Source organism: Pseudoxanthobacter sp. M-2, assembly GCF_046156265.1.
Taxonomy (GTDB): domain Bacteria; phylum Pseudomonadota; class Alphaproteobacteria; order Rhizobiales; family Segnochrobactraceae; genus CAMDHY01.
In genome coordinates this window covers 1,199,589-1,242,163 of record NZ_JAWDIR010000011.1, presented here as the reverse complement: position 1 = coordinate 1,242,163, position 42,575 = coordinate 1,199,589, and the positions used below count along the sequence as shown (strand labels likewise).

Here is a 42,575-nt window from a genome sequence, read left to right as displayed (position 1 = left end):
TAGTCTCCTCGAAGAAGGCTGACAGCACCGCGTCGCCGAGGATGCGGACGAGCGCGACCCGGTCCTCGACGAACTTGTGCTTCTGCTCGAGCACGATGCGTCGCGTGTCGTCCGGCGCCGCTTGGATGTCGGCGCGGGCCTTGCGCGCCTCCTCGACGCGATCCGCCACGAACTGGCGAAACAGCGGCAGCCCCGGTTTCGAGGCATCCCAGTGCATCGCCGCGATCTGCTGGCTGTCCAGACCCACCAGGCTGTCGCCGCTCTTGAGGGCGTGGTCAAGGAAGGTAAACTCGTGGTCGCGGGCGAGCGTCGCGAGCCACAGTGACAGCTTCGCGAGCTCCACAGCGCGCGGGTTCTTGTCGACGCCGTAGAGGCAGCGCTGCGCCACTAGCCGGCGGGCGTGCAGCGGCTCGTCCTCGTCGGCGGGGATCTTCGGTCGCGTCTCAGACCACCGCTCCCACGCGCGGACCAGACGGTCGCCGAGCGCGCGGCAAGCCTCGACCAGGAACGCGCCCGAGCCCATCGCCGGGTCGCACACCTTCAGTGACAGCACGTCCTCCGCCGTCGCGTCGGCGCCGATGCGCTCGAAGGCCGGCTCCAGCGCGTGGCGGACGATCGGCTCGGTGAGGGCGCGCGGCGTGTAGTGGCTGCCGGTGCGCCGCCGTTCGTCGGTCGGCTGCAGCAGCGGCGTGCCGGCGGGGGCCAAGGAGGCACCGGGCGAGGCACGCTCGTCGACAATCTGATGGAGCGCTGCGGCGAGATTCTCGATCGTGCTGGCCGCCTTCAGCGCCGCCTCGACCTTCGTGGGGGTCTTGGCGAGCTCCGCCTCCACCTTCAGGAACTTCACCCGCTCAGCCGGCTTTGCTGTGAGCAGGCGGTTAAGGTCGACGAACACCGGCGTTCGCTCTTTCTTGCCGGCGCGGATGGCGAGAGCCGGGCCGGACATCGTCTCGACCGTGAAGCCCATCACGGTCTCGTAGACGCTGCCGATCTGCTCGACGTCGAGCGTGCGGTAGGAGAGCTTCTCGCCGTCGAGCACGAGCAGCCGATCGAGGATCCTGAGCACGCACTCGTCCGAGACGTCCGCCGGTGCTGGGGCGTCGTCCGGCCCGTCCTGCATCTGCAGGAAGGGAAATGCCGCCGGATCGAACAGCCGCCCGCCGCGGCCGCGGATCCAGTCGCCGGAGGCATCGCCCGCATGCACCAGGCGGAACAGCGCCAGCAGCCGCGCCCAGGCCCCGCGCCGGAGGTGCATGGTGAGCTCGTGGCGGGTGCGGTCCTCCAGCAGGCGGGCGTGCAGCGACCGCACGCCGTAGCCCTGGGCGTAGAAGGCGCGCGCCTCCGCCTGCGCGCTCGACGGGATGAGGTCGCGATCCTCCGCATAGAGCAGGAAGACGAGGCGCAGCAGCACCGTCAGCAGGCCGTCGTAGAGGTGGTCCGGCCGCGAGCGGGCCAGCGCCTCCAGGCGGGGGCCGTCGGCCTCATTGAGCCCGCGCATCAGCTCGTGGAGGGCGCCCAGCACCTGCGCGGCGAGCTTGGTGGAGACCTCCGCCTGCGCGTCACGGCTCGCCTGCAGCAGCGCGGGCAGCCGCCGGTCGGTCGCGTCGTTGTGCAGGCGGTAGGACGACAGCAGCAGCTTGAGGCCACCGAGCATCGGCCGCCCGCCGACCTCGCCGAGCGAGCGCAGCGGGAAGCGCAGCCAGCCGCTCGTCTCGCCGCGCGGGGCGTAGATCAGGCGCAACTCCCCATCCGTGACGAGGATGCCGGTGCGGACCTCCTTCTCCTTGCAGAGCCGCTCCAGCCGCTGGTGCGGAGTCGCTTCCCAGCCGGCGAGCGCGCCGCGTCCGTCCGGGTCCACTCCCACCGCCTCAATCCGCACGAGGATCTGGTGCCCGCCGCCGGGCGCCGTCACCGCCCAGTGCGGGGCGATCTCGGTGTCGCTCTCGTCGATGCGCAGCATGAGGTCGTCCGGCACCGCCGGCCCACCCGGGGCACCCGCCACCTGCGCCGGCTGCCAGCCGAGGATGTCGTGGAAGAAGGCCCAGGCGTCGATGAGGGCTGGACCAGGGTCATCGGAGGATGGCGAAAGATGCGCCTTCGCCTTCTTCATGTCCTCCTTGGTCTGCTGCTGCGGCACGAGGTCGAACTGGCGCAGCACCACCGGCGCGACCACCAGGCCGACCGGCTGCACGTGGCCGAGCCACTCCTCGTTGGGGTCGATCCACGCCATCTCAGTTTCCGACCGGCCAGAGGTAGACGAGCCCGACCGTCTCCAGGCGGTCGGCGACGATGGCGTAGGACTCGCGCACGCGTTTCGGACCCGTCTCCAGGTCCTGCGTCAGCCGCGCGAGCTTCGTCTTCCAGTGGCTGCGGTCGCGCCTGCGTTGCTCTACCTCCGCCGTGATCTCGGGCAGGAACGAAAGCTGCTTTTCGTCCGGCTCGGCGTCCGCCTTGGCGACGCGCGAGCGCTGCTCCTCGAGGAGGCGCTGCAGCGAGGTCGCCTCGGCGTCGGCGACCATCGCGAGATCGCGAGCCGCCGCTGCCTTCGCCTTGTCCGCTCGCTCGCGCAGCTCCGGCTCAAGGTCGGCGGCGTCCTGCGCGGCGAAGGCTCGGATGCGATCGACGATGTGGGGGGCCGGCGTGCGAGCCGACTTGAACGCCCTGTCGAGCTGATCCAGCGTTGTCGCCTCGCCGTCTCTACCGAACGGCTTCAGCGGCTTCGTCCCCCGGCCCGCTTCCAACCAGGGTGCTGTCACCAGGATGATCTCCTCGTGCAGCCGCGCGGCGCCAGGTCCGTAGAGCGCCAGGCGGCCGATCAGCACAACGCGCGGCTGCGCGCCGGGGCCGAGCAACACGCACGCCCGCGACAGCCCGGAGGCGAAGCCCTGGGCCAGGAAGCGCGACAGCAGCCGCCGCACCAGCCGGTGCTCGAGGTGCACCTGCACGACGCCCTCGACGTCGACGCCGGCCTCGGTAACGGCAGGCTCGAAGGCGAAGGCGCGAACCGGGGCGTCGCGGCGCCAATCCTTCAGGCTCTCCCCCCGCTTGCGGCGGCGGATGCGGAGATCGTCGAGTGAGTCCGCCCAGCGTGCCTTCGCCAGCTCGGGATCCGCGGGGTCGAGGCGGAACATCGGCGTGCCGTTGATCTCGCCGGTGCGGTGTGCGTCGAGGCTGGTGCCGGAGCGTCCCATGGCGACGGCGAGGACGGCGCGCAGGTCGTCCGGATCGACGCCCACCTTCTCGCGGGACTCCTCCAGCGTCTTGCGCAGATCGTCGAGCTCCTTCGCCTGCCTCTCGCGGCGCCTGGCCGTCGCGTCGTCCATTTCCTCCACCGCCCGGCGGGAGAGGTCGCCGCCCTCCTCCGCCTCGATCTCGCGGGCGAGCTGGCCGGCACGCGCGATGCCCTCGCGGGCGAGGCGCTCGCCGAGTCGGTCGGCGATCACCTGGCCGGCTGAGCCGAGCTGTTCGCGAATGCGCTCCGTCTTGCGCACCAGCGCCTGCAACACGACGTCCTCCTCGCGCTGCGCGTAGACGAAGTAGCGGCAGGTGATGAAGGTTGACGGCTGCAGCTTGCGGTCGATGCGGCCGTTGCGCTGTTCGAGCCGCGCCGGGTTCCACGGCAGGTCGACGTGGAAGAGATCGTGGCAGCGCATCTGCAGATTGATGCCCTCGCGGGCGGCGTCGGTGCAGATCAGGATGCGCAGCGGATCGGCGGTGGGATCGGTGTTGAAGCGGCGCTTCAGCTCCTCCCGGCGATCGGTCGGCGTGGCACCGGTGTAGCAGGCGATGCGGGCATCCGGATCAAGATCGTCCAGTTCCTCCTGCAGCCGCTTCTCGAGCCAGCGCCGCGTGTCCTCGTACTCCGTGAAGAGGATGAGCCGACGATCGTTCCAGCGCCCGCCCGGCGCCATTTCGGCCCGGATCCACGCAGCGAGGCGGTGCACGCGTGCGTCCGGCTGATTGGCGTGGCGGCGCGCGAGCTTCAGCATCTCGTCGACCATCGCTACGTCCGACACCGCGGCCACGGCGACGCCCGAGGCCTCGGCCGCTTCTTCCTCTTCACGTTCGATGGCGAACTCGGCCGCTGCCTCGTCGTCCGGCTCCTCCTCGATCTCCGGCGCTGCGCCAGGGTCGGAGGCGAAGGTCGGGACGGCGAGGCTCGCGGCCCTCGCCAGGCCGCGGCGGTGGACTTCAAGCGTGCGCGCAAAGGCGGCGATCGACGACAGCAGCCGCTGCTGCAGGCCGACCAGCGTCAGCCGCGCGAAACCCGCCTGCTTCGGCGGCAGACCCTCCGCTTTCGCCCTCACCATCTCGGCGTAGGCACGCAGCATCTGCGAGAGCTGCAGCTCAGGCGCGTCCGGCGGCAGGTTATTGATGACGACCGGCTCGATCCGGCGCTCCGGAAACTTCTCGCCGAAGTGGCGCAGATCCGACTTCAGCCGGCGGACCATCACCGGGTCAAGGTCGCGCGGCCGCACCGGCACGCCCCGCGTGAAGCGCTGCGGGTCCAGCATCTCCAGGAGCGCCGAGAATGAGTTCGAGTGTCCGTTGTGCGGCGTCGCGGAGAGGAACAGGCGGTGCTCGAAGCGATCGGCGAGGCCGCGCATCGTCTTCGTGAACTGGCTGTCGATCGCATACTTCATGCCGCTCGCCGGCGCGGCGTGGTGGGCCTCGTCGAGGATGAGGAGCGAGCGCGAGCGGAAGTCGCCGAGAAGGTCGCGGAGTCCCGAGACGTATGTCTCGTCGGTCACCAGCGAGTGCGAGAGGATGAAGCGCGAGCCGGCCGACCAGGGATCGGCGCCATAGCCGCGCTCGCGCCGCAGGGCCCCCAGGAAGTCGCGGTCGACGATGGTGAACGAGAGACCAAACTTGGTTTCGAGCTCGTCCTGCCACTGCCGCACGGTGCCGGCGGGCGCGGCGACGAGGACGAAGTCGATGCGATGGCGGAGCAGCAGCTCGCGCACCACCAGCCCCGCCTCGACGGTCTTGCCGGCGCCGACGTCGTCGGCGATCAGCAGGTTCACCCGCGGCAGCTTCAGCGCCTTGCGCAGCGGCAGCAACTGGAACGCGTCGAGGTGGATGCCCGCCCGGAACGGCGCCTGGAAGAGCTCGCGGTCCGCTGCCGTGGCGGTGTTCCAGCGCAGCGTCCGGAAGTAGGAGGAGAAGACGGCCGGGTCGTCCGTGCCGACCTTGGCGACCTGCTCCCACCCCTCGTCTGCGAGGACCGTCGCGTCGAGCTCGGCATCCCACACCACCTCGACCGTCTCGCCGGAGGCATCGTCCTCGATGCAGGCGAGCCGAACGACTGGCAGACGGCCAAACGTGCGTGATTCCTCGACCAGCCAGCGTCGTGATCGGACGCGGACGAAATCTCCTACCGCGGGCAACTCGTCTCCCCCCCCCCAACGCCCATTTTTTGAAAGCGCAGCACGCTTCGCTACGCGCCCTCCGGGCTTTACACTACGCTGAAACATGCTGACATTTCATAGCTTTCGATTTCGGTTGGGCCAATACCACCGCTAGATCGACAGCGAGGTGACGCCTTGGCACCTGAAATCCCGCATGAGGTAAGTCCGCCATAGGGTCGCGGCTTGCTCCTTCAGTGTGTCCGGCAGGCGATAGAGGCCAGCTCGGAACAATCCCTTTTTGGCGAGGCGCCGTTCTCCGGAGACGCAATCGTGCGTGGCAATGATGAGCGGCTCGTTCAATAAGAGGTAGTGGAGATTCTGCCTCAGACGACGACGCAGGGTTCGTAGGCGGCCGATGGGAAGTGACGACGAGTCACTGAAGCAGCACGTCATTTTGGACGGAGCCAACAATAAGTATTCTATACTTTTTCAATCGAAATTATATCAAGTTCACCATTGCGGACTTTCATATAATTTGATTGCTTCTTTTTTACTTCACTGATAGCGTTTGTTTCTGAAGCGGCTATAACAATGGTCTGAGTTGGGGATAGAAGAACTCTTCTTGGATTTTCTCGGTCCAATACTCTGTATTTTATTTTGTATTTTGCCATGAACGTTCGCCCTGATTTTTTGTTCTCTCGATTGTATAGTTCTTATGTCTAGATGGCATTCGATAACGCCGCAGAAGCGACAGTCGCCAACAACATAACACTGCGCCCCGGATCCCATTGTCAATGGCCACTTACATCTCTCTAAAGTGGGCAATTCAAGACACTCAAGATGGAGCGCTGAGGTGGGCGCAGACATGAACCGCCTGCGAAGGTCAGACTGCAGGCTACTGTTGATCCTTCGCTGCGCCCAGCTGTCGCAGGAAAGCACACACCGCCGATGATATTGCAATCTCAAGATCACCTTCGGCTGATCAGAGCCACAATCACTTCTAGAATACATTCCATATTTTAGTGCTGGGTCAACTTCAATATACATCAAGCACGCTTTTCTTCGGTTGGCCACCTCTCGCAGTACGTCGCCCACTCCGCCATCAGCGCTCGCCGCTTTTCCAGCGCGTCACCGCGGCGATACGCACGCTCGGTCGCATCGCCCACCACATGCGCCAGCGCTTGCTCGGCCACCTCCCGAGTATGGTTCGTCTCCTCGGCGCACCAGTCGCGGAACGCCGAGCGGAAGCCGTGAACGGTCGCATCGGCCCTCAGCCGCCGCATGACCATCGTCAGCGCCATGACGGAGAGGGGTCGGCCTCGCTTCTGGCCCGGAAACACGAACGCCGAGCCGCCGTCATCAGCGGGCCGCAGCGGCGCCACCTCCGCCAGGATTGCCAGAGCCGCCGGCGACAGCGGAACGCGGTGCTCCCGGCCCATCTTCATCCGCTCGCCGGGCACCGTCCACACGCCGGCCTCGGGGTCGACCTCACGCCACCTCGCCCCCAGTACCTCGCCGCTCCGGGCCGCCGTCAGAATCGTGAAGCGAAGGGCGAAGGTGCTCATGCCGGTGAGCCGGCCGAGGCGCGCCATCAGCGCCGGAACCTCGGCGTAGGGCTTCGCCTTGTGGTGACCGCGGGTGAGCTTCTGACGCCTGGGGAGCAGTACGTCCAGGTGGCCGCGCCAGAGCGCCGGGTTGTCACCCGACCTGAGTCCTCTCGCCTTTGCTGCACTCAGCACCTGCTCGATACGGCCGCGGATTCGGGAGGCTGTCTCGCTCTTGGTGAGCCAGATGGGGCGAAGGATGCCCACGACGTCATCAGTGGTCACTTCATCAATCGGCTTCCCGCGGATCGTGTCGCAGTAGGCGTCGCCGAGAGTCATCTTCCACTGCGCCCGGTGCTTCGGGTTGGAAAAACCGGCCTCGATCTCAGCGACATAAGCGTCGGCAAACTCGCCGAACGTCGGCTTCGCCGGAGCCGCATCGCCCTGGGAGGCGACGGGTGCGCGCTTCTCGTCGAGAGGGTCCAACCCCGCTGCCCGAAGCTGCCGCGCATGGGCGGCCTTTTCTCGCGCCTGGGCAAGCGTCACGTCCGAGAGGCTACCCAGCCCCAGCCAGCCCTCCCGGCCGTCGCCACGGCGGTAACGGTAAATCCACGAGCGCGAGCCGGTCTTGCCGATCTGGAGGTTTAACCCGTCACCATCGGCGTAAAGGCCCGGCTTCGTGAGCGTGGCGAGCGTCCGCGTGTTGAGCCGCTTCGCCGTTCTAGCTGCCACCGCCATTCCCTCCTACCCACGCACCTACCTACGCATTGCAGGCGGCAACCTACGCACGACGGTAGACACGTGGGGACGGATGACGCAAGAGAGACGGGTGAAAACAGCGACTTATGGGATACGAGTGTACGACGCTGTACAATGATATGGCGGCCTCTCCCTCCGCCACTACGCACAAGTTCGCGGGACTGCGACGGACAACGCGCTGCCCAGAGCAGAAGGTTGGAGCCCAGGCCCCTCCCCTCCGCCACCAGTTTGATCTAAGTTGTTGAAATGCATCCGTGTTGGCTGACTGAAGCCAGCCGGCCCTGCACAAGCCCCTGCACAGCGCGTCTGGACACGGGCATTTGGCCACGGTGCTGCCGACGGCGCCCAAGAGGCCGGCTGTCGTCGTGGTGGCGATCGCCGAACCGCGGACGCCGACGCGGCGCTTGCGGCCGCGATGGGGGACGATGTCGTCCTCAACCGCCAATCGTTTCCCGATCGGCCGCCCGTTGAGGACGCTTTCAGGAGTTGCGGGCCAGCCGGGAGCGATCGCTTCGCCGCCGCCGTCGCCGCTCTCGGGCAGAAGCCGGAAGGAACACGCTTCACCGAAGCATCACGGTTTTGACTTCTGCGGCGGGCCAATGGCCCGCCGCAGAGTCTAACTCAAGCAATATATTCCTTAGACTTGAAGGTGATGTGCCGGACACCTTCCGGGGCATCGGCGATCTTGCGGATGTCGCCCCAGGTCTGCTTGTAGTTCGGGATGACGAACTCGTTTACCCCGGCCGAGACGACGTTGCCCTGCACGCCGCTCGGGTAGCCGAACAGCATGAAGGCCTGCTTCCGCTTCGCCGTCGGCGTCGGATAGGCCATCGCCTGGGTGGAGCCGTTGTCGTTGTAGACCTCGACGAGATCGCCCTCGCCGAGCCCCAGTTCCACCATGTCGTCCGGGTGCATCTCGATGAAGGGGTAAGGCCAGCGGTCCATGACGAGTTCGTTCTCGACGTCGAGATAGGCGCTCTGCCAGACGAGGTTGGCGCGGCCGTTGTTGATGAGGAAGGCGAACTTGTCCTTCTCGGCCTGCTTGCCGGGCGCCTGCAGCCCGCGCCACTGCGTCTCGGCGAAGGTCGCCTTGCCGTCCGGCTTGTTGAACTTGCCGTCGGTGAACAGCCGCTTGGTGCCGACGATCTTGCCATCCTCGAAGCCGGTCGCCGGCTCTTGGAAGCCGTTCGTCCCCATCGCGCGCAGCCGCTCGTAGGTGACGAACTCGCCGCCCTTCTCATGGGCGTGGTAGCCGTCCATGAAGGCGTCCTCCTCGGTCTTCCAGTCGAAGCCCTTGAAGTTGGTGGCGACCTCCGGCTTGCCGATCTCGGTGAACACGCGCTCGAGGTTGTTGGCGAGGCGGGCGGCGATCAGGCAGTCCGGCATCGCCTGGCCGGGCGGGTCCATGTAGCGCTCGGTGATGCGCATTCGCCGCTCGCCGTTCATTGAGGTGAGGTTCATCTCCCCCGAGGTGGCGGCCGGCAGGATGACGTGCGCCGCCTCGCCGATCTTCGTCGGCACGATGTCGACATCGACGGCGAACAGCCCGCCCTGGCGGATCGCCCCCATGATCGCCTCGACCATGGCGCCGCGGTCACCGTAGGGCACGGTGCTCATGGCATCCTTCACGAGGTCGGTGCGCTTCTTGTAGACGCGCTTGAACTCCATGGCGTTGAGTGTCGTCTTGTAGTGGTCGCAGGCCCAGACGTGGTGGACGCCGCCCTTGCCCTCGATCAGCAGCTTGTCGACATAGGGCGCCGGCCGGCCGATGAAGCCGTCGGCCGGGCGCGAGTAGCCCTCCTGGTGGCCGCCCATGCGGACGCAGCCGCCGCCGGGCCGGCCGATGTTGCCGGTGGCGAGCGCGAGATTCACCAGCGCCTGGTTGGTGCGATAGTTGTCGTTGCCCCAGATCAGGCCCTTCTCGTAGGCGAACATCGTCCGGCGGCGAGCGCCGCCCGCCTTCGGCTCGGCGATCCAGGTGATCGCCTTGACGATGTCGCCCTCCGACAGCCCGGTCGCTGCGGCCGCCTCCGCCACCGTCACCTTGTTCGCCGCCACCGCCGCGTCGAAGCCCGTCGTTGAAGCCTCGATGAAGTCGCGGTCGACCCAGCCTTTCTCCGCCGCATGGGTGAGCCAGGCGTTGAACAGGATGAGATCGGTGCCGGAGTTGATGGCAAGGTGCAGCACGTTGTCCTTGCCGGCCTCGACCTCGCAGGCGTTGACGGTGACGGTGCGGCGCGGGTCGACGATGACGACGCGGGCGCGGTCGACCGGCTCGTCGCCGAACTCCGCCTGCTTCTTGGCCGCCGAGGCGCCGCGCAGGTTCGGGACCCAGTGGTTCAGGAAGTAGTTGGTCTGCGTCTCCAGCGCATTCGTGCCGACGGCGACGATGGTGTCGGCGAGCTCGGCGTCCTCATAGGCGTTGTTGAGCTCTCCGACGCCCATGTCGCGCGAGCCGTGAACTTCCGAATTGTAGGCCGGGCGATTGTGGATGCGGATGTTCCTGATCTTCATCGCCTGGAAGTAGAGCTTGCCGGTGCCCCAGGTGTTCTCGTAGCCGCCACCGGCGCCGCCATGGTCGAAGGCGGAGACGAACAGGCCGTCCTCACCCTGCTCGGCGATCACCGCGGCGGTGACGCGGGCGACGAGGTCGAGGGCATCGTCCCAGCTCGTCGGCTGCAGCTGGCCATAGCGCCAGACGAGCGGATCGGTGAGGCGCTGCAGCTGCGTGTTGCGCTGGCGCGAATGGCTCATCTCGGCGATGCGCGCCCCGCGCACCGAGCCGAGGCCGGAGTTCACCACGCAGTCCTTGTCGGGCTTGATGACGAGGTGGACGTCCTTCCCGTCCTGCTTGACGAGGTTGTACATCGACGGCGCGTACCAGGCGGCGGTCTCCGCCGGCTGCTGCTTCGACAGGTCGACGCCGAAGGCATTGTCCGCCGGGGCGGTGCCGCCCTCGTAGCGGGCGTCCCAGCTGTAGGCCTTGTAGCCGCAGCCGACGATGCAGTAGTGGCAGACGACGGTCTGAACCTTGGCGTCGGCCGGGATGATCGGCAGGCGGCCGATCTGGCGCTTGTAGGCCATGTTCGTCTCCCCTCAGAGCACGTTCGACAGGCGGCCGTAGAGAAGCTCGTCGACGCCTTCGGCGTAGACGTCGCCCTTCTCGTCGACGCGCAGCACGTATTGCGGAAGGTTCTGGGTCGCCTGGCCCCAGACCTGCTGGCCGCCCTTCTCGCAGTCGAAGCGCGAATAGTGGCCGGGGCAGTTCAGGGTGCGATCGGAGACGTGGAAGTTGAGGGGAAAGCCCTTGTGCGGGCAGACCGTCGAGAACCCGACGATGTCTCCGTCGGGGCCGACGCCGCCCGGCACGGCCGTGCCGAGCTTGATGAGAACGCCCGGCGCGTCGTCATCCGGATAGGCGACGGCGAAGGGCTCGTCGACCTTCAGGTCCGAGAGATTGGCGAGGCGGTCGGCGGGATACTTGACGAGTGCTGCGGTCGGCGCCGCCTTGGCGGGTGTCGGCATCATCGCGGCGGCGGCCGCACCGGCAGTGGCGGCACCGGCGCCGGTCAGGAATCGACGGCGCCCGACGTCGACGAGGTTGTTGCACCTCTTCATGGACTTCCTCCCAGGAGACGTTGGATCCGAACGGATCACGGCTCGCTTTGCAGGAGGCCTGCCAGTCCAGAAACCTAATCGATATCAGTCGGTTGTGAGCTGCGGGACGGGAAGCGCCAGAGCCGACTGTCCGGAAATCCGAACATGATGCAGCGCCGTCGGTTCGGGATGTCGAACGCCCCGGCGATTCCCTTGCGGGTGCGTCTCAGCCCTCGCCGGCGATGCCGAAGCGGCGCATCTTCTCCCACAATGTCGTGCGGCCAACGCCGAGCAGGCGGGCAGCGGCGGCGATCTCGCCGTTCGTCTGCGACAGCGCCCGCAGGATGTGGCGGCGCTCTGCCGCGTGTCGCGCATCCTCGAGGCTCGGCAAGGCGTCCGAACCCGAGATATCTGGCATCTCGGGGAAGAGATCGGCGGGTACCATCCACGGGCCTAGGCCCAGCGCGACGGCGCGCTCCACGCGGTTGCGAAGTTCGCGCACGTTGCCGGGCCAGGCATGCCCGCGCGCCGCCTCCTCGGCCAGCGCACCGACGCCGCGCAGCGTCGTGTCGAGGCTCGCCGCGCTCTCGGCGAAGAAGCGCTCGATCAGCCAGGGGATGTCGTCCACCCGCTCGCGCAAGGGCGGCATCCGCACCGAGACGACGTTGATGCGGTAGAAGAGGTCGGCGCGAAAGCGGCCGTCCTCGACGCGGATCGGTAGGTCGGCGTTGGTTGCCGCGATCAGCCGCCCGCGGAAGGCGATCGGCTTCTCGCCACCGACGCGGTGGAACGAGCGCTCCTCGACGAGGCGCAGCAGCTTCGCCTGCAGCGAGGGGTGGAGTTCGCCGATCTCGTCGAGGAAGAGCACGCCGTCGCTCGCCCGCTCGGCATAGCCGAGGTGGCGTTGCGCGGCGCCGGTGAAGGCCCCCTTCTCGTGGCCGAACAGCTCGCTTTCCAGGAGATCCGCCGGGATCGCCGCACAGTTCACCGCCATGAATGGGCGGCCGGCCGACTCTGAGCTGGCGTGCAGGAAGCGCGCCGCGACCTCCTTGCCTGTGCCCGTCTCGCCGGTGATCAGCACCGTCGAGCCGATCCGGGCGAGCCGGCGGAGCAGCCGCTCCACCTCGAGCATCGCGGCGGAGACGCCGAGAACGGGCGCGTCCGAGGGAGTGCGGGCCGGCATAAGGTCGCCGAGACGGACGAGGAAGTCGGCGATATCGAACGGCTTGGTGACGTAGTCGGCGGCGCCCGCCCGCATCAGGCGCACGGCCTGGTCGATATCGGCATGACCAGTGATGAACAGAAAGGGCGGCGCCCCTGCCGTGCGCGCGGCGTGCCGGAACAGGGTCTCGCCATCGAGATCGGGCAGGCGGATGTCGCAGACCACCGCATCGACCCGCGCCGACGCCATCGCGTCGAGGGCGTCGCGGCCGCGCTGCCACCAGCGCACCGTGATGCCTTCCAGAGCGAGGCGCTGGACGAGGCTCTCGCCCATGATCGGGTCGTCCTCGACGAGGCCGACGATGCGCTGGTCGTCAGGCGACATGGGCGAAGTCCTCGCGCGGGCGGAGCGGAAAGCGCAGCCGGACGATCGTCCCGCCACCGGGGGGGCATTCGACGTCGGCCCGTCCTCCGAGGTCGTCGAGCAGCCGCCGAGTAGTCCACAGACCGAGCCCGCCACCGCGCGCTAGCGGCGGCCCCTCGGCCGGCCCGGAGAGCGTCGCCACTGCATGGGCAGGCATGCCGGCGCCCCTGTCGGCGATCGCCAGTGACAGGGCACCTGTGCCGCAGTCGACGGCGAGGCTGACGTCCGAGCCCGGCGGCGCCGCCGCGACGGCGTTGAGCAGGAGGTTCAGCGTCGCCTGGCGGACGGGGGTACTCGGCAGCGGGATCTGCCGGCAGTCGCAGGGCGAGATACTCACCGTCACCGACCGCCGGCGCGCCTCGGCCGCAACCAGCAGCCGGAGATCGGAAAAGTCGCCGGAGGTGAGGAGCCGGGCGGCATCGTCGGCGCGGTAGAGTGTCAGCATGGTGCGCACGACGTCGCGGATGCCGAGGAGGCCGCGGTCGATGAGCCCGATCGAGCCGGCGCGCACGTGTGCCAGATGGCCGTGGGTCTTCAGCGTCGCGAGCGCATTCAGCATTCCCCCGAGTGGATTGTTGATCTCGTGCGCGACGGCCGAGGCGAGGCGGCCGAGGCTCGCGAGGCGCTCCTCCTCGGCGAGGCGGCGCGACAGGTCCTCGCGCTCGGCCATCGAGCGGACGAGCGCATTGTGGCGGCGGAACAGGTTGCCGAATTCGCCGCGCGTGCGCGCCACTACCGCGTCCGGTATGGGCGTGGGGGCAGTCTCCCCCTCCCGGCCGAGATGACGTGACAGCACCCGCACGGGCCGCATCATCACCGACACCATCAGCCAACCACCGGCTGCGAGCAGCAGCGTCAGCAGTCCGTTCGTCGCGGCCAGCGTCGCCAGCACCTGCCGCCGTTCCGCGGCGAGATGACGGGTGTCGAAGGTCGTGCGGATGACACCGACGGCGCGACCGGGATAGGCGAGCACGCGCACGGCGCTCGCCGTCTCGCCGCCCGGGTCGAAGCCGAAGTCGCGGCCGTCCGGCACGGCGTCGGGTGGCGGCAGCACGGCGCCGATCGGGTACCGGCGCGGATCCGATGCCGCGATGACCCGCCCGTCCGCACCGGTGACCACCGCCTCGACCGGGTGCAGGCCCTTGTTCAGCTCCTGGGCCCGCTCGAGCGCATCGAAAACCTCCCATGGATCGTCGCGCAGGATCGACGGCGCGAGTGAGGACGACAGGCCGTCGAGGTAGCCCTGGGCGAGATCGCGCAGGTGTCGTTCCTGCGTGTCGGCGAGGCGCGCCATGACTCGTTCCGACAGCACGACGCCGACCAGCACCATCAACGCCGCCACGGCGAGCGGAACCTTGAGGGTGATCGGCCAGGTGCGGGGATCGAGCCGCATCAGCTTCATCCGGCGGCAGCGACGAGGGCGGCCTTCGCAGCGATGGCGTCGAACAGCGATGGCGGCTCGCTGGCGAACCCGTCGAGCCTCAGCATGCCGAGCACGGCACGTCCCTCCGGCTCGTCGGCCATCGCCAGCAGCGCCGAGGTGAGGGCCGCGAGGCGACCGGGATCGGGAGGCTGGCGCGGCGCGGCGATCGGCGGGAAGCCGAGCCATTCGGACGCCCGCAGGATGCGCGTTCCCTCCGTCAGCCGCGGCTCGAGCTCCGAAACCACCTCGTAGACGTAGCCGTCGACGGACCCGGACGCCGCGAGCCCCGAGGACACCGCACGAATGACGTTGCGGTGGCCATAGGTGAACAGCGTGCGGGAGAAGAAGCCGTCCGGCCGCTCGCCCGCTTCGGCGAGAGCGGCCCGCGTCTGCAGGAAGCCGGAGTTGGAGTCCGGGTCGGAAAAGGCGTGCACGTCGCCGCGCAGGTCGGCGAGGCTGCTGGCGGCGCGATCGGAGGCAACGATCAGGTAGGCCTGATAGAGCGGCCGCCCCCGCCACAGCGGCACGGCGACGAGTTGCAGCGCATCGCGGTGGGCGACGAACGGAAAGCCGCAGATCCAGGCGGCGTCCAGTTCGCCCGCGACGAGCAGCGCCGTGATCTCCTGGTAGGTACGCCGCGTCACCAGAGCAACGGGCGAGCCGGTGGCGCGTTGCAAATAGGCCTCGAGCCGGCCTAGCAGTTCAAGGTCGGAGGTCAGGAAGACGGGCGTCAGGCCGAAGCGGATCGCTGAATCGGACCGAATCTTGGCCTGGGTCCCGGTCGTGGACACCAGCACCAGCGTCCCGGCCAGCGCAAGCACGCTGCGACGGTCGAATGGATCGCTGAGCATCGATCCTCCCAATCTGTAATTGTTCTTGATCCGACGTTACGCCACCCTCGCTCCAGGGCAAACTGCCAACTTCGGCGATCCGTCAACTGCTGGTCGAGCATCATCGCAAGCTGTTCACGCCGACGCCGAACGACGCCACGCGAGGGGCTCGCGCCTTAGATGTCAGCCGCAGCCGCGGCTCCGCCTAACGTATTGCAGCTTCATCCCGCCGGAATCGTGATGCCCCTGCACTGCCTGAAAAATGCGACGTAGCGCGCATAAGTGATCTTTATTTTTTCTTTATTTCGCCGACCCTCAATTGGCATGGATTTCTTATGTCACTCTGACTGATGTTTCCACTGTCCTGTGTGGCATTGGAAACATCATGTCAGACCTCTTCTTCTTGGTACTCGGCCTCGGTGCCTTCGCGGTGTTGTCACTGTACGCCCGCTGGGCGGCAGGCGCCTGAGCGACACCATGTTCGATCTCGTCTTCGGCGGCGGCACGGCAGCCCTGCTCGCCCTCTACCTCGTCGCCGCCCTGCTGTGGCCACAGCACTTCTGACAGCCGCCTCAGCACTGTGAATGACCTCGCCCCCGCCGTTCGGCCGCAGGGGACGCAACCTTTTTGACAAACCACAGAAGGCCCCCCGCCATGACCCTGAACGGCTGGCTGCAGATCGCGCTGCTGTTCGCCCTCGTGCTCGTCGCCGCCGCGCCCCTCGGCGCGCTGATGGCGCGCGTGTACGCCGGCGAGCGCACGTTGCTCACCCCCCTCTTCGGCCCGCTCGAGCGCGGGCTCTACCGCCTCGCCGGCATCGATCCGGCGCGCGAGCAGGGCTGGCTCGGCTATACGCTGTCGATGCTCGCCTTCAACGCGGCGGGCTTCGTGCTGCTCTACGCCATCCTGCGCCTGCAGGGCGTGCTGCCGCTGAACCCCCTTGCCTACGCCGCGGTGCCGCCCGACCTCGCCTTCAACACCGCCGTCAGCTTCGTCACCAACACCAACTGGCAGGCCTACGCCGGCGAGGCGACGATGAGCCTGTTCAGCCAGATGGCCGGGTTGACGGTGCAGAACTTCCTGTCGGCGGCGACCGGCCTCGCGCTCGCCATCGCCCTGGTGCGCGGCTTCGCGCGGTCGAAGGCGGCCGGCGTCGGCAACTTCTTCGTCGACGTGACGCGCTCCACCCTCTACGTGCTGCTGCCGCTCGCCTTCGTCACGGCGATCGCGCTCGTCGCCCTCGGCATGCCGCAGACGCTGCAGGGTTCGGTGGAGGTGACGACGATCGAGGGCGGCCAGCAGACGCTCGGCCTCGGGCCGGTCGCCTCGCAGGTGGCGATCAAGCAGCTCGGCACCAACGGCGGCGGCTTCTTCAACGCCAATGCCGCGCACCCCTTCGAGAACCCGTCGGCGCTGACCAATCTTGTCCAGACCTGGCAGATGCTGGTGGTGGCGACGGCCCTCGTCTTCGCCTTCGGCCGCCTCGTCGGCGACCGCCGGCAGGGCCGGGCGATTCTCGTCGCGATGGGCGTCATCCTCCTCGCCGGCGTCGGCATCGCCTACTGGGCCGAGGCCGCCGGCACGCCGATGCTCGCCGGCGCCGGCCTCGATGTCGCCGGCGGCAACATGGAGGGCAAGGAGGTCCGCTTCGGGCTCGCGCTCTCCGCGCTGTGGGCGGCGGTGACGACGGGCCTGTCGTGCGGCGCGGTGAACGCCATGCACGGCTCCTTCACGCCGATCGGCGGGCTTGTGCCGCTGTTCCTGATCCAGCTCGGCGAGATTCTGCCGGGCGGCGTCGGCTCCGGGCTCTACGGCATGCTGGTGATGGCGATCGTCGCGGTGTTCGTCGCCGGCCTGATGGTCGGCCGCACGCCCGAATATCTCGGCAAGAAGATCGAGGCGAAGGAGATGAAGATGGCGGTGCTCGCCATCCTGATCCTGCCGACGGCGATTCTCGGCTTCTCGGCGGTGGCGGCCGTACTGCCGGTGGCACTCGCCGGCCTCGGCAACGCCGGCCCGCACGGGCTGAGCGAGATCCTCTATGCCTACTCGTCGGCCGCCGGCAACAACGGCTCGGCGTTCGCCTCGCTGTCGGCGAACACGCCGTGGTGGAACACCACGCTCGGCCTCGGCATGCTCGCCGGCCGCTTCGCCACCATCGTCCCGATGATGGCGATCGCAGGCTCGCTGGCGGCGAAGACGCGCGCCACCGCCTCCACCGGCACTTTCCCGACGCACGGCCTGCTATTCGTCGGCCTGCTCGTCGGCGTGATCCTCATCCTCGGCGGCCTGCAGTACTTCCCGGCGCTCGCCCTCGGCCCGATCGCCGAGCAGGTGCAGATGCTCGCCGGCAAGACCTTCTGAGGCCCGTCGACCTCGGTTTCCTTCTGGCGTCTGGCCCTTCGAAGGGCCGGCAACGGAGCTCCCTTCGTCATGTCCTCCAAAGCAACCTCTCCAATGGTGTCGGGCGACCTCGTCGCCCGCGCCGCCCTCGATGCGCTCGCCAAACTCAACCCGGCCAAGCTCGTCAAGAACCCGGTGATCTTCGTCACCGAGGTCGTCGCGGTGCTCGTCACCGTGCTGTTCCTGCGCGATCTCGTCTCCGGCGCCCCCGCCGGCTTCACCGGCCAGGTCGCCGCCTGGCTGTGGTTCACCGTGCTGTTCGCCAACTTCGCCGAGGCGATCGCCGAGGGGCGCGGGCGCGCCCAGGCGGATTCGCTGCGCAAGGCGCGCACCGAGACGACCGCCAAGCGCTTGGCGAAGCCGAGCGACTGGGCCCAGTGGAAGCCGGTGTCGGCGCTCGACCTCACCGTCGGCGACCACGTGCTGGTCGAGGCCGGCGACCTCATCCCCGGCGACGGCGAGATCGTCGTGGGCATCGCCTCGGTCAACGAGGCGGCGATCACCGGCGAATCCGCGCCGGTGATCCGCGAGGCGGGCGGCGACCGCTCGGCCGTTACCGGCGGCACCACGGTGATCTCCGACTGGCTGGTGGTGCGCATCACCGCCGCGGCCGGCTCCTCCTTCCTCGACCGCATGATCGCCCTCGTCGAGGGCGCCGAGCGGCAGAAGACGCCGAACGAGATCGCGCTCGCCATCCTGCTCGCCGGCATGACGCTCATCTTCCTGATCACGGTCGTGTCGCTCACCGGCCTCGGCGCCTATTCGGGCACCGACATCCCCGTGCCCGTGCTGGCGGCGCTGTTCGTCACGCTGATCCCGACGACCATCGGCGGCCTCTTGTCGGCGATCGGCATCGCCGGCATGGACCGCCTGATCCGCCACAACGTGCTCGCCATGTCCGGCCGCGCCGTCGAGGCGGCGGGCGACGTCGACACGCTGCTGCTCGACAAGACCGGCACCATCACCTTCGGCAACCGCATGGCGACCGAGATCGTCGCCATGCCGGGCGTCGACGAGGGGGCTGCTGCCGAGGCCGCGCTGCTCGCGAGCCTCGCCGACGAGACCGCCGAGGGCCGCTCGATCGTCAAGCTCGTCGCCGAGCGCACCGGCATCGCCCCGCCGACGCTCGCCGCGGACGCCGCGACGTTCATCACCTTCTCCGCCCAGACGCGGCTCTCCGGTGTCGACCTCGGCGGCCGGCGCATCCGCAAGGGCGCGGTCGACGCGGTGCGCCGTTTCGTCGGCGACGCCGCCGGGCGCACGCTGCCTGAGCCGCCGGCCTTCGCCGCCGCCGTCGAGCGCATCGCCCGCTCGGGCGGCACGCCGCTCGCGCTCTGCGAGGGCGATCGGCTCTTGGCCGTCGTCCACCTCAAGGACGTCGTCAAGCCGGACATCAAGGAGCGTTTTGCCGAACTGCGCCGCATGGGCATCCGCACCGTCATGGTGACCGGCGACAACCCGGTGACGGCGGCGGCGATCGCATCAGAAGCCGGTGTCGACGACTTCATCGCCGAGGCGACGCCGCAGGACAAGCTCGCTTACATCCGCACCGAACAGGCGAGCGGCCGGCTGGTGGCGATGTGCGGCGACGGCACCAACGACGCCCCTGCCCTCGCCCAGGCCGACGTCGGCGTCGCCATGCAGTCCGGCACCCAGGCGGCGCGCGAGGCCGGCAACATGGTCGACCTCGATTCCGACCCGACGAAGCTCATCGAGATCGTCGCGATCGGCAAGCAGCTCCTGATGACGCGCGGCGCGCTGACGACCTTCTCGATCGCCAACGACGTGGCGAAGTACTTCGCGATCATCCCGGCGCTGTTCATCGCGACCATCCCGGAACTCGGCGTCCTCAACGTCATGGGCCTCGCGACGCCGGAGAGCGCCATCCTCTCGGCGGTGATCTTCAACGCCCTCGTCATCGTGGCGCTGATCCCACTTGCCTTGCGCGGCGTCGGCTACCGCGCCGTCGACGCCGGCGCGATGCTCGCCCGCAACCTGACGATCTACGGCCTCGGCGGCGTCCTCGTGCCGTTCGTTGGCATCAAGGTGATCGACTTCGTCGTCACCGCCCTCGGCCTCGCCTGACGGAGCAAAGTCATGACCCTCGTTTCCCAGCTGCGGCCGGCGATCGTGCTGCTCGCCGCCTTCACCATCCTCACCGGTCTGCTCTACCCGCTCGCGGTCACCGGCATCGCCCAGGCGGTGTTCCCGACGGCCGCAAACGGCAGCCTGATCGAGCGCGGCGGCGGCATCGTCGGCTCGGCCCTGATCGGCCAGCCCTTCGCCGGCGAGACCTGGTTCCACCCGCGGCCGTCGGCGGCGGGCGCCGGCTACGACGGCCTCGCCTCGTCGGGCTCGAACCTCGGCCCGACAAGCGCCAGGCTCGCCGACCGCATCGCCACCGACGTGGCGCGGCTGCGCGCGGAGGGCGTCGAAGGTCCCCTGCCGGCAGACCTTGTGACCACATCGGGCAGCGGACTCGATCCGGACCTGTCGCCGGCGGCGGCGCTCGCCCAGGTGCCGCGGGTCGCCGCCGCCCGTGGCCTGCCGGAAGCGGACGTGCGCGCGCTGGTCGACCGCAGCGTCGAGGGACGGACGTTCGGCCTTCTCGGCGAGCCGCGCGTGAACGTGCTGCGCCTCAACCTCGAACTCGATAGCCTGCGGCCCTGATCTCTTCGCCGCGAACCGTCAGCCGCCATGGCCCCCCTCGACCCGACCCGCGCCTCGCCCGACGCCCTGCTTTCCCTCGCCGGCCGCGAGGGGAGCGGCAAGCTGCGGGTATTCCTCGGGGCGGCACCGGGGGTCGGCAAGACCTTCGCCATGTTGCAGGCGGCGCAGGGCGCCCGCCAGGGCGGCCGCGATGTCGTCGTCGGACTGGTGGAGACGCACGGGCGACGGGAAACCGAGGCGCTGCTCGACAGCCTCGAGGTGCTGCCGCGCAAGATGGTCGCCTACCGCGGCCGCCTCGTCGCCGAGTTCGACCTCGAGGGAGCGCTCGCCCGCCGGCCGGGGCTGCTGATCGTCGACGAGTACGCCCACTCGAACGTGCCCGGCAGCCGTCACCCGAAGCGCTGGCAGGACGTGCAGGACCTGCTCGCCGCCGGCATCGACGTCTGGACGACACTGAACGTCCAGCACCTCGAGAGCCTGAACGACGTCGTGCAGCGCATCACCGGCGTGCAGGTGCGCGAGACGGTGCCCGATACGGCGCTGCATGAGGCCGACGACATCGTGCTCGTCGACCTGCCGCCGGACGAACTCCTGCAGCGCCTCGCCGACGGCAAGGTCTACGTCGCCGACACGGCGGCACGCGCCGTGCAGAACTTCTTCAAGCCCTCGAACCTCACGGCGCTGCGGGAACTGGCGCTCCGCCGCGTCGCCTCCACGGTCGACCGCGATCTCATCGAGCAGATGCAGGGCGCCGCCATCGGTGGCCCATGGGCGGCGGGCGAACGCATCCTCGTCTGCATCGGGCCGGACGAGGCCGCCCAAGGCCTGATCCGTCATGCCAAGCGGATCGCCGACCTGCTCGGCGCCCCCTGGTTCGCCGTCACCGTCGAGCGCCCGAGCGCCCGCATCGACGATGCCGACCGCTCGCGCCTCGACGCCGCGCTCCGCCTCGCCGAGAGCCTCGGTGCCGAAACGCGCGCCCTCGTCGGCACGGACCTGCCGACGGAGATCCTGAACTTCGCCCGCTTCGAGAACATCACGCAGATCGTCGTCGGGCGCGCCCGCCCGAACCGGTTCGCGCCGTTCGGACGGCGGCCGCTGTCGGATGCCCTCGTCCGCCGCGCCGACGGCATCGCCGTGCAGGTCGTCACAACCGGCACCGAGAGCGTGCGCCGCCTGGCGTGGCACCGCCTGCTGCCTCCGATCCGCCCCCTCCGGGGCTACGTCGTCGCCGCCGCCGGGGTCGCCGTCGCCGCTGTGATCGGCCAGGGGCTGGCGACGGTGGTGGCGCTGCCGAACGTGTCCATGCTGTTCCTGCTCGCCGTCGTCGTGCCGGCGATCCTGTTCGGCGTCTGGCCGGCGGTGTTCGCCTCGGTGCTGTCGTTCCTCGCCTACAATTTCTTCTTCACGAGCCCGTTCCACACCTTCACCGTCGCGCAACCGCACGAGCTCCTGGCGCTGACGATCTTCCTCGTCATCGCCGTCTCGATCTCGGCCATCGCCGGCGTCGCCCGCGAGCAGGCGACGGCCGCCGTGCAGCGCGTCCGGGCGACGCGCCGGCTCTACGAGTTCACCCGCAAGCTCTCCGCGCTCGCCGACGAGGCCGGCGTCGCTGAGGCGGCCGCCACGGCGATGCAGGCGGTGATGGGCCGGGGCATCGTGCTGCTCCTCGCCCGTGAGGGCGAACTTGCCATCGTCGCCGCCTGGCCGCCGGAGGACACTCTCGACACCGCCTCCCAGATCGCCGCGCGCTGGTCCTACGAGCGCGGCGAGACGGCCGGCGCGGACACCGGCACGCTGCCGAGCGCGCCGTGGCTGTTCCTGCCGCTGACCGCCTCCGGCCGCCGCCTCGGTGTCGTCGGCGTGGCCGCGGCGGCGGACGGTGTGCCCCTCGACGGTGAGCGGAGGGCGCTGCTCGACACACTGATCGACCAAGCGGCGGTGGCGCTCGATCGTGCCATGCTGTCGCGCGAGATCACCGCCACCCGGACAGCAGCGGAAACGGAACGCGTGCGCAACATCCTGCTCGCCTCGATCAGCCATGACTTCCGCACGCCGCTCGCCTCCATCCTCGGCGCCGCGACCAGCCTCATCGACTACGGATCCCGCATGGACGAGCCGGCACGGCGAGACCTGCTCGCGCAGGTGAAGGAGGAGGCGGAACACCTCGACGCGATGGTCCGCAACCTCCTGTCGATGACGCGTCTGGAGGCCGGCGGCCTCGAGCTCCGACGGGACTGGACGGACCTCGGCGAGATTGCCGGCCGCGTCGCCGAACAGGCGCGCCGGCGCGGCGCCCGCCAGCCGATCGCGGTGACGGTGGAGCCGTCGCTGCCGCTCGTGCGCGCCGACCCGAGCCTCGTCGAGCAGGCCGTCGCGAACGTCGTCGGCAACGCCGTCAAGTACGCGGGCGCCGAGGCCCACATCGTCGTGGCGCTAAGCGTCGAGGATGATATGGCTGTGGTGAGGGTCACCGACGACGGCCCCGGCATTGCCCCCGACGTACTCCCGCACGTGTTCGAAAAGTTCGTGCGCGCCGAGTGGCACGCCGGCGACGGCGGTCACGGCTCCGGGCTCGGTCTCGCCATCGCCAAGGGGATCCTCGGAGCACACGGGGGAAGCGTCGGGGCAGAGAGTCCGGTGGACGGGGCGCGCGGAGCGCGCATCACCCTGCGGCTGCCGTTGCCGGAATCCGCGCGATGACCGGATCGACTTCGACGGTGCTGGTGGTGGACGACGAGCCGGCGATCCACCGCTTCCTCACACCCGCGCTCGCCGCCAACGACTATGCGGTGGAGTCCGTCGAGACCGGCGCCGCGGCGCTCCGGGCGATCGCTGCCCGCGCACCCGACATCGTCGTCCTCGACCTCGGCCTGCCGGACATGGACGGCAAGGAGGTGATCCGGCGCGCCCGCGCCTTCTCCGACGTGCCGATCGTCGTGCTGTCGGCCCGCGACCGCGAAGCCGAGAAGATCGAGGCCCTCGACCTCGGCGCCGACGACTTCGTCAACAAGCCCTTCGGCGTCGGTGAACTGATGGCGCGCCTGCGCGCGGCGCTGCGCCATCGCCGACAGCGGCGCGGCGAGCCTGCTGTGGTCCAGGCAGGTGACATCGAGATCGACATCGCCCGTCATCGCGTCACCAAGGCTGGCGCCGAGGTGCACCTGACGGCCCGTGAGTTCGATCTCTTGGCGCTGCTCGCCCGCCACGTCGGGATGGTGCTGACGCATCGCCAGATCCTCACCGCCGTCTGGGGACCTGCCCATGCCAACGACACACAGTATCTGCGTGTCTATATCCGCCAGCTACGCCAGAAACTGGGAGGCGGCGATGCCGAACACATCAGAACGGAGTCTGGTGTCGGATACAGGCTTGAGGCGGCGACGGAGCGCTGACGTCGGCAGCCGTTTCTGCCAATGACAATGAACGCACAACCCACTGCGCCCGATGCTTGAAGTTGGAGAAGCCAGTCGCAATTTCCACGATGTACCTGTGCAATTGTCGAAGGTGAGTCCCCTGCCATGGCAGCGGATCGACCCCTTCCAGTAGCATCGTCTTGAACACCGCCTGTGGCCGGCTTGGAGCTTCAACCGAGCGCCACGTGGATGTCGTGGGCCCCTCCATCCTTGACGAGGCCCACACGCAAGGGCCGCACTTCGACCGGCTTGCCGTCGAGCGAGGCGCTTCGGACGCCGCGGCCGGTCGCATCCGGGTTCTCGACGACGATCCGGTAGCGCGCGGTGCCATGCCGGACCCACATCTCGAAGCCCGGCCAGGTCTTGGGAATACACGGGTCGAGGTGGAGCACGTCGCCCTCGATGCGCAGACCGAGGATCGCCTCGACACCCGCCCGTTGCATCCAGCCCGCAGAGCCGGTGTACCAGGTCCAGCCGCCGCGTCCGACGTGAGGGCCGGCGGAATAGACGTCGGCGGCGACGACGTAGGGCTCGACCTTGTAGCGCAGGACGTCCGCCCGCCGGCGGGCGTGGTTGATCGGGTTGAGCAGCGAGAACAGCCCGGCCGCCCGATCACCGTCGCCCAGTGCGGCGAACGCCATCACCGACCAGGTGGCGGCGTGGGTGTACTGCCCGCCGTTCTCGCGCACGCCGGGCGGGTAGCCCTTGATGTAGCCGGGATCGAGCGCCGTCTTGTCGAAGGGCGGCGTGAACAGGAGCGCCAGTCCGTCCCGGTGGCGGATCAACTCGCGGTCGAGCGAGGCGATCGCGAGGGTGGCCCGGTCCGGGTCGGCGGCGCCCGACAGGACCGCCCACGACTGCGCGATCGAGTCGATGCGGCACTCTTCGCTCGCCGCCGAGCCGAGCGGCGTGCCGTCGTCGAAGAAGCCGCGCCGGTACCAGTCGCCATCCCAAGCCTCCCGCTCGATGGCGGTGCGCAAGGCGACCATGTGGGAGCGCCAGACGGCGGCGCGCTCCGGCTCGCCGCGGGCCTCGGCGAAGGGCGCGAACGCCTCCAGCGCCGCGTGCAGGAACCAGCCGAGCCAGACGCTTTCGCCGCGGCCGGCCTCGCCGACGCGATTCATGCCGTCGTTCCAGTCGCCGGTGCCGATCAAAGGCAGGCCGTGCGCGCCGACCGCGAGGCTGTGGTCGAGGGCGCGGGCGCAGTGCTCGTAGAGCGAGGCGGTCTCGTCCGCGATGGTCGGCAGGAAGAAGGCGTCGTGCTCACCGGCCTCGAGCTGCTGGCCTTCGAGGAAGGGTAAGGTCTCGTCTAGAACGCTGGCGTCACCGGTAGCGACGACGTGGTGGGCGACGGTGAACGCGAGCCAGGCGCGATCGTCCGAGATGCGCGTGCGCACCCCCTGTCCGGAATGCGGCAGCCACCAGTGCTGCACGTCGCCCTCGACGAACTGGCGGCCGGCGGCACGCAGCAGGTGGGCGCGCGCCATCGCGGGGCGCGTGCCGACGATCGCCATCCCGTCCTGCAGCTGGTCGCGGAAGCCGTAGGCGCCGCTCGCCTGGTAGAAGGCCGAGCGCGCCCAGACGCGGCAGGCGATCGTCTGGTAGAGCAGCCAGCCGTTCAGCATGATGTCCATCGGCCGGTCCGGCGTCTTCACCTGCACCGCGCCGAGGACGTCGTCCCAGTGGCGGCCAATCTCCGCGAGTACACCATCGAGACTGGCCGTCCGGTAGCGCGCGATCAGGCTGCGGGCCTCGTCGGCGTCGGCGGCCTCGCCGAGCACAACGATGATCTCGGCACGGCCATGGGCGGGAATCTCCACCGTGGTGCGCAGTGCGCCACAGGGATCGAGGCCCGCGCCGACGGCGCCGGAGAGGCGCGCGCCGCCCGAGAGTGCAGCCGGCGCCGCGAGTGTGCCGTTGCGGCCGACGAAGGCGCGGCGATCGCCCGTCCAGTCCTCCTGCCGCCCCCCGAGGTCGACGAAGGCGACGCGCGAACCGAAGGCGGCGCTCCACGGATTGCGCGCGAACATAGCGCCGGTGGCGGCGTCCATTTCGGTCGTGACGAACGGCAGCGTCGCCGAGCGCGAGGCGCCGAGCACCCATTCGACATAGGACGTCACCGAGATGCGTCTGGGCCGCGCCGACTGGTTTCGGAGCGTCAGCCGCGAGATCTTCACAGGTGCGTCGAGCGGCACGAACTGCAGGAGGTTGGCCGCGATGCCGTGCCGAGTGTGCTCGAAGCGGCTGTAGCCGCGCCCGTGCCGGGCGACATAGGTCCCCCGCTCGTCACGGATCGGAAGCGCGGTGGGACACCACAGGTCGCCGGTTTCGTCGTCGTGCAGGTAGATGACCTCGCCGGAACGGTCGGCGACGGGATCGTTCGACCACGGCGTCAGCTGGTTCTCCCGGCTGTTGACAGACCACGTATAGCCGCTGCCCTCGGTCGCCACCTGAAAGCCGAAGGCAGGATTTGCGATCACGTTGATCCAGGGTGCCGGCGTCGACTGCCCGGGGCCGAGGATCGTCACGTACTCACGGCCGGCATCGGCAAAGCCGCCGAGGCCGTTGAAGAACTCCAGGACGGGCATCGGCGTCGGCGGGATCGGCCCGTCGTCTCGGGGGCGCTTGGTGACGACGCTCTTCGCCGGTCCGCTGATCGCGGCGACGCGGTTGATCTGGTCGACGAGGCTGCCGCGCTGGGCGACGAGCACCACCCGCGCCACGGCGGCGAGCAGACTGCGCGTCTCGGCCGGGATCAGGTCGGCCCGCAACACGACGACGCGACCCGGCGGACCGCCGCTGGTGCGCGGCCGTGACTGGCTTGTGCGGACCGCGCCTTCAAGCGCCACCTGCAGGTCCTGAACATACGACGAGGCGCGCTCGTTGAGGATGACGAGGTCGACGGCGAGCTGCTTCATCCGGAAGTACTCGTGTGCCTGCAGGAGCTGGCGCACGAAGCTCAGGCCGTCCATGTCGCTGATCCGCACGAGGACGATCGGCAGGTCGCCGGAGAGCCCCTGCCCCCAAAGCCCGGATTGGGCTCCGGCGCCCCGCAGGATCGTGTCGGAGGACGGGCGCATCGCCGGGGCGGCATAGACGACGTGACCGGCGAGCGTCTGGAAGAGACCGGCCTCGCCGGCGTCGATGCCGAGGTGATGCAACTGCACCTGCGCCTGCGTCCACGCGAGCGTACCCGCCCGCCCGAAGGCGGTGGTGTCGCGGTGCTGGTCGACGAGGTCGAGTACCGCGGCGCGGGTCGAGGCGACCACTGTCCAGAAATCGACCCGGACCGTCGCGCCCCGCGCCACGCGCACGCGACGACGCATCGCGAAGATCGGATCGAGGACGGTGCCGACGGTGTTCGACAGCGGGCGGCCGTCGATCACCGCGATCGGCGTGCGGACGCCGTTGCCGCGGCCGAGGAAGCGGGCGCGGTCGGTCTCGATCTCCGGCCGCCCGACCACCTGCCCATCGACGACGGAGAGATGGGCGGCCCAGACCTCGGGCTCCGACGGCGCGCGACGGCGGCGGGTCGCCAGGACGGCCCCGACGGCCGGGAGGTACTCGGTCTCGACGAAGAGCTTGGAGAAGGCCGGATGGGCGACATCGGAAGACTGTGGCGCGAGCACGAGCTCGGCATAGGAGGTGACCTCCACCTCGCGCACCCGGCTGCCGGCATTGGTGATCGAGATGCGGCGCACCTCGGCGTCGTCTTCCGACGAGACGATCACCTCCATCGTCGTGGTGAGCGTGCCGTCGTGGCGCGCATAGACGGCGCGGTCCTCGTTGAAGACGACGGAGTAGCTGTCCGGCTCGACACCAATCGGCTGCGCTCCCGCCGACCAGACGTCGCCGCTGCGCACGTCGCGCAGGAAGACGTAGGAGCCGAAGTCGTCGCAGGTGGCGTCCTCGCGCCAGCGGGTGATCGCGAGGTCTCCCCAGCGGCTGAAACCGGAGCCCGCCGCGGTGACGAGGCTCGTGTAGCGGCCGTTCGACAGAAGCAGCGTCGCGGGCGTCGGCTGCGTGGCGTGCATGAAGCGGCGCTCGCCGGAGGCTTCGGGCTCGTGAATGCGGGCAACCGCGGTGGTCTCCACCTCCCAAGGTTGGGCCACCGAGACGTCGCGCGGAGGGCGTTCCTGCAGGAGCAGTTCCGTCGCCTGGATCGCCGGCTCGGAATGGAAGCGTGAGCGCATGCGGCCGCCGAAGATCGCATCGGCGATGGCGACGATGCTCATGCCCTGGTGGTGCGCCATGAAGGACCGGACGATCGCCACCCCTTCGCCGTCCGGCACTCGGCCCGGCGTGTAGTCGAGTGCTTCATAGAAGCCGTGGCGCCCGCAGGCGCCGGCGTCGGAAAGCCGGCCGAAGTTGGCGACGGCCGCACGCGGATCGACCATCGCGCCGAGCGCCGACGCGTAGGGTGCGATCACCCGGTTCTCGCCGAGGCCGCGCTTCAGTCCCAAACCGGGAACGCCGAAGTTCGAGTACTGATAGGTATATTCGATGTCCCGGGCGTTGTAGGCGGATTCCGATATGCCCCAGGGCAGCTTCAGTGAAGCGGCGTAGTCGATCTGGCGGCGGACGATCAGCCGACTGGTCTGCTCGAGCAGGCTTCCGGCCGGGGCGCGCATGACGAGCGACGGCATCAGGTACTCGAACATCGAGCCGGACCAGGAGACGAGAGCGGCACCATGGGACGCTGGTGTGACGCTGCGACCCAGGCGGAACCAGTGGCGGGCAGGAACGTCGCCCTTGGCGATCGCAAGGAAGCTCGCGAGCCGGGCCTCGGATGCGAGCAGATCGTAGCAGTTGGCGTCGAGCATCGCCTCGGGGACGAGGTAGCCGATCGACAGGAGATGCCGGTCGGGGTCGAGCAGGAAGCCGAACTCCGTCGCGAGCGCCATGGCGCGGGCGGTCGCCTCGAGGTCGGCGAGGCGGGCCTCGAACGCAGACCCCTCGACCGCCGGCATGGCGATGTCGCGGCGCTGGGATTCGATCGAGGCGAGAACCGCCCGCGCCCAGAACAGCATGTCGGCACCGCTGTCGTCGCCGCGCTCGATGGCGAGGGCATTGGCGATGTCGACCACCGTCTCCGCCTCGCCGGAGAGTGCCGCGAGGCGCGACGCGACGAGGTCTGCATCCCGATCCGGCACGGCAGCGACGGCGCTGACCAGGGCAGCGAGGGCCGCTTCGAACTGCGGCAGGGTGACGGTCTGCGTGCGTCGCCCGTCCTTCAGCGCGATCGCCTGCAGGCGCGTCAGTTCCAGGGCGTCGACGATGCCGGCGAGCGCCGTGGTCGGGGCGGCGTCGGTGCGCCACTGCCGCAGCGCGTTGGCAAGCGCGATGAGGTGCCCGGCGAGGTTGCCGCTGTCGACGGACGAGACGTAGCGCGGGTCGAGCGGACGCAGGTCGCGGGTGTCGTACCAGTTGTAGAGGTGGCCCCTGAAGTGCTCCATCTCGGCGATCGTGCCGAGCGTCCGCTCCAGGCGCTCGGCCGCGTCAGCTCTGCCGATCCAGCCGAAGTCGTTCGCGCTCACCACAGAGAGCAGGTAGAGGCCGATGTTGGTCGGCGAGGTGCGGTGGGCGATGACGGGGGCCGGGTCCTCCTGGAAATTGTCGGGGGGGAGGAAACGATCCTCGGCCGTGACGAACGTCTCGAAGAACCGCCAGGTCCGGCGCGCCGTCAGCCGCAGGGCCCTGGCTTCGGCATCGGAAACGGCCACCTGCCCGGCCGCGTGCGGGGCCCGGCTGACCCACACCGCAACTGCCGGGGACAACGCCCAGAGGGCCGCCAGCGGCACCGCCAGCACCCAGGTCCCCTGCCCCGAGACCCAGGCGACGAGAACGGTGGCGGCGGCGATGACCAGCGCGCCGGCCATGCGGCGATAGGTTCCGGCGAGCCCGAGGCCGGGCCCACTCGCCACCTGCGCCGCAGGTATCCATTCGAGAAGGTGGCGGCGGCTGACGAACAGCCGCCACAGGGTGCGCAGGATGGCATCGCCCATCAGCCACGCCTGGTGCGCCAGGAAGATGATGATCAGCGCCGAAAGACTGAGCGCCAGCGTCAGGTCGCTCGAGAAGGCACGGGTGTGGCTAGAGATGGTGATGCCCGAACGGCGCGGCACGATGGCGGCGACAAGCGGGATGAGCGTCGGCAGCACGATCGTCGCGAGCACGAAAACGGTCCACACCACCGCGGCGCCAAGCGGCAGCAGCAGGCCGGCGAGCAGGGCCGCGACGGCGGCCGGCGCGGAGACGGTGCGCCGCAGGTTGTCGAGCATCTTCCAGCGGCCGATCCGCGGCACGTCCCCACGCGCCCCGTCTGCCCCGGGGGTCTGCGGGCCGCAGCCGAGGATCCAGGGCAGCAGTTGCCAGTCGCCGCGCGCCCAGCGGTGGTGTCGCATCGCACCGACGTCGTAGCGGGCGGGAAATTCCTCCACGACCTCGACGTCGGAGGCGAGTCCGGCGCGGGCGAAGGCACCCTCGAACAGGTCGTGGCTGAGCAGCGCTCCGTCGGGCACCCGCCCGGCGAGCGACGCCTCGAAGGCGTCGACGTCGTAGATGCCCTTGCCGGCGTAGGAGCCCTCGCCGAACAGGTCCTGGTAGACGTCGGATACAGCGGCGGCATAGGGGTCGATCCCGCTGATGCTCGAGAAGATCCGCTGGAACAGCGATCCCTCGCGCCCGACCGGCAGCGACGGCGTCACCCGCGGCTGCAGCACCGCGTAGCCCTCCACCACCCGGCCCGCCGGCGCGTCGAAGCGCGGGCGGTTCAGCGGGTGGGCCATCTTGCCGATGAGCCGGCGAACCGTGTCGCGCGGCAGGCGCGTATCGCTGTCGAGCGTGACGACATAGCGGATGCCCGCCGGTGGCGACGGCGCCGCACCGTCGATGTCCACGAAGGTCGTCGGGCCGCTTCCCCGCAGCAGTCGGTTCAGCTCGTGCAGCTTGCCGCGCTTGCGCTCCCAGCCGATCCAGCGCCCCTCGCTTTCGCTCCAGACGCGACGGCGATGGAAAATGAGAAAGCGCGCGCCGCCTTCCGCCGGGCCGTGGCGCCGGTTGAGCCGGGCGATGCCGGCCGCCGCCGCCGCCAGCAGGGCCTCGTCCCCCTCGACGTGCTCGGTCGCCGCATCGGTGAAGTCCGACAGCAGCGCGAAGTGCAGGTCGCCCTCCGGGCTCGCGAGATAATGCACCTCCAGGCGCTCGATCTGTTCGTCGATCGCCGCCTGCGTCGTCAGCATCGTCGGCACCGCCACCAGCGTGCGCATTGTGGCAGGGATGCCATCGCGCAGCTCGAGGGCGGGCAACGGCTTCGCGCCGAAGCCGAAGGCGACGAACCGGTTGGCGAGCGCCACGGCGGCGTCGATGGCCGGGACGGCGCCGAGCACGGCGAGGAGGACGAGCAAGCCTACGGAGGTCCCGGCGGAGACCAGGGCGATGACCGGGATCGCCAGCAGGATCGCGGCGAGGAAGCCGCTGGCCGCGACATAGCCGCTGATGCCGAACGCCCGATTGAGGCCGACAGGCCAGCGCCGCAGCGGCCGGCGATAGCCCATTGACTTTGCGAAGGCATCGTAACCGCCGGCGATGAGGTGATAGCCAGGATCGCTGCGGCGCGGGTCCGCCGGTGCCTCACCGTCGCCGCGATGTTCCTGTCCGGCTGCGACGGCAGCACGCGCGATCTCGAGTTCCGTGTGGCCGGAGCCGCGAGCGAGGTCCTCGATGGCGCTGCGGTAGAGGTTGCGAGTCGGGAAATCCATCTCGCCGAACGCACTGCCGGAGGCGAGTTCCGCATCGACGAGACTGATGTCCTCGAAGTGCAGCGTCCAGTCGACCTCGGCGATCATCCGGATGCTGGTGATGATGTTGCGCACCGAAACGTTCGAGGCGCCTTGGCGACGGTGGACATCACGGACCGCACTGTCGGCGGTCGCCCCCTGCTCGTCGAGGCGCCGGTCGAGCCAGGTCAGCGCCGGCGTGATGCGCGGATCCTGGTCACGCAGCCGGTGCAGCAGTTGCACCGCAAACGGCTCCGACAGCGTCCCGGTCTCATGGTCTGCGAAGACGACCGACACCGGCTCGGCGACGTGACCACCGACACCGAGCAGGCGGTCGGCGAGGAGATCGGCAAGCTGGCGGGCGGCGCGGTTGTCGACGATCTGCTGGGCGAGCCGGCGAAGATTCTCGACGAGAACGATCCGCAAGGTGATCGAGAGCGCCCACAGCTCGCCGATCGTCAGCGGCTGCACCTCCTGGTAGGCGCGCATGTACCGCAGCAGCATGTCGCCGTCGTAGCGGCTGTCGGTGTGTGCCACGAACGCCCAGGCGATGCCGAAGACGCGCGGGTAGCCGACAAACGGTCCTGCGGCGAGCTTCGGCAGTTCGCGGTAGTAACCGGGGGGCAGGTCGGAGCGGATCTCGCGGACCTGCCTCTCGACCAGATGGTAGTTGTCGATCAGCCACTCGGCCGCCGGCGTTATGGCGCGACCCTCGTCGACCGCCTGGACGATCGTCCGATAGGCTGAGAGAAGCACGACGCCATTGTCGGCGAGCCGCCCGGCGAGTGGCCTGCCCTCGTCCGACTGCAACAGCACCGGCTGCGCACGCGCGAGGCTGCGGGCGTGTTCCTCGAGGCGCTCGGCGCTGAAGAGCTCCTCGCGGATCGCCTCGTCGTTGCTCCACGGCGGCTGCGCCGACCTGCCGAAGAGTTGCCGCATGAGAGCTGCCAAAACACGGCCTTTCCGCGGACGTGCTTGTCCGGATTGATTGCGGTGACGTGCGGGATCATCCAGCACGCGGCCAGCCGCGACGCGGCGCCCAAAATGGTGCCGCCGCAAACACGAGGCAGGGGCGCCCAGCCGCTTGCGCGGATTTCTGGGCGCTCCTCAGGGTCAGTTGCGGCAACCGGAGATCAGTCGGCGACTTCCATTCACGGTTGGTCGCCGCCCCAATGTTCACTATGCGCCAATGAACAGCGCATTGCAATCCCGACAGGTCATAGAACAATAAGATCGGCAAGATAACTCGGGCGCCGTCGGACAAATAACTGTTGGAACACTGCTAATGGCTCGACGCCGGCATCAGTCACTACTTGCGCCGTACACCGAAAAGCAGGCGGCCTTTGGAATCCAGAGCTACAGAAACTACCAAGACTGCGGCCTCGCGGCACCAATCATCTCGCATCGCCGGGCGACGTTTCATCTCGCATCGCCGGGCGACGTTGCCCGGCTATTGGCCACGACGGAGAACGCCGACAGCGGGACGCTATCAGGTCAACCGGTACTTCCAGAGCGCGTACTCCCGCGCCCGCGTCTCGGCGTCGCCACCCACAAACACTGCAATCTGCGCGGTGCCGCTTGCGCTGTAGTCCACGGCTTCCACGCGCCAGACGCCAGGCGTTGTCGCGTCCTGCCGAACTGTCGTCTTGACCCGCCGCGCCGCCGCCAGGTGCGTGATTGTCGCCGCCGACATGGAACGTCCTCCCGTTGCGGTGCAAAACGGTCGAGGGGCGATAAAGTTCCACGACTTCACTAAGGCGTCCGCCGACAGAGGGCCTTCCCCGTCCCAGCGCCCACCAACCGTCCTCGTGACGGGCTATGCGGTTGATCCCTCGGACGCCATGCTCAACGTCTGCGTCCTGTCCAAGCCCTTCGGCCTCCACGACCGCGCCACGACGCTCGCCGCCGTCTCCCGACGCCCACGAGCAAGCGCCGGAGAGGGACGTACCAACTGGTCTAGGGGATCAGCACGATGTTGCCGACGATCGTCCGCGACTCCATCAAGGCGTGCGCCTCAGCGGCCTTTTCCAGCGGCAGCCGCGCGGCCACCTGGGGGGCGATGCTGCCCTTCGCCAATAGCGAGAGCAAATGCCGGAGGGCGTCCCGGCGTGTTTCGTTGGCGCCGTCGAAGGCATGCATCGTGAACAGGCGGAAGCCCGGGTTTCGGGTCTGGTGGAGGAACATCGCCTCGTAGATGTCCTCCTGCTTGCGGCCGGCCAGGCGTCCGTAGGAAACCACGAGGCCGAAGGGGGCGAGCGCGCCGAACATTCCCGCCAGTGTCCGGCCGCCGATCGGATCGAGGACGAGATCGACCCCTCGCCCAGCCGTGGCGGCGAGGATGCCCTGCACCGCGTCGACCTCCGACGTTACGATCACCGCATCCGCACCGAGCCTCGCGACCGCCTCCACCTTGGCAGCGCTGCCGACGCCCGCGACGACGCGGTGGCCGGCGGCGTGGGCGAGTTCGACCAGGGCGTTGCCGATACCGCCGGACGCGGCGGCGACGTAGACCGAGCGGACCGTCGCTCCCCGCGCGGCCTCCGTCAGCAACAGATGGGCGACCTGGTAGTTCGCGAGGCAGGCGGCGGCAGCGGCATCGCAGCCCTCCGGCACCGGATAGGCGGCTGCGGCGGGCACGGCGACGTATCGCGCATAGCAGCCGCCGCGCGTCGGCAGGTCGCGGGCGCTGACGACGACCCGATCGCCCGCGGCGAGTGCCGTCACCCCCTCTCCGACCTCGGCGACGACACCACACATCTCGATGCCGGGGATCGTCGGAAGCGGCGGCATCCAGGGGTATTCCCCCTTGCGGATCAGTACGTCCGGCCGGTTCACGCCGATCGCCTCGGCGCGCACAAGGACCTCGCCGGGCGCCGGTCGCGGCGTCGGCACCTCCGACCATTCCAGAACCGAGGGCCCGCCCGTCTCGCGGATGAGTATGGCTTTCATGGCGTCAGGAGCGCCGCGCTTCGACGACGCGGTTGCGCAGGCGGCCGATGCCGTCGATCTCGCATTCGACGACGTCGCCGTGCTTCAGGAAGGATTGCGGCGACAGCCCGAGGCCGACCCCGGACGGTGTGCCCGTGCAGATGATGTCACCCGGCTCCAGCGTCAGGCCGGCCGAGAGGCTGACGACGATCTCGCGGCAGTCGAACAGCATGTCGGCGATCGTCGAATCCTGGCGGCCCTCGCCGTTGACTGTCAGCGACAGGCGGTGCGAGGCCGGATCCCCGAAGGCGTCCTTGGTGACGATCCAGGGGCCGCACGGAAGGGTGGTGTCGAGGCCTTTGCCCTTGAACCACTGGCCGTGGGCGCGCTGCAGGTCGCGCGCCGTCACGTCGTTGGCGATGGTGTAGCCGAAGATCACGTCGTCGACGCCCTCCGGCGCCACGTCGCGGCAGGTCGTGCCGATGACGATCGCGAGTTCCACTTCGTAGTCGAGCTGCTTCGTCAGCTCGGAGTCGAGCCGAACCTCCGCGTCCGGGCCGATCACCGTCGTCGGCGGCTTCGAGAAGAACTCCGGCACCGTCGGGAAGGACGGCTCGACGCCGCGCGCCCGGGCGCCCTCTTCGATGTGGAGCTTGTAGTTGCGGCCGACGCAGAAGACGTTTTTACGCGGGTGCGGAATCGGTGCCAGCAGCCGGACACTCGACAGCGGCCGACGCGCTGCGCCCGCATTGCCGGTCGCCGCGGCGAGAGCCTTGCGCACGTCGCCCAGTACCGTCGGGCCTCCCGCAATGAGGGCCAGCATGTCCGCCGGCGGAGTGCCGATCCCGGCGGCGGCGAAGGCGACTTCGAGGTCAATCACGCCGTCGTCGAGGACGACGCCGACGATTTCACGGCTATCGGCGAAGTAGGTGGCCAGACGCATAGGGAGGCTCTCGCAGGTTCGAGGCGCGGATCAGGACGCGGCAGTGCCGGTCGCCGGCGGGGTGTCGACGTAGGTCGTGTATTCGGAGGGATCGGCGCGGGTAGACCGGAAGCTGTTGACCGGCTGCTCGCGGTCGCCGTAGCCGACCGCGACGACGCAGTAGAGGATCTCGCTGTCCGGGATGCCGAGATAGGCAAACAGCGGCTTCTGCACGCGCGACCACGACTGCTGCGGGCAGGTGTCGAGACCGTAACCACGGGCGAGGATCATCACGGTGGCGACGAAGAGGCCGAGGTCCGCCCACTGCGCCTCCCCGAACCGTCGCTCCATCGTCACGAAGACGGCAGCGGGAGCGCCGAACAGCTCGAAGTTGCGCTTGTACTGGCCGAGGCGGGCCTGCGCGTCGGTGCGGGGGATGCCGAGGGCGCCGTAGAGCTCCGCGCCGTGGTGCTCCTTGCGCTCGAGATAGGGCTCCCAGAGGTCGGGCGGCACGAACGGATATTCGGCCGGCGTGTGGCGGGGATCGCGCCCCTCCACATCGGCGGCGACGACGGCCTTCAGCTCCCGGAGCGCCTCCCCGGTGACGACGTGGAGAAGCCACGGCTGCAGGTTGCTGCCGGAGGCCGAGCGACCGGCGCGGGCGACGAGGTCGCGCAGCGTCTCGGCCGGCACGGGACGGTCGAGAAAGGCGCGGCAGGCGAGCCGCGTGTCGACGGCGTCGAAGACATGCATGAACGGGTTCCGTCAGGGGAGTGGCGGGGGACCGCGGGCTTCAGCCCATCAGGTCCTTGGCGGAGAGATGTTCGACCTCCTCGTCGCTGCCCGCGAACGTGCGCGTGACCTTGGCGGACGAGTAGATCCAGAGAATGCGCATCGGTACCTCGCCAGTGTTGCGGAAGGCGTGCACCTGGCCGGCGGCGATGTAGGTGCTGTCGTAGGGGCGCAGCGGCGTCACCCGGCCGTCGACCTCGACCTCCCCTTCCCCCTCCAGCAGCGTCACCTGCTCGTCGCAGTTGTGGTGGTGCAGAGGGGCGCCCTTGCCCTTCGGATAGACGCTCATGCCCGTCGTAAACCGAACATCCGCGCGGATGTGGTGGGTCATCAGGGGCGTAGTGAGGATGCCGCCACCGCGCGCGATGGTGCGGATCTCGTCCACCTTGAGGATGGTTGCGTTGGTCATCGTCGTCCCGTCGTTGGGTGTCGTCATGGCCGCGTCCGGGCGGTCGCCCGGACCGCTTCCAGCGATGGCTGCATGTGCAGGCTGCAGAGTTCGCCGAGACCGCTTCGGTCGCCCCGGGCGAGACAGGCGATCATCGCCTCATGGTCGGCGTGCGACCGGGCCGCGAGGGTCGGGACGCCGATCGCGTAGCCGTGCACCAGAGCCGATTTCTCCCAATGCTGCTCGATCGCGGCGGCCAGGAAGGGGTTCCCGCACGCGCCGAACAGCGTCCGGTGGAAGGCGGCGTTCGCCTCCGCCACCTCGTCAAGCTCGCCACGCGCGAGGCACTCCGCATAGGTCCGGTTGATCGCGGTGAGCTCGTCGAGAAGAGCCGTGGATGCTGGAAGCGGCATGCGGGCGATCGCCGCCCGCTGCAGGGTCTCGCGAACCTCATAGAGCTGCCCGATCTGCGACGGGTCGTAGTCGGAGACGATCACGCCCCGGTTCGGTCGCCGCTCGACGAGACCGATCCGCGCCAGTTCGTCGAGGGCCGCCCGCACGACATAGCGCCCCACGGCGAACCGGGCCGCGAGCTCCTCCTCGACCAGCCGCTCGCGTGGCCGCAGCCGGCCGAGCAGCACGTCGCGGCGCAGCGACTGGAAGACGCGGTCCTGCGGCCTGCCTTCCCCTCGGGGAGCGGTGGCGGACTTGGGTGGAATCACGGCGGTGCGCTGCGCCGGCATCGACTTCTCCTCCGGACTGCGCGGAAAGTGCGGTGGCGGCGCCATCTCGTCAACAGGATTGTTGACAATCGTGAGGCAGAGATCGACCCTGCGTCAGAGAAAGGCCCTGAGCGCCGGCGGCGACGGGCGTCCCGACGAGACACAAAGTCTCAGATCGAACAAGAAGGTATCGCGCCATGACATTGACGGCGCTCGGCTATGTCGGCTTGCGGACCGACAATCTGGAGGACTGGGCCGACTACGGAACCCGGCTGCTCGGCATGCAGCTCGTCGAGCGCACGCGCTCCAGCCTCACCTTCCGCATGGACGACCGCAAGCAGAGGGTCGTCGTCGAGCAGGACGACGTCGCCGCGCCGCACCGCTTCGGCTGGGAGGTCGCGGACGCGGCAGCGCTCGACGCGCTCGCGGCACGTCTGGATGAGAACGGCGTCGCGGTGACTGCGGGTTCGGCTGCGCTCGCGACGCAGCGGCGTGTCGCCGGACTGATCGTCTTCGCCGACCCGCTCGGCAACCGGCTCGAAGTGTTCCATGGCCCCGAGATCGCCGACGAGCCATTCCGGCCGGGCCGCAACATTTCCGGCTTCCGCACCGGACCGCTCGGGGTCGGCCACGCCGTCCTGACGGTCGCGCGGATCGAGGACGTCATGCCGTTCTACACGGACGTTCTCGGTTTCCGCCTCAGCGACTATGTGCTGTCGCCCTTCCGCGTCTTCTTCTTCCACATCAATGCGCGCCACCACAGCCTCGCCTTCCTCGAGACGGGCAAGAACGGCATCCACCACCTGATGATGGAGAACCTCAGCCTCGACGATCTCGGCCAGGGCTATGACGTGGCACTGCTGCAGCCGGACCGGATCGCCACGACGCTGGGGCGGCACATCAACGACCACATGACGTCCTTCTACACGTTCTGCCCGTCCGGCTTCATGGTGGAGTGCGGCTGGGGCGGCGCCTCCATCGATCCGCAGACCTGGGAACCGCACGAGGTGACGGACGGACCGAGCCTCTGGGGTCACGAGCGCGCCTGGCTGCCGCCGGAGGGGCGCGAGCGGGCTCGCGAGATGCGCTTCGACGCCGCCCGCCGCGGCGTGCGCTATCCGGTGGAGGTTCTGCCAGGCAACCACTCTGTCGCGGCCGACGCCTGCCCGTGGTTTGCGGACGTAAAGCGCCGCGAGACGATCGCCAGCAACTGACGCTGTTGCCCCCGTCGCCGACGCACGGAGCGCCGCGAGGGCTGACTGTGGGGCGCTTCAGCCCGGGTCGACGATCCCTTCGGGTAGGGCTTGGCCATCGAGGGTGCAATCGAAGAAGGCGAGCGAACCCTCCTCGATCCGCCAGCTCGCGCGCGACAGCGCAACCCCGTGCAGCTCCACCATGGCGCCGCCGACGATCGCAAGCCGCGTGTCCGTGATGCGACCGCCTCTGAAGACATGCCGCCCGCCGAGGTCGCTGCCCGACAACGGCAGGCGAGACAGCCCGTCGCCGCTGTCAGCGCGCGACGCGTTCGCATCGATCGAGCAGCGCTCGTAGACGTTGACGCCGGAGGCGACGAGCTGGCGGTTGTTGTTGTCGAGAGCATCGGCCGCCAGCGTCCACGACATCGAACAGTCGCGAACGCGGATGGAGCGGCCGCCCTCCCCCTGGTGTCCGTAGCCGCAGGGGCTCTCGTTCTCGAAAGTCATCGCCTCGATGGTGACGTCGATGATGCCCCGCAACTGCATCGAGACGTCGTCGCTGAAGTCGGTGCGGCCGATGTTGAACCGGCAGTCGCGGATCCGGAGGCCGGTGATCGGGGCGGCGGCGACCTCCGCCTCTGTGGATTTCACGGTGGCGTTGACGACGCCGCGTCCCGTCGAACGGATCCCTTCGATGCGAATGCCACGGGTCGGCTGGTTGGCGGGGCCCCACTCGTGCGACACGTCGCACGCCTTGCTGTTCGGGCACTCGAGATCGGAATCGGTGAAGCTGATGTTCTCGCCGATGATGTCGACGATCGAAGCCCGTGTCGTGTCGCGGACCTTGAAGCCGCCGAGCTCGAAGTCGCGGCAGCCGATGACCTTGCCGAGCGAGGCCATGTTCTGGCCCTCCGACCAGGAGCGTTCGTTCCGCCAGCCGCCGCTGCAGCCGACGAAGATCACCTGCTCGCGAGCGCAGGTGTCGGGCACCAGGTAGCAGTCCTCTCGGCGGATGTCGGGGCAATCGTAAGCGAAGAAGAACGCGCCTTTGCCGCTGAGGGCCGCATACCGATTGGGGGGCGGATCGGTCCCGAGCGCAGCGCGCACCGCCTGCCGATCCCTTCCGGTTATGCCGCGACCGGGGTTGCCGCGGTGCCCGATGCCGCGCAGGCGCACCTTTCCCCTGCAGCGTTCAAATCCGAGGACAGGCCTCCGGAAGTGGACGTTGCTCGCGTCGAAGCTTCCCGCGGAACTGCCGCGCAGGGTCGAACCGAGGCTCTCGAAGACGCCGCCGGTCCAGTCGATCGATCCCGGGCAGTCGCGGAAGGCGAACCCCCACGGCACCTGGAACGTCTCGCCATCCCTGTTGGAGATCATGTGGCCACGGTCGCGGAAGACGACCCCGGGCTCGCAGGAGACGGTGACATCTCCGAGGCCGGTGAGCGCGATGTGGCGACTGTCGTAGGAATAGACCCCGGCGGGGAAGACGACGGTTCGTCCGGTGCGCGCGCCTTCCTCGATCGCCTGGACGATACCGGCGGCGGAGTCGGTCCGCCCGCCTGGATCGAGGTCGAATCCCCCGGGGCCGGCGACAAGCGCCTCGCTTCGCCCTGGGCGAAGGGCGAGCAGCGCGGCGAGGCCGGCCACGACCGCACGGCGCGTCGGCCGCAACATCCGCTCGCTGGCACGTATTGGGAACAGCTCGGTACCGGGCTGACGCATCCATCTCTCCGTCGAAGCGCCCGGGTGGACGCACCTCGTCAGCTCAACGGCTGGGTCGGGCGTTCGGTGCCGATCCTATCCACACACGTCCGACCGGGCCGCCGCGAACTCCGCGGCCAGCCGGTCCACGAGCGCCGCAACCGTCGGCACGTCCTCGATCGAACCGACCCCCTGCCCGGCGCTCCAGATGTCGCGCCATGCGCTCACTCCGGACTTCTCGCGGGATCGGTATTCCTTGCTCGCGCCCGGCAAGGCGAGCGTCGCCGGATCGAGCCCGGCGGCGAGGATGCTCGGCAAGAGATAGTTGCCGGCGACGCCGGTGAATTCCGGCGTGTAGACGACGTCCTTTGCCGCCGCCTCGACGATCATTCGCTTGTAGGCGTCGCTCGCCAGCGACTCTCGCGTCGCGATGAAGCGCGTGCCCAGATAGGCGAGGTCGGCGCCCAGCGCGCGGGCCGCCAGGATGCCGCGGCCGGTGGAAATGGCGCCGGCGAGCAGGATCGTACCCGGAAAGACCCGCCGCACCTCCGGCAGGAGAGCGAACGGGCTCATCGCGCCGGCGTGCCCACCGGCACCGGCGCAGACGAGCACGATACCGTCGACACCCGCCTCCGCCGCCTTTTCGGCATGGCGGACCGTGGTGACGTCGTGGAAGACGAGCCCGCCGTAGGCGTGCGCCGCGGGCACGATCTCACCCGGTGCCTGCAGGCTGGTGATGATGATGGGCACTTTCGCGCGCAGACACGCCTCGGTGTCGTGGGAGAGCCTGGCGTTCGCCTTGTTGACGATCAGGTTGACCGCGAACGGCGCCGCGCGCCGGCCGGGATGAGCCGCCTCGAACCGCGCGAGGCCATCGCGGATCTGCGCGATCCAATCCGCCAGCGCGCTCTCCGGGCGGGCGTTCAGCGACGGAAACGATCCGACAACGCCGGCGCTGCACTGCGCGATGACGAGGTCGGGACCGGACACCAGGAACATCGGGGCGCCGACGACCGGGATCGTCAACCCCGCGAGGGAGGCGGGAACTGGCATGCGCTGTGAGTCGCTCCTGGAGAGAATGGGGCTCGACGGGCCGAGCGAGGATAACGCCCCGGCGTCCGGTAGCCAGCACCAGTGACGATTGCATGGCGGGGCTTGACGGCGGGGGCGCGTTGGGACGTTAGCTTGCCGCCATGTCAGCGTCCCCTCCCCCACACGCCGCCAGCGCGACGCCCGATCCGATCCTCGTCCTCACAGGCATCTCGAAGACCTACGCCTCCGGGCTGACGGCACTCAAGTCCGTCGACCTCGCCATCCGGCGCGGCGAGATCTTCGCGCTCCTCGGCCCGAACGGCGCCGGCAAGACGACCCTGATCTCGATCGTCTGCGGACTGGTCAAGCGGTCCACCGGCTCCGTCACCGTCGACGGGCTCGACATCGATCGCGACTACCGTGCCGTGCGCTCCCGCATCGGGCTCGTGCCGCAGGAACTCACCGCCGACGCCTTCGAGACGGTCTGGGCGACGGTCAGCTTCAGCCGCGGACTGTTCGGGAAGCCGTCCAACCCGGCCCACATCGAGAAGATCCTGCGGCAGCTCTCGCTGTGGGAGAAGCGCGACAGCAAGATCATGACGCTGTCCGGCGGCATGAAGCGCCGCGTGCTGATCGCCAAGGCACTATCGCACGAGCCCAACCTCCTGTTCCTCGACGAGCCCTCGGCCGGCGTCGACGTCGAGCTGCGCCGCGACATGTGGGACGTCGTCCGCGGCCTCCGGGATGCCGGCGTCACCATCATCCTGACGACGCACTACCTCGAAGAGGCGGAGGAGATGGCCGATCGCATCGGCGTCATCGCCAAGGGCGAACTGATCCTCGTCGAGGAGAAGCAGGCGCTGATGACGAAACTCGGCAAGAAGACGCTGGCGATCCAGCTGTCGACACCCCTTGCCGCGATACCGCCGAGCCTCGGTCCGTTCGCGCTGTCGCTCGCCGCCGAAGGCAGCGAGCTCGTCTACACCTACGACACCGCCGCCGAGCGTACCGGCATCACCCGCCTCCTCCAGGGCCTGGCGGCGGAAGGCCTCACCTTCCGCGACCTGCGCACCGAGCAGAGCTCGCTCGAGGAGATCTTCGTCAGCCTGGTGCGGGAAGCGTAATGAACATCCACGCGATCAAGGCCATCTACGTCTTCGAGATGGCGCGCGCCTTCCGCACGGTCTGGCAGAGCATCGTCGCGCCGGTCATCACGACCTCGCTCTATTTCGTCGTCTTCGGCGCGGCGATCGGGTCGCGCATGGAGGAGATCGACGGTGTTCCCTACGGCACGTTCATCGTGCCGGGGCTGGTCATGCTGACGCTGCTCACCCAGAGCATCGCCAACGCCTCGTTCGGCATCTACTTCCCGCGCTTCACGGGAACGATCTACGAGCTGTTGTCGGCACCGGTGTCGTTCGTCGAGGTGGTGATCGGCTATGTCGGCGCGGCGGCAACGAAATCGGTGATCCTCGGGATCATCATCCTGATCACCGCCTCCTTCTTCGTGCCGCTCAGGCTCGAGCATCCGCTCTGGATGA

General features: G+C 69.0%; 26 protein-coding genes (1 of these 26 only partly in view). 8 read left to right on the top strand and 18 right to left on the bottom strand.

Annotated elements, in window-relative coordinates:
* The 9 genes from RUR49_RS10650 to RUR49_RS10610 form a co-directional block, all read right to left on the bottom strand.
* Positions 1 to 2,230 (bottom strand): DNA methyltransferase (locus RUR49_RS10650; RefSeq protein WP_409146334.1); only part of this gene is annotated, 2,230 nt, incomplete at its 3' end.
* A gap of 1 nt (position 2,231) precedes the next feature.
* The gene (drmD, locus tag RUR49_RS10645; RefSeq protein ID WP_409146333.1) at positions 2,232 to 5,387 is read right to left on the bottom strand and encodes a DISARM system SNF2-like helicase DrmD; all 3,156 of its coding nucleotides are present in this window, start codon (positions 5,385 to 5,387) and stop codon (positions 2,232 to 2,234) included.
* A gap of 440 nt (positions 5,388 to 5,827) precedes the next feature.
* Complete coding sequence (locus RUR49_RS10640) at positions 5,828 to 6,019, bottom strand: hypothetical protein (RefSeq protein WP_409146332.1); 192 nt, start codon at positions 6,017 to 6,019, stop codon at positions 5,828 to 5,830.
* Positions 6,020 to 6,394: 375 nt separating this feature from the next.
* Positions 6,395 to 7,630 carry a tyrosine-type recombinase/integrase gene (locus tag RUR49_RS10635; protein WP_409146331.1) on the bottom strand — a complete coding sequence of 412 codons (1,236 nt, stop codon included), beginning with the start codon at positions 7,628 to 7,630 and terminating at the stop codon, positions 6,395 to 6,397.
* A gap of 642 nt (positions 7,631 to 8,272) precedes the next feature.
* Positions 8,273 to 10,735 (bottom strand): arsenate reductase (azurin) large subunit, encoded by a 2,463-nt coding sequence (locus RUR49_RS10630; protein WP_409146330.1) that lies wholly within the window; start codon positions 10,733 to 10,735, stop codon positions 8,273 to 8,275.
* Between the two features lie 12 nt (positions 10,736 to 10,747).
* A complete protein-coding gene (locus tag RUR49_RS10625; RefSeq protein ID WP_409146329.1) occupies positions 10,748 to 11,269 on the bottom strand; it encodes an arsenate reductase (azurin) small subunit in 522 nt (173 codons plus the stop codon).
* A gap of 205 nt (positions 11,270 to 11,474) precedes the next feature.
* Positions 11,475 to 12,794, bottom strand: a complete 1,320-nt coding sequence (locus RUR49_RS10620; RefSeq protein ID WP_409146328.1) for a sigma-54-dependent transcriptional regulator — start codon at positions 12,792 to 12,794, stop codon at positions 11,475 to 11,477.
* The gene (locus RUR49_RS10615) at positions 12,784 to 14,226 is read right to left on the bottom strand and encodes a sensor histidine kinase (RefSeq protein ID WP_409146327.1); all 1,443 of its coding nucleotides are present in this window, start codon (positions 14,224 to 14,226) and stop codon (positions 12,784 to 12,786) included. The genes RUR49_RS10620 and RUR49_RS10615 overlap by 11 nt, the downstream gene beginning before the upstream one ends.
* 5 nt (positions 14,227 to 14,231) lie before the next feature.
* Positions 14,232 to 15,107 carry a PhnD/SsuA/transferrin family substrate-binding protein gene (locus tag RUR49_RS10610; protein ID WP_409146326.1) on the bottom strand — a complete coding sequence of 292 codons (876 nt, stop codon included), beginning with the start codon at positions 15,105 to 15,107 and terminating at the stop codon, positions 14,232 to 14,234.
* A gap of 633 nt (positions 15,108 to 15,740) precedes the next feature.
* On the opposite strand from RUR49_RS10610, the gene kdpA reads away from it, so the two are divergent.
* From kdpA to RUR49_RS10585, 5 genes are all read left to right on the top strand, one after another.
* Complete coding sequence (kdpA, locus tag RUR49_RS10605) at positions 15,741 to 17,450, top strand: potassium-transporting ATPase subunit KdpA (RefSeq protein WP_409146325.1); 1,710 nt, start codon at positions 15,741 to 15,743, stop codon at positions 17,448 to 17,450.
* 69 nt (positions 17,451 to 17,519) lie between these two features.
* Positions 17,520 to 19,574: a potassium-transporting ATPase subunit KdpB gene (kdpB, locus tag RUR49_RS10600; RefSeq protein ID WP_409146324.1), complete on the top strand. Its 2,055-nt coding sequence runs from the start codon at positions 17,520 to 17,522 to the stop codon at positions 19,572 to 19,574.
* Positions 19,575 to 19,586: 12 nt separating this feature from the next.
* On the top strand, positions 19,587 to 20,159 hold the full coding sequence (kdpC, locus tag RUR49_RS10595) for a potassium-transporting ATPase subunit KdpC (RefSeq protein WP_409146323.1): 573 nt from the start codon (positions 19,587 to 19,589) through the stop codon (positions 20,157 to 20,159).
* A 27-nt stretch (positions 20,160 to 20,186) separates the two neighbouring features.
* The gene (locus tag RUR49_RS10590; protein ID WP_409146322.1) at positions 20,187 to 22,862 is read left to right on the top strand and encodes a DUF4118 domain-containing protein; all 2,676 of its coding nucleotides are present in this window, start codon (positions 20,187 to 20,189) and stop codon (positions 22,860 to 22,862) included.
* The gene (locus RUR49_RS10585) at positions 22,859 to 23,554 is read left to right on the top strand and encodes a response regulator (RefSeq protein WP_409146321.1); all 696 of its coding nucleotides are present in this window, start codon (positions 22,859 to 22,861) and stop codon (positions 23,552 to 23,554) included. The genes RUR49_RS10590 and RUR49_RS10585 overlap by 4 nt, the downstream gene beginning before the upstream one ends.
* A 191-nt stretch (positions 23,555 to 23,745) precedes the next feature.
* Here the strand turns inward: RUR49_RS10585 and RUR49_RS10580 are convergent, their stop codons facing one another.
* The 7 genes from RUR49_RS10580 to RUR49_RS10550 all read right to left on the bottom strand — a co-directional run bounded on the left by RUR49_RS10580 (position 23,746) and on the right by RUR49_RS10550 (position 37,126).
* Positions 23,746 to 32,292: a GH36-type glycosyl hydrolase domain-containing protein gene (locus tag RUR49_RS10580; protein ID WP_409146320.1), complete on the bottom strand. Its 8,547-nt coding sequence runs from the start codon at positions 32,290 to 32,292 to the stop codon at positions 23,746 to 23,748.
* 550 nt (positions 32,293 to 32,842) lie between these two features.
* Complete coding sequence (locus tag RUR49_RS10575) at positions 32,843 to 33,046, bottom strand: hypothetical protein (protein ID WP_409146319.1); 204 nt, start codon at positions 33,044 to 33,046, stop codon at positions 32,843 to 32,845.
* 263 nt (positions 33,047 to 33,309) lie between these two features.
* A complete protein-coding gene (locus RUR49_RS10570; RefSeq protein WP_409146318.1) occupies positions 33,310 to 34,302 on the bottom strand; it encodes a zinc-binding dehydrogenase in 993 nt (330 codons plus the stop codon).
* A gap of 4 nt (positions 34,303 to 34,306) precedes the next feature.
* Positions 34,307 to 35,224 (bottom strand): fumarylacetoacetate hydrolase family protein, encoded by a 918-nt coding sequence (locus RUR49_RS10565; RefSeq protein WP_409146317.1) that lies wholly within the window; start codon positions 35,222 to 35,224, stop codon positions 34,307 to 34,309.
* 30 nt (positions 35,225 to 35,254) lie between these two features.
* A complete protein-coding gene (locus RUR49_RS10560; protein ID WP_409146316.1) occupies positions 35,255 to 35,956 on the bottom strand; it encodes a nitroreductase in 702 nt (233 codons plus the stop codon).
* Between the two features lie 40 nt (positions 35,957 to 35,996).
* A complete protein-coding gene (locus RUR49_RS10555; RefSeq protein WP_409146315.1) occupies positions 35,997 to 36,431 on the bottom strand; it encodes a cupin domain-containing protein in 435 nt (144 codons plus the stop codon).
* Positions 36,428 to 37,126: a GntR family transcriptional regulator gene (locus RUR49_RS10550; RefSeq protein ID WP_409146314.1), complete on the bottom strand. Its 699-nt coding sequence runs from the start codon at positions 37,124 to 37,126 to the stop codon at positions 36,428 to 36,430. Before RUR49_RS10550 ends, RUR49_RS10555 begins: the two co-directional genes overlap by 4 nt.
* A 176-nt stretch (positions 37,127 to 37,302) precedes the next feature.
* Here RUR49_RS10550 and RUR49_RS10545 point away from each other — a divergent pair, with 176 nt between their 5' ends.
* A complete protein-coding gene (locus tag RUR49_RS10545; RefSeq protein ID WP_409146313.1) occupies positions 37,303 to 38,319 on the top strand; it encodes a VOC family protein in 1,017 nt (338 codons plus the stop codon).
* Between the two features lie 57 nt (positions 38,320 to 38,376).
* Here RUR49_RS10545 and RUR49_RS10540 read toward each other — a convergent pair whose 3' ends face one another.
* On the bottom strand, positions 38,377 to 40,023 hold the full coding sequence (locus RUR49_RS10540; protein ID WP_409146312.1) for a hypothetical protein: 1,647 nt from the start codon (positions 40,021 to 40,023) through the stop codon (positions 38,377 to 38,379).
* Between the two features lie 75 nt (positions 40,024 to 40,098).
* Entirely contained in the window at positions 40,099 to 41,055 is a 957-nt protein-coding gene (locus RUR49_RS10535) for an NAD(P)H-dependent flavin oxidoreductase (RefSeq protein ID WP_409146311.1), read from the bottom strand.
* A 140-nt stretch (positions 41,056 to 41,195) separates the two neighbouring features.
* On the opposite strand from RUR49_RS10535, the gene RUR49_RS10530 reads away from it, so the two are divergent.
* Together RUR49_RS10530 and RUR49_RS10525 are read left to right on the top strand one after the other, a co-directional pair.
* A complete protein-coding gene (locus RUR49_RS10530; RefSeq protein ID WP_409146310.1) occupies positions 41,196 to 42,158 on the top strand; it encodes an ABC transporter ATP-binding protein in 963 nt (320 codons plus the stop codon).
* A protein-coding gene (locus RUR49_RS10525; protein ID WP_409146309.1) for an ABC transporter permease crosses the window boundary here: on the top strand, positions 42,158 to 42,575 show its 5' portion. It continues 344 nt past the right edge of the window; 418 of the gene's 762 nt are visible here — the first part of the coding sequence; its start codon is at positions 42,158 to 42,160; its stop codon lies beyond the right edge, outside the window. The genes RUR49_RS10530 and RUR49_RS10525 overlap by 1 nt, the downstream gene beginning before the upstream one ends.

Bases quoted from the DNA above. Each gene is read 5' to 3' on its own strand.
- RUR49_RS10580 (WP_409146320.1), bottom strand. From the start codon at position 32,292: ATGCGGCAACTCTTCGGCAGGTCGGCGCAGCCGCCGTGGAGCAACGAC.
- RUR49_RS10545 (WP_409146313.1), top strand. From the start codon at position 37,303: ATGACATTGACGGCGCTCGGCTATGTCGGCTTGCGGACCGACAATCTG.
- RUR49_RS10555 (WP_409146315.1), bottom strand. From the start codon at position 36,431: ATGACGACACCCAACGACGGGACGACGATGACCAACGCAACCATCCTC.
- RUR49_RS10590 (WP_409146322.1), top strand. From the start codon at position 20,187: ATGGCCCCCCTCGACCCGACCCGCGCCTCGCCCGACGCCCTGCTTTCC.
- RUR49_RS10565 (WP_409146317.1), bottom strand. From the start codon at position 35,224: ATGCGTCTGGCCACCTACTTCGCCGATAGCCGTGAAATCGTCGGCGTC.
- RUR49_RS10540 (WP_409146312.1), bottom strand. From the start codon at position 40,023: ATGCGTCAGCCCGGTACCGAGCTGTTCCCAATACGTGCCAGCGAGCGG.
- RUR49_RS10575 (WP_409146319.1), bottom strand. From the start codon at position 33,046: ATGTCGGCGGCGACAATCACGCACCTGGCGGCGGCGCGGCGGGTCAAG.
- RUR49_RS10530 (WP_409146310.1), top strand. From the start codon at position 41,196: ATGTCAGCGTCCCCTCCCCCACACGCCGCCAGCGCGACGCCCGATCCG.
- RUR49_RS10570 (WP_409146318.1), bottom strand. From the start codon at position 34,302: ATGAAAGCCATACTCATCCGCGAGACGGGCGGGCCCTCGGTTCTGGAA.
- RUR49_RS10535 (WP_409146311.1), bottom strand. From the start codon at position 41,055: ATGCCAGTTCCCGCCTCCCTCGCGGGGTTGACGATCCCGGTCGTCGGC.
- RUR49_RS10560 (WP_409146316.1), bottom strand. From the start codon at position 35,956: ATGCATGTCTTCGACGCCGTCGACACGCGGCTCGCCTGCCGCGCCTTT.
- RUR49_RS10630 (WP_409146330.1), bottom strand. From the start codon at position 10,735: ATGGCCTACAAGCGCCAGATCGGCCGCCTGCCGATCATCCCGGCCGAC.
- RUR49_RS10615 (WP_409146327.1), bottom strand. From the start codon at position 14,226: ATGCGGCTCGATCCCCGCACCTGGCCGATCACCCTCAAGGTTCCGCTC.
- RUR49_RS10635 (WP_409146331.1), bottom strand. From the start codon at position 7,630: ATGGCGGTGGCAGCTAGAACGGCGAAGCGGCTCAACACGCGGACGCTC.
- RUR49_RS10620 (WP_409146328.1), bottom strand. From the start codon at position 12,794: ATGTCGCCTGACGACCAGCGCATCGTCGGCCTCGTCGAGGACGACCCG.
- RUR49_RS10585 (WP_409146321.1), top strand. From the start codon at position 22,859: ATGACCGGATCGACTTCGACGGTGCTGGTGGTGGACGACGAGCCGGCG.
- RUR49_RS10610 (WP_409146326.1), bottom strand. From the start codon at position 15,107: ATGCTCAGCGATCCATTCGACCGTCGCAGCGTGCTTGCGCTGGCCGGG.
- kdpC (WP_409146323.1), top strand. From the start codon at position 19,587: ATGACCCTCGTTTCCCAGCTGCGGCCGGCGATCGTGCTGCTCGCCGCC.
- RUR49_RS10625 (WP_409146329.1), bottom strand. From the start codon at position 11,269: ATGAAGAGGTGCAACAACCTCGTCGACGTCGGGCGCCGTCGATTCCTG.
- kdpB (WP_409146324.1), top strand. From the start codon at position 17,520: ATGTCCTCCAAAGCAACCTCTCCAATGGTGTCGGGCGACCTCGTCGCC.
- RUR49_RS10640 (WP_409146332.1), bottom strand. From the start codon at position 6,019: ATGGCAAAATACAAAATAAAATACAGAGTATTGGACCGAGAAAATCCA.
- RUR49_RS10550 (WP_409146314.1), bottom strand. From the start codon at position 37,126: ATGCCGGCGCAGCGCACCGCCGTGATTCCACCCAAGTCCGCCACCGCT.
- kdpA (WP_409146325.1), top strand. From the start codon at position 15,741: ATGACCCTGAACGGCTGGCTGCAGATCGCGCTGCTGTTCGCCCTCGTG.